The following is a 56,224-nucleotide window of genomic DNA, read 5'->3' on the forward strand; positions in this document are numbered from 1 at the left end:
TTCATCCGCGTCACTCTCCCCTGGTGGATAGGTAATTACTCAGCCAGCAGTAGCCAAGGGTGCCCGACGCCCTACGCGGCCAGCCAGGAATCCACCCCCGCCAGCAGCTTCGCCTTGGTCTCCGCCGGGGCCGCCGAGCCGCGCACCGACTGCCGTGCCAGCTCGGCGAGTTCGGCGTCCGTGAAGGCGTGGTGGCGGCGGGCGATCTCGTACTGGGCGGCCAGCCGGGAGCCGAACAGGAGCGGGTCGTCCGCGCCCAGCGCCAGCGGCACGCCCGCCTCGTACAGCGTGCGCAGCGGGACGTCCTCGGGCTTCTCGTAGACGCCCAGGGCGACGTTGGAGGCGGGGCAGACCTCGCAGGTGATCCCGCGCTCGGCGAGGCGCCTGAGCAGCCGCGGGTCCTCGGCGGCGCGCACCCCGTGGCCGATGCGGGTGGCGTGCAGGTCGTCCAGGCAGTCCCGGACGGACGCGGGGCCGGTCAGCTCGCCGCCGTGCGGCGCGGCCAGCAGACCGCCCTCCCGGGCGATCGCGAAGGCGCGGTCGAAGTCCCGCGCCATGCCCCGGCGTTCGTCGTTGGAGAGGCCGAAGCCGACCACGCCCCGGTCCGCGTACCGCACCGCGAGGCGGGCCAGCGTGCGGGCGTCCAGGGGGTGCTTCATCCGGTTGGCCGCGACCAGGACCCGCATCCCGAGCCCCGTCTCGCGCGCGGCCGACTCGACCGCGTCCAGGATGATCTCCAGGGCCGGGATGAGCCCGCCCAGCATCGGCGCGTACGAGGTGGGGTCGACCTGGATCTCCAGCCAGCCCGAGCCGTCCCGCACGTCCTCCTCGGCGGCCTCGCGCACCAGCCGCTGGATGTCCTCGGGGGCGCGCAGACACGAGCGCGCGATGTCGTACAGGCGCTGGAAGCGGAACCAGCCGCGCTCGTCGGTGGCCCGCAGCTTCGGCGGTTCGCCGCTGGTCAGCGCGTCGGGGAGGTGCACCCCGTACTTGTCGGCGAGCTCCAGCAGCGTGGTGGGGCGCATCGACCCCGTGAAGTGCAGGTGCAGATGGGCCTTCGGCAGGTCGGTTACGTCGCGAACGTGCTCCATTGAAGGATCTTGCCGCACCCCGGGCCCGTCCGACAGCCCCTTTCCCCGATCGGGACCTTGCCCGAACGCAGGAACGGCCACCGACTCACGTGAGCCGGTGGCCGTTCCTGCGGTCCTGCGTTTCGGGCGCGCGTCAGTCGCGCGCTTCCGCCAGCAGCTTCTGGATCCGGGAGACGCCCTCCACCAGGTCCTCGTCGCCCAGCGCGTACGACAGGCGCAGATAGCCCGGGGTGCCGAAGGCCTCGCCCGGGACGACCGCGACCTCGGCCTCCTCCAGGATCAGCTCGGCGAGCTCGACGGAGCTCTGCGGGCGCTTGCCGCGGATCTCCTTGCCGAGCAGGCCCTTCACCGACGGGTACGCGTAGAACGCGCCCTCGGGCGTCGGGCAGATGACGCCGTCGATCTCGCTGAGCATCCGCACCATGGTCTGGCGGCGGCGGTCGAAGGCCTTGCGCATCTCGGCGACCGCGTCGAGGTCGCCGGAGACCGCGGCGAGCGCCGCCACCTGGGAGACGTTGGCCACATTGGACGTGGCGTGCGACTGGAGGTTGGTCGCGGCCTTGATGACGTCCTTGGGGCCGACGATCCACCCGACCCGCCAGCCGGTCATCGCGTACGTCTTGGCGACGCCGTTGACCACGATGCACTTGTCGCGCAGCTCGGGCAGGAGCGCCGGCAGCGACACGGAGACCGCGTCCCCGTAGACCAGGTGCTCGTAGATCTCGTCGGTCAGCACCCACAGGCCGTGCTCGACGGCCCAGCGGCCGATCGCCTCGGTCTCGGCCTCGGTGTAGACCGAGCCGGTCGGGTTGGACGGGGAGACGAAGAGGACGACCTTCGTCTTCTCCGTACGAGCGGCCTCCAGCTGCTCGACCGAGACCCGGTAGCCGGTGGTCTCGTCGGCGACGACCTCGACCGGGACGCCGCCCGCCAGGCGGATCGACTCCGGGTAGGTGGTCCAGTACGGCGCCGGGACGATGACCTCGTCGCCCGGGTCCAGGATCGCCGCGAACGCCTCGTAGATCGCCTGCTTGCCGCCGTTGGTCACCAGGATCTGGGACGGGTCGACCTCGTAGCCCGAGTCGCGCAGGGTCTTGTCGGCGATGGCCTTCTTGAGCTCGGGCAGGCCGCCGGCCGGGGTGTAGCGGTGGTACTTCGGGTCGTGGCAGGCCGCGGCGGCCGCCTCGACGATGTAGTCCGGGGTCGGGAAGTCGGGCTCACCGGCGCCGAAGCCGATCACCGGGCGCCCGGCGGCCTTGAGGGCCTTGGCCTTGGCGTCGACGGCGAGGGTCGCGGACTCGGAGATCGCGCCGATGCGCGCGGACACCCGGCGCTCGGTCGGAGAGGTTGCAGCGCTCATACGGCCCATCGTCGCAGACCTGCCGCGCCCCGGGCACACCGGTTTCATGGACCGGACGGGGCAGTTGCACAGGGCGTTCGGCAGCTCCGCGCGGCGGTGTCAGGAGCTATCTGTTCGACGCCGGGCGCCGGACCACGTACACTCACCTGTCGTTGGCCTCCACCAACCGATCCACTGCGGGCACTCGGTGCACTTGGTCGGATGCGGTAGGTTGGGGGAACCACAAAGGGTCGTAGCTCAATTGGTAGAGCACTGGTCTCCAAAACCAGCGGTTGGGGGTTCAAGTCCCTCCGGCCCTGCTACACACACCTTCGCCAGGATGTGTGCGCATGTACGTACTTCTATGCACCGCCGTGCGGCTCCACCGGGCGCGGCACGGCCACGACCCGGAATCAGGTGAGAAGCGTGACGGACGCCGTGGGCTCCATCGACATGCCTGATGCCCAGGACGAGGCGTCTGCGTCTGCGGACCAGGACTCCAAGAAGAAGGCCCGCAAGGGCGGCAAGCGCGGCAAGAAGGGCCCTCTGGGCCGTCTCGCGCTCTTCTACCGCCAGGTCGTCGCCGAGCTCCGCAAGGTGGTCTGGCCGACCCGCAACCAGCTGTCGACGTACACCACCGTGGTGATCGTGTTCGTCGTCATCATGATCGGCATCGTGACCGTGATCGACACCGGATTCGAGCACGTCGTCAAGTACGTCTTCGGCTGATCCACTCGCGTAAGGGCGCCCACCCGGCGCCTTTTTCGCATTGTTCCACCCATCTGTAGCCAGGAAGAAGCAGCCACGTGTCTGACCCGAACCTGAACGACGCCATCGAGTCGGCGGAGTCCGTGGAGGACCAGCTCGACATCGTCGAGGCGGCGGACGCCGTGGACCCGGACGAGGTCGAGGCTGCCGACGCCGAGGCGGGCGAGGCGGCCGAGCAGGCGGCGCTCCACGTCGAGGACGAGGACGAGCTGGAGGCCGCCGAGTCCGAGGACGAGGGCGCCATCGAGGCCGTCGAGTCCGAGGACGCCGACGAGGACGAGGCGGAGGAGGCTCCCGCGGAGCCCGCCGCCCCCGTCGACCCGGTCGAGGCCCTGCGCCAGGAGCTGCGCGGCCTGCCCGGCGAGTGGTACGTCATCCACACCTACGCCGGTTACGAGAAGCGTGTGAAGGCGAACCTCGAGCAGCGTGCCGTCTCGCTGAACGTCGAGGAGTTCATCTACCAGGCCGAGGTGCCCGAGGAAGAGATCGTCCAGATCAAGAACGGCGAGCGCAAGAACGTCCGGCAGAACAAGCTGCCCGGTTACGTTCTCGTCCGCATGGATCTGACGAACGAGTCCTGGGGCGTCGTCCGCAACACCCCGGGCGTCACCGGCTTCGTGGGCAACGCCTACGACCCGTACCCGCTGACCCTGGACGAGATCGTCAAGATGCTCGCCCCGGAGGCCGAGGAGAAGGCCGCCCGCGAGGCCGCCGAGGCCGAGGGCAAGCCGGCTCCGGCCCGCAAGGTCGAGGTCCAGGTGCTGGACTTCGAGGTCGGCGACTCGGTCACCGTCACCGACGGCCCGTTCGCCACGCTCCAGGCCACGATCAACGAGATCAACGCCGACTCGAAGAAGGTCAAGGGCCTCGTCGAGATCTTCGGCCGCGAGACCCCGGTCGAGCTCAGCTTCGACCAGATCCAGAAGAACTAGTTCTTCCGGACCACACGTCTTCCGAACAGGTCAGACGGGCGCTTCAAAGCCCGTCTGACCTGCTCGGTTTTTAGCCGCACGTCTATACCCGTTATCGTTGTGCGGTATGCCTGCATCCGGATGATCGGATGCCAGGCGGTTCACTCTCACTAGGACCCGGAGAGAGCAATGCCTCCCAAGAAGAAGAAGGTCACGGGGCTTATCAAGCTCCAGATCAACGCCGGTGCGGCGAACCCGGCCCCGCCGGTCGGCCCCGCGCTCGGTCAGCACGGCGTCAACATCATGGAGTTCTGCAAGGCCTACAACGCGGCGACCGAGTCGCAGCGTGGCTGGGTGATCCCGGTGGAGATCACGGTCTACGAGGACCGCTCCTTCACCTTCATCACCAAGACTCCGCCGGCCGCGAAGATGATCCTCAAGGCCGCGGGTGTGGAGAAGGGCTCCGGCGAGCCGCACAAGACCAAGGTCGCGAAGATCACCGAGGCCCAGGTCCGCGAGATCGCCACGACGAAGCTCGCCGACCTGAACGCCAACGACCTGGACGCCGCGTCCAAGATCATCGCTGGCACCGCCCGTTCCATGGGCATCACGGTCGAGGGCTGATCCCAGCCTTCTCCGCAGTACCCAGTGGTAGGGCCAAGCGCTGGCCCGCACCACGACTCCACACCTGAACAAACACAGGAGCAGAAGTGAAGCGCAGCAAGACTCTCCGCGCTGCGGACGCCAAGATCGTCGCGGACAAGCTCTACGCCCCGCTCGAGGCCGTCCGTCTCGCCAAGGAGACCTCCACGACCAAGTTCGACGGCACCGTCGAGGTCGCCTTCCGCCTGGGTGTCGACCCGCGCAAGGCCGACCAGATGGTCCGTGGCACCGTGAACCTCCCGCACGGCACCGGTAAGACCGCCCGGGTCCTGGTCTTCGCGACCGGTGACCGTGCCGAGGCCGCGCGTGCCGCCGGCGCCGACATCGTCGGCTCGGACGAGCTCATCGACGAGGTCGCCAAGGGCCGTCTGGACTTCGACGCCGTCGTCTCCACCCCGGACCTCATGGGCAAGGTCGGCCGCCTCGGCCGCGTGCTCGGTCCGCGTGGTCTGATGCCGAACCCGAAGACCGGCACGGTCACCCCCGACGTCGCCAAGGCCGTCGAGGAGATCAAGGGCGGCAAGATCGAGTTCCGCGTCGACAAGCACTCGAACCTGCACTTCATCATCGGCAAGGTGTCCTTCGACGACGCCAAGCTGGTGGAGAACTACGGCGCCGCTCTGGAGGAGATCCTCCGTCTGAAGCCGTCCGCCGCCAAGGGCCGGTACATCAAGAAGGCCACCATCACCACCACGATGGGCCCCGGTATCCAGCTCGACTCCAACCGCACCCGCAACCTCCTCGTCGAGGAGGACCCGGCGGCGGTCTGAGCCTGACGGCTCGCATCGGCTAGTCCAGAGCCGGGCCCCGCACCTCTCCGGAGGTGCGGGGCCCGGCTTTTTTGCTGCGGTCCTCCGCCGCGGCCCTTTTGTCGCAACCGCGTCCCAACAACCCTGTGCGGGCGCGGTGTTGTCGTACCCCTGCGCTACCGTCGACGAGGCAAGGGAAAAGGTATTCGAGGGGGAACGCATGAACACCAGGTCCGTACGGCGTACGTGTATCTCGCTGGTGGCCGTCGGCGCGGCGCTCTCGGGGCTCGCGGCCTGCGGCGGCTCCGACGGCGGCGACAAGAAGAGCGCGCCGGCCAAGGAGCAGCACAAGGCCGGGTCGGACTTCAGCCCGGTCGCGGCCCTCCAGGCGGTCCAGAAGAAGACCGACGGAGTGGGCTCGGCCAAGGTCGAGATAACGATGTCCATGGGCGCTGTGATGGGCCTGGAGGGCGGCGGCACCCTGGCGTGGGGCGACGGCACGACCGGCGCCATGCGGATGAAGTACACCCAGGGCTCGATGGCGCAGAGCATGAAGCAGCTCGGCAGCGAGAGCATCGACGCCCGCTATCTACGCGACGCCTACTACGCGAACATGGGCCCGAAGTTCGCCGAGACCCTCGGCGGCAAGCACTGGATCCGGTACGGGTACGACGACATGGCCAAGCTGATGGGCCCGGCCGGCGCCGTCATGAAGGACCAGATGCAGAACTCGACGCCCCAGCAGGGCGTGAAGGTGCTGCTCGCCTCCGGCGACGTCAAGAAGGTCGGCACCGAGGAGATCCGCGGGGTCCAGGCCACGCACTACTCGGGCACGGTCGACATGGCCAGGATGGTGGACCGCAGCTCGGGGCTGGACGCCAAGACGCTGGAGGCCTTCAAGGCCCAGATGACCAAGAGCGGCATCACCACCGACACGGTCGACATCTGGGTGGACAAGGACGACCTCCTGGTCAAGAAGACCGAGCGGGCCGCGACGAAGAACGGCGAGATGAACACCACCGCCTTCTACTCGGACTACGGCGTCAAGGTCTCGGCCGAGGCCCCGGCGGCCTCCGACACCGTGGACTTCACCACGCTGATCAAGCCCAAGTCCGCGCAGCAGCCGTCGTAACCCGCACAACAGCAGACATATTCGGTCCCACCCGGCACAGCGTTGGGCTACCGTGCAGGTGATCGAGTACGTGACATGGGGGAACAAGGGGTGGGGCACATGACCAGGTCCGGATGGACGCGGGCGGCGCTGGCGACGGCGACGGCCGCCGTGGTGGTGGCAGGGGCCGCGGGCTGCGGCGGCGACGACGAGAAGGCCGACGGCGCGGGGGGCGCCAAGAAGGCCGTCGCCGCGCCGCAGTCCCGTACCGCCGCGTCGCAGGTGCTCGCCGCGGCGTACAAGAAGACCGCCGCGGCCAAGTCGGCGAAGGTCCGGATGAGCATGTCGACGCCCGCTTCCATGGGCGGGGGCGCGGAGAAGACCGAGACCACCGGCGTCATGGCCTGGAACCCGACGGCCATGGACCTCACCGTGACGTCCTCGGCGGCCAAGGGCATGGCGGGTGCTCCCGAGAAGACCCGCATGCTCTGGGTGAACAACGTCATGTACGTGGACATGGGCTCCATGGGCGAGTCCGCCAAGGAGTTCGGCGGCAAGCGCTGGATGAAGTTCGACATGACCTCGCTGGCCAAGCAGTCCGGCAAGGAGCAGCTGGTCAAGCAGATGACGGCCGGCATGGAGAACATGAACCAGGACCCGGCCCAGCAGCTGGCCCTGCTGCTGGACTCGCCGAACCTGAAGCACCTGGGCGCCGAGCGGATCGACGGCGTCTCCTCCGAGCACTACAAGGGCACGCTCACCATCGACGAGATGATGAAGAGCAACAAGATGCTCGACACCCTCAAGCCCGAGGAGCGCCGGCAGCTCCTGACCAACATGAAGAAGACCGGGGTCCAGGGGTACGACACCGAGGTCTGGGTCAACGCCGACGGCTACCCGGTCCGCATGGACGTCAACATGAGCAGCCCCCAGGGCAAGGTCGTCACCTCCACGCACTACTCGGACTACGGCGCCAAGGCCCAGGTCACGGCCCCGCCCGCGGGCGAGACCGCCGACCTGATGGAACTGCTGAAGGGCCTGGGCGACCTGGCCAAGGACGGCGGGACCGGCGGCCTCGGCGGCGCCTGACGGCCCCGGCGGACCGACCCGTACGACCGGATTTGCTCGATCCGCCACCCTTCACGTACGCTTCCACAGAAGCCAAAGACCGCTGGTCGTTGCCGTGCCTTCGTAAGGAGGGGCGGTGGCCGAAGGTTCCGCTGCATGCGGACGACCCGCGCAGGTGACTGTGGAAAGTTCCCGGACTCGTTCCGGTCGAGCTACGCCCCGTGCACTTGCGCCGGGGCGTTTTTTATGTCGCGGCCCCTTTTGAGCGGTCCTCATCACCCGGAAGGAGGCCGACGCACTATGCCGACGCCCAACAAGGCTGCCGACGTAGCCGAGCTTGAGGACAAGTTCCGCAGCTCCAACGCCGTCGTGCTGACCGAGTACCGGGGTCTCACCGTGGCGCAGCTCAAGACGCTGCGTCGTTCGCTCGGTGAGAACGCCCAGTACGCCGTGGTGAAGAACACGCTGACCAAGATTGCGGCCAACAACGCCGGGATCACCTCGCTCGACGACCAGTTCACTGGTCCGACGGGTGCCGCCTTCATCACCGGTGACCCGGTGGAGTCGGCCAAGGGTCTTCGTGACTTCGCCAAGGAGAACCCCAACCTGATCATCAAGGGCGGTGTCCTTGATGGCAAGGCGCTGTCCGCCGATGAGATCAAGAAGCTTGCGGACCTCGAGTCCCGCGAGGTTCTGCTCAGCAAGCTGGCCGGTGCGTTCAAGGGCAAGCAGTCCCAGGCTGCCTCGCTCTTCCAGGCGCTGCCGTCGAAGCTCGTCCGCACCGTGGACGCGCTCCGTGCCAAGCAGGCCGAGCAGGGCGGTGCCGAGTAATTCGGCTCGCGCATTGATCCGCGCCGCCTAGTGCGCGGGTCGTAGCGGGCCGTTACGCCCGCCATTCGATACATCTCGGCATTGCCGAATTAGTGGAAGGATCGCCCATCATGGCGAAGCTCTCTCAGGACGACCTCCTCGCCCAGTTCGAGGAGATGACCCTCATCGAGCTCTCCGAGTTCGTGAAGGCCTTCGAGGAGAAGTTCGACGTCACCGCCGCCGCGGCCGTCGCCGTTGCCGCCCCGGGTGCCCCGGGCGCCGGTGCCGCCGCCGAGGTCGAGGAGAAGGACGAGTTCGACGTCATCCTCACCGGCGCCGGCGACAAGAAGATCCAGGTCATCAAGGTCGTGCGTGAGCTGACCTCGCTGGGTCTGAAGGAGGCCAAGGACCTCGTCGACGGCACCCCGAAGCCGGTCCTCGAGAAGGTCAACAAGGAGGCCGCTGACAAGGCTGCCGAGTCCCTCAAGGCTGCCGGTGCGGCCGTCGAGGTCAAGTGACCTTGTGAGTCTTCTGACTCTCAGTGCGTGACGTCCACGGACGTGTAACGCGCACACACCAAAGGGCGATCATCCATTCGGGTGGTCGCCCTTCGGCGTACCCGGCGTCGCCGTGACGGCTGCCTTGCGTGGGGGACGACAGGGAGTATGGTGATCATCGCCGTACGCCCCTTGTACGCCTCGTAGCCACACGAGCCGTAACGGAGCGATCTCCGCGGAGCTGAGGGGTCTTGACGAACCGCACGCAGCGCGCAATTCTCAGGACGCGTCGTCACAACGATCCGGATCCGAGGCATGGATCGACGGCGAAGAGGGCAGTATCGATGTGCGCCGTCACGGCGCGTGGCTTGCCGAGGTACTGAGAAGAACAATGAGGGTCGCGAAAAATCCGCCCTGGACATCAGTGGGCCGAGTGGCTACACTGACCCTTTGCGCTGCCTGTTAGCTGCCCCCTGCCCGTCACCAGGGGCATGCCCTCGCTTGAGCATCGTTGATTGAACTGCCCTGACCTGGCCTTTCAGCCTCAATCAGGAAACGTCTCTCTCTGTGCCCTCGTGGGACCGGTACGCGCGTAGTGAGTCCGAGCCCTCGGAAGGACCCCCTCTTGGCCGCCTCGCGCAACGCCTCGACCGCCAATACGAACAACGGCGCCAGCACCGCCCCGCTGCGCATCTCCTTTGCAAAGATCAAGGAGCCCCTCGAGGTTCCGAACCTCCTTGCGCTGCAAACCGAGAGCTTTGACTGGCTGCTCGGCAATGCCGCTTGGAAGGCTCGCGTCGAGGCCGCTCTCGAGAACGGGCAGGACGTCCCCACGAAGTCCGGTCTGGAGGAGATCTTCGAGGAGATCTCCCCGATCGAGGACTTCAGCGGGTCGATGTCGCTGACCTTCCGCGACCACCGTTTCGAGCCCCCGAAGAACTCGATCGACGAGTGCAAGGAGCGCGACTTCACGTTCGCGGCCCCGCTCTTCGTCACGGCCGAGTTCACCAACAACGAGACCGGCGAGATCAAGTCCCAGACGGTCTTCATGGGCGACTTCCCGCTCATGACCAACAAGGGCACCTTCGTCATCAACGGCACCGAGCGTGTCGTGGTGTCGCAGCTGGTGCGCTCGCCGGGTGTCTACTTCGACTCCAACATCGACAAGACGTCCGACAAGGACATCTACACGGCCAAGATCATCCCGTCCCGGGGTGCCTGGCTCGAGATGGAGATCGACAAGCGCGACATGGTCGGTGTCCGCATCGACCGCAAGCGCAAGCAGTCCGTCACCGTCCTCCTGAAGGCTCTCGGCTGGACCACCGAGCAGATCCTCGAGGAGTTCGGCGAGTACGAGTCGATGCGCGCCACCCTGGAGAAGGACCACACCCAGGGCCAGGACGACGCGCTGCTCGACATCTACCGCAAGCTGCGCCCGGGCGAGCCGCCGACGCGCGAGGCCGCTCAGACGCTGCTCGAGAACCTCTACTTCAACCCGAAGCGCTACGACCTCGCGAAGGTCGGCCGCTACAAGGTGAACAAGAAGCTCGGCGCGGATGAGCCGCTGGACGCCGGCGTCCTCACCACGGACGACGTCATCGCGACCATCAAGTACCTGGTCAAGCTGCACGCGGGCGAGACCGAGACGGTCGGCGAGTCGGGTCGGAACATCGTCGTCGAGACCGACGACATCGACCACTTCGGCAACCGTCGTCTGCGCAACGTCGGCGAGCTCATCCAGAACCAGGTCCGTACGGGTCTGGCTCGTATGGAGCGTGTCGTCCGCGAGCGGATGACGACCCAGGACGTCGAGGCGATCACGCCGCAGACCCTGATCAACATCCGGCCGGTCGTCGCCTCCATCAAGGAGTTCTTCGGCACCAGCCAGCTGTCGCAGTTCATGGACCAGAACAACCCGCTGTCGGGTCTCACCCACAAGCGCCGTCTGTCGGCGCTCGGCCCGGGTGGTCTCTCCCGTGAGCGGGCCGGCTTCGAGGTCCGTGACGTGCACCCGTCTCACTACGGCCGTATGTGCCCGATTGAGACCCCTGAAGGCCCGAACATCGGTCTGATCGGTTCGCTCGCCTCGTACGGCCGCGTCAACGCGTTCGGCTTCATCGAGACGCCGTACCGCAAGGTCGTCGAGGGCCAGGTCACCGACGAGGTCGACTACATCACGGCCGACGAGGAAGACCGCTTCGTCATCGCGCAGGCCAACGCCGCGCTCAACGACGAGCTCCAGCTCACCGAGGCCCGCGTCCTGGTCCGCCGCCGTGGCGGCGAGGTCGACTACGTGCCGCCGGCCGAGGTGGACTACATCGACGTCTCGCCGCGCCAGATGGTGTCGGTCGCGACCGCGATGATCCCCTTCCTCGAGCACGACGACGCCAACCGTGCCCTCATGGGCGCGAACATGATGCGTCAGGCGGTGCCGCTGATTAAGTCGGAGGCCCCGCTCGTCGGCACCGGCATGGAGTACCGCTGCGCCACCGACGCCGGTGACGTGCTCAAGGCCGAGAAGGACGGTGTGGTCCAGGAGGTCTCCGCGGACTACATCACCATCGCCAACGACGACGGTACGTACACCACGTACCGCCTGCACAAGTTCTCCCGCTCCAACCAGGGCACCTCGGTCAACCAGAAGGTCGTCGTGGACGAGGGCGCGCGGATCATCGCGGGCCAGGTCCTCGCCGACGGTCCGGCGACCGAGAACGGCGAGATGGCGCTGGGCAAGAACCTGCTCGTGGCGTTCATGCCGTGGGAGGGTCACAACTACGAGGACGCGATCATCCTGTCGCAGCGCCTCGTGCAGGACGACGTCCTCTCCTCGATCCACATCGAGGAGCACGAGGTCGACGCCCGTGACACCAAGCTCGGCCCCGAGGAGATCACCCGGGACATCCCGAACGTCTCCGAGGAGGTCCTCGCCGACCTCGACGAGCGCGGCATCATCCGTATCGGTGCCGAGGTCGTCGCCGGCGACATCCTCGTCGGCAAGGTCACGCCCAAGGGTGAGACCGAGCTGACGCCGGAGGAGCGCCTGCTGCGCGCGATCTTCGGTGAGAAGGCCCGCGAGGTCCGTGACACCTCGCTGAAGGTGCCGCACGGCGAGACCGGCAAGGTCATCGGCGTCCGCGTCTTCGACCGTGAAGAGGGCGACGAGCTGCCGCCGGGCGTGAACCAGCTGGTTCGTGTCTACGTGGCGCAGAAGCGCAAGATCACGGACGGTGACAAGCTCGCCGGCCGTCACGGCAACAAGGGTGTCATCTCCAAGATCCTGCCCATCGAGGACATGCCGTTCCTCGAGGACGGGACCCCGGTCGACATCATCCTCAACCCGCTCGGTGTCCCGTCCCGAATGAACCCGGGACAGGTCCTGGAGATCCACCTCGGCTGGCTCGCCAGCCGCGGCTGGGACGTCTCCGGTCTCGCCGACGAGTGGGCGCAGCGCCTCCAGGCCATCGGCGCCGACCAGGTCGCCCCCGGCACCAACGTCGCGACCCCGGTCTTCGACGGTGCCCGCGAGGACGAGATCGCCGGTCTCTTCGAGGCCACGATCCCGAACCGCGACGGCGACCGCCTGGTCCTGCCGTCCGGCAAGGCGAACCTGTTCGACGGCCGCTCCGGCGAGCCGTTCCCGGACCCGATCTCGGTCGGGTACATGTACATCCTGAAGCTGCACCACCTGGTCGACGACAAGCTGCACGCCCGCTCGACCGGTCCGTACTCGATGATCACCCAGCAGCCGCTGGGTGGTAAGGCCCAGTTCGGTGGCCAGCGCTTCGGTGAGATGGAGGTGTGGGCGCTGGAGGCATACGGCGCCGCCTACGCCCTCCAGGAGCTGCTGACCATCAAGTCCGACGACGTGACCGGCCGTGTGAAGGTCTACGAGGCCATCGTCAAGGGCGAGAACATTCCCGAGCCCGGCATTCCCGAGTCCTTCAAGGTGCTCATCAAGGAAATGCAGTCGCTCTGCCTCAACGTGGAGGTGCTGTCCTCGGACGGTATGTCCATCGAGATGCGCGACACGGACGAGGACGTCTTCCGCGCTGCGGAGGAGCTCGGTATCGACCTGTCCCGGCGCGAGCCGAGCAGCGTCGAAGAGGTCTGACGGGTCTGACCGGGGCTTCGTAAGAAGCCCCGGTCGTCCCCGGACCCCCCTCAGACCATCTTGAAGAATCGACCCCGAAAGAGGGATTGACGACAAGTGCTCGACGTCAACTTCTTCGACGAGCTGCGGATCGGCCTCGCCACTGCTGACGACATTCGTCAGTGGTCCCACGGTGAGGTCAAGAAGCCGGAGACCATCAACTACCGCACTCTCAAGCCCGAAAAGGACGGACTCTTCTGCGAGAAGATCTTCGGTCCGACCCGGGACTGGGAGTGCTACTGCGGCAAGTACAAGCGCGTTCGCTTCAAGGGCATCATCTGTGAGCGCTGCGGCGTCGAGGTGACCCGCGCCAAGGTGCGCCGTGAGCGGATGGGCCACATCGAGCTTGCCGCTCCCGTGACCCACATCTGGTACTTCAAGGGCGTCCCCTCGCGCCTTGGCTACCTGCTCGACCTCGCGCCGAAGGACCTCGAGAAGGTCATCTACTTCGCCGCGTACATGATCACGTTCGTGGACGAGGAGCGCCGTACGCGCGACCTGCCGTCGCTGGAGGCGCACGTCTCCGTCGAGCGTCAGCAGATCGAGAACCGCCGCGACTCCGACCTCGAAGCCCGCGCCAAGAAGCTCGAGACGGACCTCGCCGAGCTTGAGGCCGAGGGTGCCAAGGCCGATGTGCGCCGCAAGGTGCGCGAGGGTGCCGAGCGTGAGATGAAGCAGCTGCGCGACCGTGCGCAGCGCGAGATCGACCGTCTGGACGAGGTCTGGTCGCGCTTCAAGAACCTCAAGGTCCAGGACCTCGAGGGCGACGAGCTGCTCTACCGCGAGCTGCGTGACCGCTTCGGCACGTACTTCGACGGCTCGATGGGTGCCGCTGCCCTGCAGAAGCGCCTGGAGACCTTCGACCTCGACGAGGAGGCCGAGCGCCTCCGCGAGATCATCCGTACCGGCAAGGGCCAGAAGAAGACCCGTGCGCTCAAGCGCCTCAAGGTCGTCTCCGCGTTCCTGCAGACCAGCAACAGCCCCAAGGGCATGGTGCTGGACTGCGTGCCGGTCATCCCGCCGGACCTTCGTCCGATGGTGCAGCTGGACGGTGGCCGCTTCGCGACCTCCGACCTGAACGACCTGTACCGCCGTGTGATCAACCGCAACAACCGTCTGAAGCGTCTGCTCGACCTCGGTGCCCCCGAGATCATCGTGAACAACGAGAAGCGGATGCTCCAGGAGGCGGTCGACGCCCTCTTCGACAACGGCCGTCGCGGTCGCCCGGTCACGGGCCCCGGCAACCGTCCGCTGAAGTCCCTCAGCGACATGCTGAAGGGCAAGCAGGGTCGATTCCGTCAGAACCTTCTCGGTAAGCGTGTGGACTACTCCGCGCGTTCCGTGATCGTCGTCGGTCCGCAGCTGAAGCTGCACCAGTGCGGTCTGCCCAAGGCCATGGCGCTGGAGCTCTTCAAGCCGTTCGTGATGAAGCGCCTGGTCGACCTGAACCACGCGCAGAACATCAAGAGCGCCAAGCGGATGGTCGAGCGCGGCCGCACGGTCGTCTACGACGTCCTCGAAGAGGTCATCGCCGAGCACCCGGTTCTGCTGAACCGTGCGCCCACGCTGCACCGCCTCGGCATCCAGGCCTTCGAGCCCCAGCTGGTCGAGGGCAAGGCCATCCAGATCCACCCGCTCGTCTGCACCGCGTTCAACGCGGACTTCGACGGTGACCAGATGGCCGTGCACCTGCCGCTCTCCGCGGAGGCGCAGGCCGAGGCCCGCATCCTGATGCTGTCCTCGAACAACATCCTCAAGCCCGCCGACGGCCGTCCGGTGACGATGCCGACGCAGGACATGGTCCTGGGTCTGTTCTTCCTCACCACCGACGGCGAGCTCCGTGACACCAAGGGCGAGGGCCGCGCGTTCGGCTCCACGGCCGAGGCGATCATGGCGTTCGACGCCGGCGAGCTGGCGCTGCAGTCGCCGATCGACATCCGCTTCCCGATCGGTACCGTCCCGCCGCGCGGCTGGACCCCGCCGGTCGAGGAGGAGGGCGAGACGACCTGGCAGCAGGGCGACTCGTTCCGTCTGCGCACCTCCCTGGGCCGCGCGCTCTTCAACGAGCTGCTGCCCGAGGACTACCCGTTCGTCGACTACTCGGTGGGCAAGAAGCAGCTCTCCGAGATCGTCAACGACCTGGCCGAGCGCTACCCCAAGGTCATCGTGGCGGCGACGCTCGACAACCTGAAGGCGGCGGGCTTCTTCTGGGCGACCCGTTCCGGTGTCACCGTGGCCATCTCCGACGTCGTGGTCCCCGAGGCCAAGAAGGCGATCGTCGCGGGCTACGAGGCGCAGGACGAGAAGGTCCAGAAGCAGTACGAGCGCGGTCTGATCACCAAGGACGAGCGCACGCAGGAGCTCATCGCGATCTGGACCAAGGCGACCAACGAGGTTGCCGAGGCGATGAACGCGAACTTCCCGAAGACGAACCCCATCTTCATGATGGTTGACTCGGGTGCCCGAGGAAACATGATGCAGATGCGTCAGATCGCGGGTATGCGTGGTCTGGTGTCGAACGCGAAGAACGAGACCATCCCGCGTCCGATCAAGGCCTCCTTCCGTGAGGGCCTCACCGTTCTGGAGTACTTCATCTCCACGCACGGTGCCCGTAAGGGTCTGGCGGACACCGCTCTGCGTACCGCCGACTCGGGTTACCTGACCCGTCGTCTGGTGGACGTCTCGCAGGACGTGATCATCCGCGAGGAGGACTGCGGCACCGACCGCGGCCTGAAGCTGAAGATCGCGGTCAAGGGCGAGGACGGTGTGCTCCGCAAGACGGAGGACGTCGAGACCTCGGTCTACGCCCGCATGCTCGCCGAGGACGTCGTCGTCGACGGCAAGGTCATCGCGCCGGCCAACGTGGACCTCGGTGACGTGCTCATCGACGCGCTGGTCAACGCGGGCGTCGAGGAGGTCAAGACCCGCTCGGTCCTGACCTGTGAGTCGGCCGTCGGCACCTGTGCCTTCTGCTACGGCCGCTCGCTGGCCACCGGCAAGCTGGTCGACATCGGTGAGGCGGTCGGCATCATCGCCGCCCAGTCCATCGGTGAGCCCGGTACCCAGCTGACGATGCGTACCTTCCACACCGGTGGTGTGGCCGGTGACGACATCACCCAGGGTCTGCCCCGTGTCGTCGAGCTCTTCGAGGCCCGTACGCCCAAGGGTGTCGCCCCGATCTCGGAGGCGGCCGGCCGCGTCCGTATCGAGGAGACCGAGAAGACCAAGAAGATCGTCGTCACCCCGGACGACGGCAGCGACGAGACGGCGTTCCCGATCTCGAAGCGTGCCCGTCTGCTGGTGGGCGAGGGCGACCACGTCGAGGTGGGCCAGAAGCTCACCGTGGGTGCCACCAACCCGCACGACGTGCTCCGGATCCTCGGTCAGCGCGCGGTCCAGGTCCACCTGGTCGGCGAAGTCCAGAAGGTCTACAACTCGCAGGGCGTGTCGATCCACGACAAGCACATCGAGATCATCATCCGGCAGATGCTGCGCCGCGTGACGATCATCGAGTCCGGCGACGCGGAGCTGCTGCCGGGCGAGCTCGTCGAGCGCTCGAAGTTCGAGACCGAGAACCGTCGGGTCGTGACGGAGGGTGGCCACCCGGCCTCCGGCCGTCCGCAGCTGATGGGTATCACCAAGGCCTCGCTGGCGACGGAATCCTGGCTGTCGGCCGCCTCCTTCCAGGAGACGACCCGAGTCCTGACGGATGCGGCGATCAACGCCAAGTCCGACAGCCTCATCGGCCTCAAGGAGAACGTCATCATCGGTAAGCTCATCCCGGCCGGTACGGGTCTGTCCCGCTACCGCAACATCCGGGTCGAGCCCACCGAAGAGGCCAAGGCCGCGATGTACTCGGCCGTCGGCTACGACGACATCGACTACTCGCCGTTCGGCACGGGCTCCGGCCAGGCCGTTCCGCTGGAGGACTACGACTACGGTCCGTACAACCAGTAAGGCGTACGTCTACGTCTGAACCGAAGGGCGCCCGCTCCGTTTCGCACGGGGTGGGCGCCCTTCGGCGTATCCGGGGGAGGCGTCAGCGGGCGGCTCGCGACGGCGGGGGAGCCCGGCAGGAACTCCTTCGGCGAGCCCCCCGCCGCCCCGCACGACCGCACAGAAGCCGCCCCGCGGCCCCCAGGGCCGCCCAGCGGCCCGCCCCCGCCCCCGGGAGGCCCTCCCGGGTTGCCGAACTGCCCGGGGCCGGGCCCGGGGCGTGAGACTCGTCTCAGGGGGTCCGTGGGGTGTCCCGCGCGTGGGTATTTGTTTTGACCCAAGTCGATGAGGTAGGTACGCTCAGACCTTGTGCCTGGGGTGTGCCTGGGCTCCCCTGCGTGCCTACGTCCGCAGGACGAGCCAGATACGGCCACCGCAATCTGCGCCTCTCCGTTCCCACGGCGAGACTCCGCAGTATTCGACACACCCGACCGCGTGGGTCGGCGACGTTCCAGGTTAGTTTCACCAACGGCACACAGAAACCGGAGAAGTAGTGCCTACGATCCAGCAGCTGGTCCGGAAGGGCCGGCAGGACAAGGTCGAGAAGACGAAGACGCCCGCGCTTGAGGCCTCGCCCCAGCGTCGCGGCGTCTGCACGCGTGTGTTCACGACCACCCCGAAGAAGCCGAACTCGGCGCTGCGGAAGGTCGCGCGTGTGCGTCTGACCTCCGGCATCGAGGTCACGGCCTACATTCCGGGTGAGGGACACAACCTGCAGGAGCACTCGATCGTGCTCGTGCGTGGTGGCCGTGTGAAGGACCTGCCGGGTGTTCGTTACAAGATCATCCGCGGTGCGCTTGACACCCAGGCTGTCAAGAACCGCAAGCAGGCCCGCAGCCGCTACGGCGCCAAGAAGGAGAAGTAAGAATGCCTCGTAAGGGCCCCGCCCCGAAGCGCCCGGTCATCATCGACCCGGTCTACCAGTCTCCTCTTGTCACGTCGCTGATCAACAAGATCCTGCTGGACGGCAAGCGCTCCACCGCCGAGCGCATCGTCTACGGCGCCATGGAAGGCCTCCGCGAGAAGACGGGCAACGACCCGGTCATCACGCTGAAGCGCGCGCTGGAGAACGTCAAGCCGTCCCTCGAGGTCAAGTCCCGCCGTGTCGGTGGCGCGACCTACCAGGTTCCCGTCGAGGTCAAGCCGGGTCGCCAGTCGACCCTGGCCCTCCGCTGGCTCGTGGGTTACTCCCGCGCCCGTCGTGAGAAGACCATGACCGAGCGCCTGATGAACGAGCTTCTCGACGCCTCGAACGGCCTCGGTGCGGCCGTCAAGAAGCGCGAGGACACGCACAAGATGGCCGAGTCCAACAAGGCCTTCGCGCACTACCGCTGGTAGTCGCAACCCACATCGAGACCGAGAGAAGACTGAGCCGATATGGCTACCACTTCGCTTGACCTGGCCAAGGTGCGCAACATCGGCATCATGGCCCACATCGACGCGGGCAAGACGACCACCACCGAGCGAATCCTGTTCTACACCGGTGTTTCCTACAAGATCGGTGAAGTCCACGACGGCGCTGCCACGATGGACTGGATGGAGCAGGAGCAGGAGCGCGGCATCACCATCACGTCCGCCGCGACGACCTGCCACTGGCCGCTCGAGGACGTCGACCACACCATCAACATCATCGACACCCCGGGTCACGTGGACTTCACGGTCGAGGTGGAGCGTTCGCTCCGCGTCCTCGACGGTGCCGTCACCGTGTTCGACGGTGTCGCCGGTGTGGAGCCGCAGTCCGAGACGGTTTGGCGTCAGGCCGACCGTTACGGCGTGCCGCGCATCTGCTTCGTCAACAAGCTCGACCGCACCGGCGCCGAGTTCCACCGCTGCGTCGACATGATCGTGGACCGCCTCGGCGCGACCCCGATCGTGATGCAGCTGCCGATCGGTGCCGAGGCCGACTTCAAGGGCGTTGTGGACCTGGTCCGCATGAAGGCCCTGGTCTGGTCCGCGGAAGCGACCAAGGGCGAGATGTACGACGTCGTCGACATCCCGGCCACGCACACCGAGGCCGCTGAAGAGTGGCGCGGCAAGCTGGTCGAGACCGTCGCGGAGAACGACGAAGAGATCATGGAGCTCTTCCTCGAGGGCGTCGAGCCCACCGAGGAGCAGCTGTACGCCGCGGTCCGTCGTATCACCATCGCGTCCGGCAAGGGCGGGGACACCACGGTGACCCCCGTCTTCTGCGGCACCGCGTTCAAGAACAAGGGCGTTCAGCCCCTGCTCGACGCGGTCGTGCGCTACCTGCCTTCGCCCCTGGACGTCGAGGCCATCGAGGGCCACGACGTCAAGGACGCCGAGGTCGTCGTCAAGCGCAAGCCGTCGGACGACGAGCCGCTGTCGGCCCTCGCGTTCAAGATCGCGAGCGACCCGCACCTCGGCAAGCTCACCTTCATCCGGATCTACTCCGGTCGCCTGGAGGCCGGCACCTCGGTGCTGAACTCCGTCAAGGGCAAGAAGGAGCGCATCGGCAAGATCTACCGTATGCACGCGAACAAGCGTGAGGAGATCGAAGCGGTGGGCGCCGGCGACATCGTCGCCGTCATGGGCCTGAAGCAGACCACCACCGGTGAGACGCTGTGCGACGAGAAGAACCCGGTCATCCTGGAGTCCATGGACTTCCCGGCGCCGGTCATCCAGGTCGCCATCGAGCCCAAGTCCAAGGGTGACCAGGAGAAGCTGGGTGTCGCCATCCAGCGTCTCGCGGAGGAGGACCCCTCCTTCCAGGTGCACTCGGACGAGGAGACCGGCCAGACCATCATCGGTGGTATGGGCGAGCTCCACCTCGACGTCCTCGTCGACCGTATGCGTCGCGAGTTCAAGGTCGAGGCCAACGTCGGCAAGCCGCAGGTCGCGTACCGCGAGACGATCCGCAAGACCGTCGAGCGTCACGACTACACCCACAAGAAGCAGACCGGTGGTACCGGTCAGTTCGCCAAGGTGCAGATCGCGATCGAGCCCATCGAGGGCGGCGAGGCGTCGTACGAGTTCGTGAACAAGGTCACCGGTGGCCGCATCCCCCGGGAGTACATCCCGTCGGTGGACGCGGGTGCGCAGGAGGCCATGCAGTTCGGCATCCTGGCCGGCTACGAGATGACTGGCGTCCGCGTCATCCTTCTCGACGGTGGCTACCACGAGGTCGACTCCTCCGAGCTCGCGTTCAAGATCGCCGGTTCGCAGGCCTTCAAGGAGGCCGCGCGCAAGGCTTCGCCCGTGCTCCTCGAGCCGATGATGTCCGTCGAGGTCACCACGCCCGAGGACTACATGGGTGAAGTCATCGGCGACATCAACTCCCGCCGTGGCCAGATCCAGGCCATGGAGGAGCGCAGCGGCGCTCGCGTCGTGAAGGGCCTCGTGCCCCTCTCGGAGATGTTCGGCTACGTCGGAGACCTCCGCAGCAAGACCTCGGGTCGCGCAAGCTACTCGATGCAGTTCGACTCCTACGCCGAGGTTCCGCGGAACGTCGCCGAGGAGATCATCGCGAAGGCCAAGGGCGAGTAACTCTTCCGAGTTCGATCGCTTTAGGCTTGTCATCGGAGTCCGGGCGGGCATTCGCCGCAATGCGAGAGTATTGCGGCGAATGCCCCCGGCCCCGGCATCCCAGCAAAGATCACCTGGCGCCGATGAAGCAAGGCGTACAGAACCACTCCACAGGAGGACCCAGTGGCGAAGGCGAAGTTCGAGCGGACTAAGCCGCACGTCAACATCGGCACCATCGGTCACATCGACCACGGTAAGACGACCCTCACGGCCGCCATTACCAAGGTGCTGCACGACGCGTACCCGGACCTGAACGAGGCCTCGGCCTTCGACCAGATCGACAAGGCTCCCGAGGAGCGCCAGCGCGGTATCACGATCTCGATCGCGCACGTCGAGTACCAGACGGAGTCGCGTCACTACGCGCACGTCGACTGCCCGGGTCACGCTGACTACATCAAGAACATGATCACGGGTGCGGCGCAGATGGACGGCGCCATCCTCGTGGTCGCCGCCACCGACGGCCCGATGCCGCAGACCAAGGAGCACGTGCTCCTGGCCCGCCAGGTCGGCGTTCCGTACATCGTCGTCGCCCTGAACAAGGCCGACATGGTGGACGACGAGGAGATCCTGGAGCTCGTCGAGCTCGAGGTCCGTGAGCTCCTCTCCGAGTACGAGTTCCCGGGCGACGACCTGCCGGTCGTCAAGGTCTCGGCGCTCAAGGCTCTTGAGGGCGACGCCGAGTGGGGCCAGACCGTCCTCGACCTGATGAAGGCCGTCGACGAGTCCATCCCGCAGCCCGAGCGTGACGTCGACAAGCCGTTCCTGATGCCGATCGAGGACGTCTTCACGATCACCGGTCGTGGCACCGTCGTCACCGGTCGTATCGAGCGTGGTGTCCTCAAGGTCAACGAGACCGTCGACATCATCGGCATCAAGACCGAGAAGACCACCACCACGGTCACCGGCATCGAGATGTTCCGCAAGCTGCTCGACGAGGGCCAGGCCGGTGAGAACGTCGGTCTGCTCCTCCGTGGCATCAAGCGCGAGGACGTCGAGCGCGGCCAGGTCATCATCAAGCCGGGTTCGGTCACCCCGCACACCGAGTTCGAGGCGCAGGCGTACATCCTGTCCAAGGACGAGGGCGGCCGTCACACGCCGTTCTTCAACAACTACCGCCCGCAGTTCTACTTCCGTACCACGGACGTGACCGGCGTCGTGACCCTCCCCGAGGGCACCGAGATGGTCATGCCGGGCGACAACACCGCCATGACGGTCGCGCTGATCCAGCCGGTCGCCATGGAGGAGGGCCTCAAGTTCGCCATCCGTGAGGGTGGCCGGACCGTGGGCGCCGGCCAGGTCGTCAAGATCACGAAGTAATTCGTGTTCTGACCTGAGCTCGCTTGGCTCGCAGTAACCGGGAAGGGGCCCCGCACCGATAGGTGCGGGGCCCCTTTCTTTGTTTTCGGCTGCGGGTCGGCGGGGGCTGGTCGCACAGTTCCCCGCGCCCCCGGGCCTCAGCCCGCCGCGCGGACCGGCGGCGCCCCGGCCGACCCCAGCGCCCACACCCAAGGCGCCCCGTCGACGCCGAGGCCCACGGCGACCGGCCCGCGCGCGGTGAGGTGGAGGGTGGGCGCGTCGACCGGCACCGCGCCCTGGGTACGGGTGTGGCGCTCACCCCCGACGAGGGCCTGCACCCGGCCCTTGACGTCCTTGCCGAGCACGACGAGCCCGTCCTTGGGCGCCAGGAGCGCGCCGACGGGCCCGTACCCGTCGAAGGGCTGCGGGGGCGCGGTGCGGCCGGTGCCGTCCGCGCGGACGGAGACGAGCCGGGGGTCGGCCGGGGCGAGCCCCTTGCCCTTGGTCTTCCGGGGGTCGGTGAGGGTCCGGTAGAGCAGCTGGACGCCGCCGTCGGGCAGCCCCACGGGGGTGGGCGCGCCGACGGCGAGCGGGAGGCGGGGCCCGCGCCTGACGTAGCCGAGGGGCTCCCCGGGCGCGTCCTGGGTCCAGTGGTGGACGAAGTCGTACCCGGGCGCGAAGACGTGCACGCGGCCCTGGGCGTCGACGGTGGCGCCGAGCCCGTCCTGCACGGTCTCGCCGCCGAGGGCGGCCCACGGCCCCCAGGACCCGTCGGCGTCGCGCACCCGCGTACTGACGCCCTTGTCGGCATTGCGTACGAAGAGGTGGACGCGGCCGTCGGGGGCGGCGACGGCGACGGGAGAGCCGATCCTGCGGCCCCGGTCGTCGCCCAGCTCCGGATTCCCCAGGCCCCGCCAGGCCCGGAAGGCCCCGCCGGGGGAGGCCTGCTCCAGGAGGACGACCTCCCGGGTGTTGGCGCCGGAGCGCCCGGCTATCGCGGCGAACCGCAGCCCGAAGAGCAGCTGCCGCCCGTCCTTGAGCGTTGCCGCGCCGAGCACGGGTGCGAGCGGCCCGCCGCCGAGGTCGTCCGCGGCCCCGAACCGCCCGCTGCCGGGCGCGGTCTCCCGCCACCGCACGGCACGCAGCCCCAGCACCCCGTAGGCGGCGAGCCGCCCGTCGGGCTCGTTGCCGACGACCGGCCGGGGCCCGGGGAAGCGGTAGTGGGTGGAGCGCACCCACCCCTTCCAGTTGGTGAGCGGACGCTTCCCGCCGACGTTGTAGTCGCCGCAGCCGCCGGGGTTGCCGCACTGCCAGTCGGGGGCGCCGCCGTACGGCCTGAGGTGGGCGGCCTTCTCGGCGAGCACGGCCGGAGGGAGGTTCTTCGGCCAGTGCCGGTTGTAGTAGGCGCGGTAGGAGGTGGCGGTGAACCCGGGCACGCCCTTCCCGTCCCGGGTGGCCTGGGCGACGTACCGGACCATCCCCGCCCACGCGAAGGAGGCGGCGGCGGTGTGGTCGGCGTGGTCGGCGTACCCCGGCTGCTCGCTGTCGTGCTGGCGGGCCTTCTCGGTGCTGTGCTGGATGTCCGGGTCGGGGTCGAGGGTCTGGACGAGGGTCGGGGTGTACGTGTCGAGCAGCCCGGCGATGACCTCGACGAGTTCGTCGTACGTGTACGGGGCGGCGGCGCGCAGCGGCGAGCCCTCGGCGATGACGACGGGCAGGGAGAGCGCCCGGTCCTCCCAGAGGCTGGGCAGGCCCATGCGGCCGCCGCGCAGGGTGTGCATGGCGGTGTTGAGGAACACGAGCTCGGCGTGGCGGCCGTTGTGGACGAGCGTGTTGACCTCGGCGCGGTGCCCGCCGCGCAGGTCGAGCACCGACTTCTGCCAGGGGGTGAACAGGGGCAGCCCGAGGAGCGAGGCGTAGGCCTGGCGCAGCCCCTGGTGCCGGGCGGAGGAGTAGGCGGCCTTGTTGTAGACCCGGTCCGAGGGGTCGCTGACGACCCGGTTGTCCCCGTTGGCCTCGCCCCCGGTGAGGTACACGCTGACGACCTTCGCGCCGCCGTCCAGCGCGTGCTGGGTGTCCGGGTTCATGAAGTACAGGTCGTCGTCGGGGTGCGCCACGATCTGCATCAGCACGGCCCGGCGCCCGGCGGAGACGGGCTGGCCGGGGGCGGCGGTGGGGTTGTCGCTGCGGTGCCGCTGGCTGGAGGGGACGGAGCAGGCCCCGAGGGCGGCGGCCAGGCCGGTGGTGGCGGCGGTACCGAGGACGGCGCGTCTGCTGGGGCGCCGCTGCCTGAATGCTCCGAACACGTACGTTCCCCGTCCCGTCCGCTGCTTCCGCTGATCCGGATCGCTTTCCTTGGTCGCCGGACTAGACGGGGGCGGGAGGAGGTCGGTTGCCCGGGGGAATTCGTTTAGGAGGTGATTTGCGGGGTGGTCGAATGGAATTCGAATGCAGTTCGCTCTGCGGCCACCTTTCGTTGTCGAAGGCCCGGGACGCGCCGCTGTCGGTGGGGGAGAGTGCGGTCAAGTGGCGTGCGGGGGAGGGGGGTTGAGGTCTCGGGTGCCTCGGCCGCGCCCTCGCGGGCGCTCTCTCCCCGGCGTACGGAATTCCGTGCGACATGACGCCGGACCGGGCGACCGGCGGTTTCCGCGGCGATGATCTGTTCTCGGCGGCGCCGACGTGCAAGCCGTCGCCGCGGGAGGCGATGCCGCAATGGCGGGCGATCGTGCCCCCGCGCCTCGACCGGGCCGCCCCGTGCATGCCCCCGTGTGACGTGGGGTACGATCCTCGGCTCGATTGGCCAGGCCAGGTCCCCGTATGGCAGACTGTCGGGGTTGCTCGGTTGAGTGCCGATGCTGCGCGCCTCCCGCCGGGAGGACTGGAAGCGAGTCCCACAGTACTCGTCGCCCTATCTGCCGCCTGCGGCAGCGCTGGGGCGGACGTACGGGAATCTTCCGGGAAGTGTCAGCGGGGCTCCAGCCAGGCGCCCGGTGGGTGTTCTGCCCCCGACTGCTCTTCACTGAGCACGCTCTTCATTGAGCACAGCGTGGTCCCACGGCCCGCATCCCCTTGGTTGGGAAATCCCTATGGGATTTCTGCGTAGAGGGAGTGCGACACGCCCGACCGCGTGGGTCGGAGACAGAGTCGGTAGAACCCCCGGGTTCCAGAGCGTTACGAGACAAAGGACTACTAGGTAGCCATGGCGGGACAGAAGATCCGCATCCGGCTCAAGGCCTACGACCACGAGGTCATCGACTCCTCGGCGAAGAAGATCGTCGAGACGGTGACCCGCACTGGTGCGTCGGTCGCGGGCCCGGTGCCGCTGCCCACTGAGAAGAACGTGTACTGCGTCATCAAGTCGCCGCACAAGTACAAGGACTCTCGCGAGCACTTCGAGATGCGCACGCACAAGCGGCTCATCGACATCCTCGACCCCACGCCGAAGACGGTTGACTCGCTCATGCGTCTCGACCTCCCGGCCGGTGTCGACATCGAGATCAAGCTCTGAAGGGACGGGCCGAGATGAGCAAGAACATCAAGGGCGTCCTGGGCGAGAAGCTCGGCATGACGCAGGTGTGGGACGAGAACAACCGCGTTGTTCCGGTCACCGTCGTCAAGGCCGGGCCGTGCGTCGTGACGCAGGTTCGCACCAACGACGTCGACGGCTACGAGTCGGTCCAGATCGCCTTCGGCGAGATCGACCCGCGCAAGGTGAACAAGCCCCTCAAGGGCCACTTCGCCAAGGCCGACGTGACCCCGCGCCGCCACCTGGTGGAGCTCCGCACCCCTGACGCCAGCGAGTACACGCTGGGCCAGGAGATCACTGCCGAGGTGTTCGAGTCCGGCGTCAAGGTCGACGTCACGGGCAAGAGCAAGGGCAAGGGCTTCGCCGGTGTCATGAAGCGTCACAACTTCAAGGGCCTGGGCGCCGGTCACGGTACCCAGCGCAAGCACCGCTCGCCCGGTTCCATCGGTGGCTGCGCCACCCCTGGCCGTGTGTTCAAGGGCCTCCGCATGGCGGGTCGCATGGGCAACGAGCGTGTGACCACCCAGAACCTGACCGTCCACGCCGTTGACGCCGAGAAGGGTCTGCTGCTCATCAAGGGCGCCGTCCCCGGCCCCAACGGTGGCCTCGTCCTGGTCCGTACTGCGGCCAAGGGGGTTTGAGGAACCGATGAGCACCATTGACATCCTTTCGCCGGCTGGCGACAAGGCCGGGACCGTCGAGCTCCCCGCGGAGATCTTCGACGCGAAGACCAGCGTTCCGCTGATCCACCAGGTCGTCGTCGCTCAGCTCGCGGCTGCCCGCCAGGGCACGCACAAGACCAAGACCCGCGGTGAAGTCCGTGGTGGTGGCAAGAAGCCTTACCGCCAGAAGGGCACCGGCCGCGCGCGCCAGGGTTCGACCCGTGCGCCGCAGTTCGCCGGCGGTGGCGTCGTCCACGGCCCGCAGCCGCGTGACTACTCGCAGCGCACCCCCAAGAAGATGAAGGCCGCCGCCCTGCGCGGTGCCCTCTCCGACCGGGCGCGCCACAGCCGTATCCACGTCGTCACCGGCGTGGTCGACGGTGCGGTGTCCACCAAGGCCGCCAAGACGCTGTTCGGCAAGATCTCGGAGCGCAAGAACCTGCTCCTGGTCGTCGACCGCGCCGACGAGGCCGCGTGGCTGTCCGCCCGCAACCTGCCCCAGGTGCACATCCTGGAGCCGGGCCAGCTGAACACGTACGACGTGATCGTCTCCGACGACGTGGTCTTCACCCAGGCCGCTTTCGAGTCCTTCGTGTCTGGCCCCCAGACCGCTGAGACCGAAGGGAGCGACGCCTGATGTCGGCGACCGTTACCAGCAAGACCTTCACGGACCCGCGCGACCTGCTGATCAAGCCGGTCGTCTCCGAGAAGAGCTACGCGCTGCTGGACGAGAACAAGTACACGTTCATCGTCGCGCCCGGCGCCAACAAGACCCAGATCAAGCAGGCCGTCGAGGCGGTCTTCTCGGTCAAGGTCACCGGGGTCAACACGATCAACCGTCAGGGTAAGCGCAAGCGCACCAAGACCGGTTTCGGCAAGCGTGCCAACACGAAGCGCGCCATCGTGACCCTCGCTGAGGGCGACCGTATCGACATCTTCGGCCAGGCCTCCTAACGGAGCGCCCTGGTCCGAATATCGGACGAGGACTGAGAAATGGGTATCCGCAAGTACAAGCCGACGACTCCGGGCCGTCGTGGCTCCAGCGTCGCCGACTTTGTCGAGATCACGCGGTCCACGCCGGAGAAGTCGCTGGTCCGCCCCCTGCACAGCAAGGGCGGCCGTAACAACACCGGTCGTGTGACCGTCCGCCACCAGGGCGGTGGCCACAAGCGCGCCTACCGAGTGATCGACTTCCGTCGTCACGACAAGGACGGCGTGCCGGCGAAGGTCGCTCACATCGAGTACGACCCCAACCGCACCGCGCGCATCGCGCTCCTGCACTACGCGGACGGCGAGAAGCGCTACATCATCGCCCCCCGTGGCCTGAGCCAGGGCGACCGTGTCGAGAACGGCCCGGCCGCCGACATCAAGCCCGGTAACAACCTGGCGCTTCGCAACATCCCGGTCGGTACCACGATCCACGCGATCGAGCTCCGTCCCGGTGGTGGCGCCAAGTTCGCCCGCTCCGCCGGTGCCTCCGTGCAGCTGCTCGCGAAGGAGGGCACGATGGCCCACCTTCGTATGCCGTCCGGCGAGATCCGGCTGGTCGACGCCCGCTGCCGCGCCACGATCGGCGAGGTCGGCAACGCCGAGCAGTCGAACATCAACTGGGGCAAGGCCGGCCGTATGCGCTGGAAGGGCGTTCGCCCGACCGTCCGCGGTGTCGCGATGAACCCGGTTGACCACCCGCACGGTGGTGGTGAAGGCAAGACTTCCGGTGGTCGCCACCCGGTCTCGCCGTGGGGTCAGAAGGAGGGTCGTACTCGCTCGCCGAAGAAGGCATCGAGCAAGTACATCGTCCGCCGCCGCAAGACGAACAAGAAGCGCTAGGAGCGGGTTTAGATGCCGCGCAGTCTCAAGAAGGGGCCCTTCGTCGACGGACACCTCATCAAGAAGGTGGACGTACAGAACGAGGCAGGCACCAAGAACGTCATCAAGACCTGGTCCCGTCGCTCGATGATCATCCCCAGCATGCTGGGTCACACCATCGCGGTGCACAACGGCAAGACCCACGTCCCGGTGTTCGTCACCGAGTCGATGGTCGGCCACAAGCTCGGTGAGTTCTCGCCGACTCGCACCTTCCGCGGCCACGTCAAGGACGACCGGAAGTCGAAGCGCCGCTAACGCGGGGTGGAACGACTATGACTTACACCGAAGGGACAACCATGGAAGCCAGGGCCCAGGCGCGGTACATCCGCGTCACGCCCATGAAGGCCCGCCGCGTGGTGGACCTCATCCGTGGCATGGATGCCACGGAGGCTCAGGCGGTCCTGCGTTTCGCCCCGCAGGCCGCGAGCGTGCCGGTTGGCAAGGTGCTGGACAGCGCCATCGCCAACGCTGCACACAACTACGACCACACGGACGCCTCTTCGCTGTTCATCAGCGAGGCGTTTGTGGACGAGGGTCCGACCCTGAAGCGGTTCCGTCCGCGTGCTCAGGGCCGGGCCTACCGGATCCGTAAGCGGACCAGCCACATCACCGTGGTCGTCAGCAGCAAGGAAGGAACCCGGTAATGGGCCAGAAGGTTAACCCGCATGGGTTCCGGCTCGGCATCACCACGGACTTCAAGTCCCGCTGGTACGCCGACAAGCTGTACAAGGACTACGTCAAGGAAGACGTCGCCATCCGTCGGATGATGACGTCCGGCATGGAGCGCGCCGGCATCTCGAAGGTTGAGATCGAGCGCACCCGTGACCGTGTGCGGGTGGACATCCACACCGCGCGTCCGGGCATCGTCATCGGCCGCCGTGGCGCCGAGGCCGACCGCATCCGCGGCGACCTCGAGAAGCTCACGGGCAAGCAGGTCCAGCTGAACATCCTCGAGGTCAAGAACCCCGAGATGGACGCTCAGCTGGTCGCGCAGGCCGTTGCCGAGCAGCTCTCCTCCCGCGTCTCCTTCCGTCGCGCCATGCGTAAGAGCATGCAGGGCACGATGAAGGCCGGCGCCAAGGGCATCAAGATCCAGTGCGGTGGCCGTCTCGGCGGCGCCGAGATGTCCCGCTCGGAGTTCTACCGCGAGGGCCGTGTGCCCCTGCACACGCTCCGCGCGAACGTGGACTACGGCTTCTTCGAGGCCAAGACGACCTTCGGCCGCATCGGCGTGAAGGTCTGGATCTACAAGGGCGATGTCAAGAACATCGCCGAGGTCCGCGCCGAGAACGCCGCGGCCCGTGCGGGTAACCGCCCGGCCCGTGGTGGCAACGAGCGTCCGGCCGGCCGTGGTGGCCGTGGCGGCGAGCGTGGCGGTCGCGGCCGCAAGCCGCAGCAGGCTGTTGCTGCCGAGGCCCCCAAGGCCGAGGCCGCTGCCGCCGCTCCGGCTGAGAGCACCGGAACGGAGGCCTGACCGAAATGCTGATCCCCCGTAGGGTCAAGCACCGCAAGCAGCACCACCCCAAGCGCCGCGGTATGGCCAAGGGTGGTACGACGGTTGCGTTCGGCGAGTACGGCATCCAGGCCCTCACGCCGGCGTACGTGACCAACCGCCAGATCGAGGCGGCTCGTATCGCGATGACCCGCCACATCAAGCGTGGCGGCAAGGTCTGGATCAACATCTACCCGGACCGCCCGCTCACGAAGAAGCCTGCCGAGACCCGCATGGGTTCCGGTAAGGGTTCTCCGGAGTGGTGGATCGCGAACGTGCACCCGGGTCGGGTCATGTTCGAGCTGTCCTACCCGAACGAGAAGATTGCTCGTGAGGCGCTCACCCGCGCTGCTCACAAGCTCCCGATGAAGTGCCGCATCGTTCGGCGCGAGGCAGGTGAGGCGTGATGTCGGCCGGAACCAAGGCGTCCGAGCTGCGCGAGCTGGGCAACGAGGAGCTTGTTGCCAAGCTCAGCGAGGCCAAGGAAGAGCTGTTCAACCTCCGCTTCCAGGCGGCGACCGGCCAGCTCGAGAACCACGGTCGGCTCAAGTCCGTCCGTAAGGACATCGCCCGGATCTACACCCTGATGCGCGAGCGCGAGCTGGGCATCGAGACGGTGGAGAGCGCCTGATGAGCGAGAAGAATGTGACTGAGACGACTGAGCAGCGCGGTTTCCGCAAGACCCGTGAGGGTCTCGTCGTCAGCGACAAGATGGACAAGACCGTCGTCGTCGCTGTCGAGGACCGCGTGAAGCACGCGCTGTACGGCAAGGTCATCCGCCGTACGAACAAGCTCAAGGCGCACGACGAGCAGAACGCTGCCGGCGTCGGCGACCGCGTCCTCATCATGGAGACGCGTCCGCTGTCGGCGAGCAAGCGCTGGCGCATCGTCGAGATCCTCGAGAAGGCCAAGTAATTTCCTGAGCTTTTGCTCAGGATCAGTTCCGCCAGGCTCGGTCGGGGCTTGAGAGATCAGGCCCCGGCCGGGAACCGGCAGACGATCAGGAGATAGACGTGATCCAGCAGGAGTCGCGACTGCGTGTCGCCGACAACACTGGTGCCAAGGAGATCCTTTGCATCCGTGTTCTCGGTGGCTCCGGTCGCCGCTACGCGGGCATCGGTGACGTCATTGTCGCCACCGTCAAGGACGCGATCCCCGGTGGCAACGTGAAGAAGGGCGACGTCGTCAAGGCTGTCGTCGTGCGCACCGTCAAGGAGCGTCGTCGTCAGGACGGCTCGTACATCCGCTTCGACGAGAACGCGGCCGTCATCCTCAAGAACGATGGCGACCCCCGCGGCACCCGCATCTTCGGCCCGGTGGGCCGGGAGCTGCGCGAGAAGAAGTTCATGAAGATCATCTCGCTCGCGCCGGAGGTGCTGTAAGCATGAAGATCAAGAAGGGCGACCTGGTCCAGGTCATCACCGGTAAGGACAAGGGCAAGCAGGGCAAGGTCATCGCGGCCTTCCCCCGCGAGGACCGCGTCCTGGTCGAGGGTGTCAACCGGGTCAAGAAGCACACGAAGGCCGGCCAGACCGCTCGCGGTTCGCAGACCGGCGGCATCGTGACCACCGAGGCCCCGATCCACGTGAGCAACGTTCAGCTCGTCGTGGAGAAGGACGGCAACAAGGTCGTCACGCGTGTCGGTTTCCGCTTCGACGAAGAGGGCAACAAGATCCGCGTTGCCAAGCGGACGGGTGAGGACATCTGATGGCTACCACCACGACTCCGCGTCTGAAGACGAAGTACCGCGAGGAGATCGCGGGCAAGCTGCGTGAGGAGTTCTCGTACGAGAACGTCATGCAGATCCCCGGCCTCGTCAAGGTCGTCGTCAACATGGGTGTGGGCGACGCCGCCCGCGACTCCAAGCTGATCGACGGCGCCATCCGCGACCTGACCACGATCACCGGCCAGAAGCCGGCCGTGACGAAGGCCCGGAAGTCCATCGCGCAGTTCAAGCTGCGTGAGGGTCAGCCGATCGGCTGCCACGTCACCCTCCGTGGTGACCGCATGTGGGAGTTCCTGGACCGTACGCTGTCGCTCGCGCTGCCGCGTATCCGTGACTTCCGTGGTCTGTCGCCGAAGCAGTTCGACGGCCGTGGCAACTACACCTTCGGTCTCACGGAGCAGGTCATGTTCCACGAGATCGACCAGGACAAGATCGACCGTACCCGGGGTATGGACATCACCGTGGTCACCACGGCGACCAACGACGAAGAGGGCCGTGCGCTCCTCCGTCACCTCGGCTTCCCGTTCAAGGAGGCGTAAGCGAGATGGCGAAGAAGGCTCTCATCGCGAAGGCTGCCCGTAAGCCCAAGTTCGCTGTGCGCGCGTACACCCGCTGCCAGCGCTGTGGCCGGCCGCACTCCGTGTACCGCAAGTTCGGCCTGTGCCGCGTCTGCCTTCGTGAGATGGCTCACCGTGGCGAGCTGCCGGGCGTGACCAAGAGCTCCTGGTAAACCCCGTAATTTCGGGTTTTTCCGGAGTCTCTCGGTAAGCAAAGGGTGGGCGGAGGCCCTCCCCTCTATGGCTTAGGCTAGGAGGGTTGGGCGTCCGCCGCCCGTACGACTTACTACGCCGTAGGTCCCCGCGCCGCACCCGTCCCGCCCATGTGTGGGGAGAGGGATGGCGCATACAGGAAACCCCGGCGAGAGAGGCCGAAGGCCAATTCATGACCATGACTGATCCGATCGCAGACATGCTCACGCGTCTGCGTAACGCGAACTCGGCGTACCACGACTCCGTCGTGATGCCGCACAGCAAGATCAAGTCGCACATCGCGGAGATCCTCCAGCAGGAGGGCTTCATCACCGGCTGGAAGGTCGAGGACGCCGAGGTCGGCAAGAACCTCGTCCTCGACCTGAAGTTCGGGCCGAACCGTGAGCGCTCCATCGCGGGCATCAAGCGGATCTCGAAGCCCGGTCTGCGTGTGTACGCGAAGTCCACCAACCTGCCGAAGGTGCTCGGCGGCCTGGGCGTGGCGATCATCTCCACGTCCCACGGTCTGCTCACCGGCCAGCAGGCGCAGAAGAAGGGCGTGGGTGGGGAAGTCCTCGCCTACGTCTGGTAGTCGGGAACGGAGGAAAAGCTAATGTCGCGAATCGGCAAGCTCCCCATCCAGGTTCCCGCTGGTGTGGACGTCACCATCGACGGCCGCACGGTCACGGTCAAGGGCTCCAAGGGCACCCTGACCCACACCGTTGCCGCGCCGATCGAGATTGTTAAGGGCGAGGACGGCGTTCTGAACGTCACCCGTCCCAACGACGAGCGTCAGAACAAGGCCCTGCACGGCCTGTCCCGCACGCTGGTGGCGAACATGATCACCGGCGTGACCCAGGGATACGTCAAGGCGCTCGAGATCAGCGGTGTCGGTTACCGCGTCCAGGCGAAGGGCTCCAACCTGGAGTTCGCGCTCGGATACAGCCACCCGATCACCATCGAGGCTCCCGAAGGCATCACCTTCAAGGTCGAGTCGCCCACGAAGTTCTCGGTCGAGGGCATCGACAAGCAGAAGGTCGGCGAGGTCGCGGCGAACATCCGCAAGCTGCGGAAGCCCGACCCGTACAAGGCCAAGGGCGTCAAGTACGCCGGCGAGGTCATCCGCCGCAAGGTCGGAAAGGCTGGTAAGTAAGCCATGGCATACGGTGTGAAGATCGCCAAGGGCGACGCTTACAAGCGTGCCGCCAAGGCGCGCCGCCACATCCGCATCCGCAAGCACGTGTCGGGTACGGCGGAGCGTCCGCGCCTCGTCGTGACGCGTTCCAACCGCGGTATCACGGCTCAGGTCATCGACGACATCAAGGGTCACACCCTGGCGTCGGCGTCGAACCTGGACGCTTCGATCCGCGGCGGCGAGGGTGACAAGTCCGCGCAGGCCAAGCAGGTCGGCGCCCTGGTCGCCGAGCGCGCCAAGGCCGCCGGTGTCGAGGCCGTCGTGTTCGACCGTGGTGGCAACAGGTACGCCGGGCGCATTGCCGCTCTGGCTGACGCCGCCCGCGAAGCCGGGCTGAAGTTCTAAGCCCCGGTTCCGGGACTAACGGACGTAACAGAGAGAGGTAATCCAATGGCTGGACCCCAGCGCCGCGGAAGCGGTGCCGGTGGCGGCGAGCGGCGGGACCGGAAGGGCCGTGACGGTGGCGCTGCCGCCGAGAAGACCGCGTACGTTGAGCGCGTTGTCGCGATCAACCGCGTCGCCAAGGTTGTCAAGGGTGGTCGTCGCTTCAGCTTCACCGCGCTCGTCGTGGTGGGTGACGGTGACGGCACCGTAGGTGTCGGTTACGGCAAGGCCAAGGAAGTTCCCGCGGCCATCGCCAAGGGTGTCGAGGAAGCCAAGAAGAACTTCTTCAAGGTTCCCCGCATCCAGGGCACCATCCCGCACCCGATCCAGGGTGAGAAGGCCGCGGGCGTCGTCCTGCTGAAGCCTGCTTCCCCCGGTACCGGTGTTATCGCCGGTGGCCCGGTGCGCGCCGTCCTGGAGTGCGCCGGCGTTCACGACATCCTGTCGAAGTCGCTCGGCTCCGACAACGCGATCAACATCGTGCACGCGACCGTGGCGGCCCTCAAGGGCCTGCAGCGTCCCGAGGAGATCGCGGCCCGCCGCGGTCTGCCCCTCGAGGACGTCGCCCCCGCGGCTCTGCTTCGTGCGCGTGCCGGGGCGGGTGCGTAATGGCCCGCCTCAAGATCACGCAGACGAAGTCGTACATCGGCAGCAAGCAGAACCACCGCGACACCCTGCGTTCGCTCGGGCTCAAGCGCCTGAACGACGTGGTTGTCAAGGAGGACCGTCCCGAGTTCCGCGGCATGGTGCACACCGTCCGCCACCTCGTGACGGTTGAGGAGGTCGACTGACATGGCGGAGAACAAGCCGCTGAAGGCCCACGACCTCCGTCCCGCCCCGGGCGCCAAGACCGCCAAGACCCGTGTGGGTCGTGGTGAGGCGTCGAAGGGTAAGACGGCCGGCCGTGGTACCAAGGGTACGAAGGCCCGTTACCAGGTTCCGGAGCGCTTCGAGGGTGGCCAGATGCCCCTCCACATGCGTCTTCCGAAGCTGAAGGGCTTCAAGAACCCGTTCCGCACCGAGTTCCAGGTCGTGAACCTGGACAAGCTCGGCGCCCTCTACCCCGAGGGTGGCGAAGTCACCGTTGCCGACCTGGTCGCCAAGGGTGCCGTGCGCAAGAACAGCCTCGTCAAGGTCCTGGGCCAGGGCGAGATCTCCGTGGCGCTGCAGGTGACGGTCGACGCCGTCTCCGGCTCCGCCAAGGAGAAGATTGCCGCCGCCGGCGGCACCGTCACCGAGCTCGTCTGAGACAGCTCGTTGGCCTGAACATCCGACCGGGGATGCCCTCTCAAATGGGGCATCCCCGGTTGGTCGTTCCTAGGGGGGCAGGGTCGCCGGTAAGGTGGCGTGCACTGTCTAAGTTTCCGTGCGGTATGCCGTCCGGTTCCTCTGACTCATTCGTATCCGTCGATCCTCAAGACCGTCACCTCTGTCGCACCTGCGCGGGGGTCGCAGGAGGCACCGTGCTCACCGCGTTCGCCCAGGCGTTCAAGACGCCTGACCTGCGCAAGAAGCTGCTCTTCACGCTCGGCATCATCGTGCTCTACCGGATGGGGACGCACGTCCCGATTCCCGGTGTGAGCTACAAGAACGTTCAGATCTGTGTGGACCAGGCCCAGCAGGGCAACAGCCTCTTCGGCCTGGTGAACATGTTCAGCGGCGGCGCGCTGCTGCAGATCACGATCTTCGCGCTGGGCATCATGCCGTACATCACGGCGAGCATCATTCTGCAGCTGCTGACCGTGGTGATCCCGCGTCTGGAGGCCCTCAAGAAGGAGGGCCAGGCGGGCACGGCCAAGATCACGCAGTACACGCGTTACCTGACGGTCGCCCTGGCGATCCTGCAGGGCACCGGCCTGGTGGCCACCGCCCGCTCGGGTGCGCTGTTCAGCGGCTGCCAGGTCGCCAGCGAGATCGTGCCGAACCGCTCGATCTTCACCACCATCACGATGGTCATCACCATGACCGCCGGTACCGCCGCCGTCATGTGGCTCGGTGAGCTCATCACCGACCGCGGCATCGGCAACGGCATGTCGATCCTGATGTTCATCTCGATCGCCTCCAGCTTCCCCACCTCGCTGTGGGCCATCAAGAAGCAGGGGCACCTGGCGCAGGGCTGGATCGAGTTCGGCACCGTCATCCTGGTCGGCCTCGTCATGGTCGCCCTGGTGGTCTTCGTCGAACAGGCGCAGCGCCGCATCCCGGTCCAGTACGCGAAGCGCATGATCGGCCGCCGTTCCTACGGCGGTACCTCGACCTACATCCCGCTGAAGGTCAATCAGGCGGGTGTGATCCCCGTCATCTTCGCGTCGTCGCTGCTCTACATCCCGGCGCTGGTCGTGCAGTTCTCGAACTCGACCTCGGGCTGGGCGACCTGGATCAAGGACAACTTCGTCAAGGGCGACCACCCGTACTACATCATCAGCTACTTCCTCCTGATCGTGTTCTTCGCCTTCTTCTATGTGGCGATCTCGTTCAACCCCGAGGAAGTCGCCGACAACATGAAGAAGTATGGTGGCTTCATCCCGGGTATCCGGGCTGGTCGACCTACTGCTGAGTACCTGAGCTACGTGCTCAACCGGATCACCTGGCCGGGGTCGCTGTATCTGGGACTGATCGCGCTCGTGCCGACGATGGCGTTGGTGATCTTCGGGGCCAACCAGAGCTTCCCGCTGGGCGGGACGAGCATCCTCATCATCGTGGGTGTGGGTCTGGAGACCGTGAAGCAGATCGAGAGCCAGCTCCAGCAGCGCAATTACGAAGGGTTCCTCCGCTGATGCGAATCGTCCTCGTCGGGCCGCCCGGTGCCGGCAAGGGAACGCAGGCCGCGTTCCTCGCCAAGAACCTCGGGATCCCGCACATCTCCACGGGCGACCTCTTCCGTGCCAACATCAGCCAGGGCACGGACCTGGGCAAGCAGGCCAAGTCGTACATGGACGCCGGCAACCTGGTGCCGGACGAGGTCACCATCGGGATGGCCAAGGACCGGATGGCGCAGCCGGACGCCGAGAACGGCTTCCTGCTCGACGGGTTCCCGCGCAACGTGGTGCAGGCCGAGGCGCTCGACGAGGCGCTGAAGGCGGACGGCATGAAGCTCGACGCCGTCCTGGACCTCGAAGTCCCCGAGGACGAGGTCGTGAAGCGGATCGCCGGCCGGCGCATCTGCCGCACCGACTCCGCCCACGTCTTCCACGTCACCTACAACGCGCCGAAGACCGAGGGTGTCTGCGACATCTGCGGCGGCGAGCTGTACCAGCGCGGTGACGACACCGAGGACACGGTCCGCAAGCGCCTTGAGGTCTACCACAGCGAGACCGAGCCGATCATCGACTTCTACCGGGCCCAGGGCCTGGTCGTCACGATCTCGGCGCTCGGCAAGGTCGACGAGGTCACGGAGCGCGCGATGCACGCCCTGAAGGCCGAGAAGACCGCCTGATCGCGGTACGCAGTTGAACGGCCGCGGTGCCCCTGTGGGCGCCGCGGCCGCTGCCGTGTCCGGGCCCGGGTGGCCGTATCGTTGACGTAACCCCCGTATCCGTACTGAGAAAGGCGTCAGCCGCCATGGTGGAGATCAAGACCCCCGAGCAGATCGCGAAGATGCGCGAGGCGGGGCTGGTCGTCGCCGCCATCCACGCGGCGACCCGCGAGGCGGCGGTGCCCGGCGCCACGACGAAGGACCTCGACGAGGTCGCCCGCAAGGTGATCGCCGAGCACGGCGCCAAGTCGAACTTCCTGGGGTACGGCGGCTTCCCCGCCACCATCTGCACCTCGGTCAACGAGGTCGTCGTCCACGGCATCCCGGACGAGAAGACCGTCCTGAAGGACGGCGACGTCATCTCCATCGACGCGGGCGCGATCATCGACGGCTGGCACGGCGACGCGGCCTTCACGGCCTTCGTGGGCTCCGGTCACGCTCCGGAGCTGATCGAGCTCTCCCGGGTCACCGAGGAGTCGATGTGGGCCGGTATCGCGGCGGTGAAGAAGGGCAACCGCCTGGTGGATGTCTCCCGGGCGATCGAGAGCTACATCCGCCGCCAGCCGCGCCCGCCGAAGGGCAAGTACGGGATCATCGAGGAGTACGGCGGCCACGGCATCGGCTCCGAGATGCACATGGACCCGCACCTCCTGAACTACGTGGACAAGCGCCGCCTGCTCGGCCGCCACAACCCGAAGCTGGTCCCCGGCTTCTGCCTGGCCATCGAGCCGATGGTGTCCCTGGGCACCCCCCGCACCGAGGTGCTGGAGGACGACTGGACGGTCATCACGACCGACGGCACTTGGTCCTCGCACTGGGAGCACTCGGTCGCCCTGACCGAGGCGGGCCCGATCGTCCTGACCTCCCCGGACTGCGGCAAGGCGAAGCTGGCGGAGTACGGGGTGACGACGGCGCCGGATCCGCTGGGCTGATCCGGGTCGTGTTGTGCCCCGTGTTGTCCGCTTAACGATCTACTGTTGAGGGCAAACTCCCCTGATTCGTCTTTTCGGGTGCCCTGACGTAGACTGATGCGTCGGCTCTCGTGTACCCGTGTGTCCGCACACGATCTCGGGAGTCGATCAAGGTAGCCGATTCGAAAGGCGAAGCGTGGCCAAGAAGCAAGGTGCCATCGAAATCGAGGGCACCGTGATCGAGTCCCTCCCGAACGCCATGTTCAAGGTGGAACTCCAGAACGGTCACAAGGTCCTCGCGCACATCAGCGGCAAGATGCGGATGCACTACATCCGTATCCTCCCGGATGACCGGGTCGTGGTGGAGCTCTCTCCGTACGACCTGACGCGTGGCCGGATCGTCTACCGGTACAAGTAGATCTCACGACCCGGAGAACCTGAATCCCATGAAGGTCAAGCCGAGCGTCAAGAAGATCTGCGACAAGTGCAAGGTGATCCGCCGTCACGGCCGGGTCATGGTCATCTGCGACAACCTGCGCCACAAGCAGCGCCAGGGCTGACGCACGCCGACCGACCTGCATTTACGCAGTTCTTCGCGCGACGCACGTAAATACGTACATACGCAGAGCCCGTCGGGCCGTGTTCCACGGTTGACGACACCTCCGGCGGGGGCCGGGGACCCGGACGTACCACCTCTCAGCAGAGACGGTCGGCGGTCGGGAGTGGTTCTGCGGAAGACCCCCGAACACACAGGAGCCATTGAATGGCACGCGTTTCCGGTGTTGACATCCCGCGCGAAAAGCGCGTGGAGATCGCACTCACCTACGTCTTCGGTATCGGCCGCACCCGGTCCAAGGAGATCCTCTCCTCGACCGGTGTGAACCCGAACACCCGCGTTCGTGACCTGGCCGAAGAGGACCTGGTCAAGATCCGCGAGTACGTGGACGCCAACCTCCGCACCGAGGGTGACCTCCGCCGCGAGATCCAGGCCGACATCCGCCGCAAGGTCGAGATCGGCTGCTACCAGGGTCTGCGCCACCGTCGTGGCCTCCCGGTCCACGGTCAGCGCACCAGCACGAACGCCCGTACCCGCAAGGGCCCGCGTCGCGCGATCGCCGGCAAGAAGAAGCCGGGCAAGAAGTAGTCCTCAGCGGACGCTTGACCACACGGTCTTCGCTGTAGGACCGACCACCTCCCGTAGGAGATATAGATGCCCCCCAAGGGTCGTCAGGGCGCTGCCAAGAAGGTGCGCCGCAAGGAAAAGAAGAACGTCGCTCACGGGCACGCCCACATCAAGAGCACGTTCAACAACACGATCGTCTCGATCACGGACCCCTCGGGCAACGTGATCTCCTGGGCGTCCGCTGGCCACGTCGGCTTCAAGGGCTCCCGCAAGTCGACTCCGTTCGCCGCGCAGATGGCCGCCGAGTCGGCCGCCCGCCGCGCGCAGGAGCACGGCATGCGCAAGGTCGACGTCTTCGTCAAGGGTCCGGGCTCCGGCCGCGAGACCGCGATCCGCTCCCTCCAGGCCACCGGTCTTGAGGTCGGCTCGATCCAGGACGTCACCCCGACGCCGCACAACGGCTGCCGTCCGCCGAAGCGGAGGCGCGTCTGACCCCAGGTGCGTCACGCATCTGTGGTTCGGCCGCTTTTCGGCTTGAAGGTTCTGGGCGGTACGGCTCTTCGGGGCTGTACCGCCCGTACCCTTGTAGTACATGTCGGGCGTCAAATAGTGGGCGCCCACGACTGAAGGAACACACATGCTTATCGCTCAGCGTCCTTCGCTGACCGAAGAGGTCGTCGACGAGTACCGCTCGCGGTTCGTGATCGAGCCGCTGGAGCCGGGCTTCGGCTACACCCTCGGCAACTCCCTGCGCCGCACCCTCCTGTCCTCGATCCCGGGCGCCGCTGTCACCAGCATCCGGATCGACGGCGTTCTGCACGAGTTCACCACCGTGCCGGGCGTCAAGGAGGACGTGACCGACCTCATCCTCAACATCAAGCAGCTGGTCGTCTCCTCGGAGCACGACGAGCCGGTCGTGATGTACCTGCGCAAGCAGGGTCCCGGCCTGGTCACCGCCGCCGACATCGCGCCCCCGGCCGGTGTCGAGGTGCACAACCCGGACCTGGTCCTCGCCACGCTCAACGGCAAGGGCAAGCTGGAGATGGAGCTGACCGTCGAGCGCGGTCGCGGCTACGTCTCCGCCGTGCAGAACAAGCAGGTGGGCCAGGAGATCGGCCGTATCCCGGTCGACTCCATCTACTCGCCGGTGCTCAAGGTCACGTACAAGGTCGAGGCGACCCGTGTCGAGCAGCGCACCGACTTCGACAAGCTGATCGTCGACGTCGAGACCAAGCAGGCCATGCGCCCGCGTGACGCCATGGCGTCCGCCGGCAAGACCCTGGTCGAGCTGTTCGGTCTGGCGCGCGAGCTCAACATCGACGCCGAGGGCATCGACATGGGCCCGTCCCCCACGGACGCCGCCCTGGCCGCCGATCTGGCGCTGCCGATCGAGGAGCTGGAGCTCACCGTTCGGTCGTACAACTGCCTCAAGCGCGAGGGCATCCACTCCGTGGGTGAGCTCGTCGCCCGCTCCGAGGCGGACCTGCTCGACATCCGCAACTTCGGTGCGAAGTCGATCGACGAGGTCAAGGCGAAGCTGGCCGGTATGGGCCTCGCGCTGAAGGACTCGCCTCCCGGCTTCGACCCGACCGCCGCCGCCGACGCGTTCGGCGCGGACGACGACGCCGATGCCGGCTTCGTCGAGACCGAGCAGTACTAAGCGCTCCGCGGGGAGGCTGTACTGCGTCTGCGGACCGGCCGCGGCTGGTCGCGCAGTTCCCCGCGCCCCTTCCAAGCCCCTTCGGGGGCCTGGATCTCCGACTGGCGACCGCCTGCTCGGATACTGACCTCGGTACCTGATACGGCCGGGGCAGACCCCAAGGAGAAACACCATGCCGCGTCCCGCGAAGGGTGCCCGCCTCGGCGGTTCCGCCGCGCACGAGAAGCTGCTCCTCGCCAACCTGGCGAAGTCGCTGTTCGAGCACGGCCGCATCACGACGACCGAGGCCAAGGCCCGCCGCCTGCGTCCGGTCGCCGAGCGCCTGATCACCAAGGCGAAGAAGGGCGACATCCACAACCGTCGCCTGGTGCTGCAGACGATCACCGACAAGGGCATCGTCCACACCCTCTTCACCGAGATCGCGCCGCGCTACTCGGAGCGTCCGGGTGGTTACACCCGTATCACCAAGATCGGCAACCGCCGTGGTGACAACGCGCCGATGGCCGTGATCGAGCTGGTCGAGGGCGAGATCGCCAAGAAGGCGACCGTCGCCGAGGCCGAGGCCGCCGCGAAGCGCGCCGTCAAGGAGGCCGACGAAGCCAAGGCCGCCGAGGCGACCGAGGTCGAGGACGCCGCTGTGGCGGAGGAGTCGAAGGACGCGTAAGCGTTCCGCAGACCGACGGACGGGTCCGTTCCCTTCGGGGGACGGGCCCGTTCCGTTTCCCCGCCGCTCTGAGAGGATCTGTTACGTGAGTGATGAGGTGGAGCCCGGCCGGGTCCGGGTGCGTCTTGACCTGTCGTACGACGGCAAGGACTTCTCCGGCTGGGCCAAGCAGCCCAGTGGCCGCCGGACGGTCCAGGGCGAGATCGAGAGCGCGCTGCGCACGGTGACGCGGTCGTCCGAGACCTACGACCTGACGGTCGCCGGGCGCACCGACGCGGGTGTGCACGCGCGCGGGCAGGTGGCCCATGTCGACCTGCCCGAGGAGGTGTGGGCCGAGCACCGGGAGAAGCTGCTGCGGCGGCTCGCCGGGCGGCTGCCGCACGACGTCCGTATCTGGCGGGTCGGGGAGGCTCCCAGCGGCTTCAACGCGCGCTTCTCCGCGATCTGGCGCCGGTACGCGTACCGGGTGACCGACAACCCCGGGGGCGTCGACCCGCTGCTGCGCGGCCATGTGCTGTGGCACGACTGGGAGTTGGACGTCGAGGCGATGAACGCCGCCTCGGCCGCGCTGCTCGGCGAGCACGACTTCGCGGCGTACTGCAAGAAGCGCGAGGGCGCCACCACCATCCGTACGCTCCAGGAACTGTCCTGGGTGCGCGGCGAGGACGGCATCGTCACGGCGACCGTGCGGGCGGACGCTTTCTGCCACAACATGGTCCGCTCGCTGGTGGGCGCGCTGCTGTACGTCGGTGACGGGCACCGGGGCGTGGAGTGGCCGGGCAAGGTGCTGGCGGCGGCGGTCCGGGACTCGTCGGTGCACGTGGTCAAGCCGCACGGGCTCACCCTGGAGGAAGTCGGCTACCCGGCCGACGAGTTGCTGGCGGCGCGGAGCCGGGAGGCGCGCAACATGAGGACGCTGCCGGGTTCCGCGGGGGCGGATGCCGGGGCTGGTTGCTGCTGAGCTTCGGCCGCGGGCTGTCCGTGGCTGCTCGCGCAGTTCCCCGCGCCCCTTGAATGCCGCTGCGCGGCATCCCCTTGGAGGCGCGAGCAACCCGGCACGGTCCGCGGGCGAGAGCCTAGGCAGGCGGGGCCGTCGCCGCCGCCTGGGCCTGGGCCTCGCCCCGGGCGACTATCTGACGGAACGTGAACTCCGCCAGGTCGTCGCCCGCCGCGAAGGCGTTCTTGTCGCCCTTGGTGACGCTCTTGCCGTTGGTGTAGCCGCTGATGCTGAAGTACGCGTACCGGCCGTGCGAGTTGGCGAGGTTGCGGCAGACCGCGTGGCCGCCGTCGCAGAAGCCGGGGACGCCTTCGCCCGCCAGCGGGGAGAGGCCGATGCCCGCCTGCTGCTTGGCGCGCAGCGCCTTCGCCTCGGTCTCGAAGGTGGCGACGCCTATGGTCACGGCGACGCCGTCCCGTACATAGGTGGCCCGGATGACCTGGTCGCAGCCGTTGGACGTCAGTGTGGAGCCGAGCGAGCCGCGGGTCGCGGCGGCGCAGTCGGTGGTGCGGGCGGTGGGGCCCTTGGTGTAGGTGCGGTCGCCCATCTTCAGCGTCCTGCCGGGGAAGAGCGTGTCGGCGCTCAGCGGCGCCTTGTCCTTCTTGGCGCTGGATATGAAGTCGTGCGGGTTGGCCGGGGGCGGCGGCGCCACCGACGAGAACGACGGCTGCGGCTCGGCGGTGCCGCTGGGCAGGGTCTGCGCGGACGGCAGCTCGCTCGCGGACTTCCCGTCGGCGCCGTCCTTGGAGTCACCGGTGCTCACGATGGCGGTGGCGACGATGGCCACCACCGCGGCCGTGGCCAGCGCCCCGCCGCCGATCAGCAGCCAGCGCTTCCTGCGGCTGCGCGCCGCGGCCTCGTCGGCGAGCGCCGCCCAGTCGGGTGTGCCGCCGCTGTCCCCCGGGCCCCATGCGGGTCCCCCTTGCCCAAAGCTCATGGCGCGCATCTTAATTCGGTTGTGGTCATCCGGACGGGGTGGGCGACAATCCGCCTATGGGACATGTAGAGGCCGCACACCTGGAGTACTACCTGCCGGACGGGCGGGTCCTGCTCGGCGACGCGTCGTTCCGGGTGGGGGAGGGTGCGGTGGTGGCCCTGGTCGGGGCGAACGGCGCCGGCAAGACGACCCTCCTGCGGATGATCTCCGGCGAGCTCCAGCCGCACGGCGGGACCGTCACCGTGGGCGGCGGGCTCGGCGTGATGCCGCAGTTCGTGGGCTCGGTGCGGGACGAGCGTACGGTCCGTGACCTGCTGGTCTCCGTGGCCCAGCCGAGGATCCGGGAGGCGGCGGCCGAGGTGGACCGGGCCGAGCACCTGATCATGACGGTCGACGACGAGGCCGCGCAGATGGCGTACGCGCAGGCGCTGAGCGACTGGGCGGAGGCGCGGGGGTACGAGGCCGAGACGGTCTGGGACATGTGCACGATGGCCGCGCTGGGCGTGCCGTACGAGAAGGCGCAGTTCCGGCAGGTGCGCACGCTCTCCGGCGGTGAGCAGAAGCGGCTGGTCCTGGAGGCGCTGCTGCGCGGCCCGGAGGAGACGCTGCTGCTGGACGAGCCGGACAACTATCTGGACGTGCCGGGCAAGCGCTGGCTGGAGGAGAAGCTGAAGGAGACCCGTAAGACGGTCCTCTTCGTCTCCCACGACCGCGAGCTGCTCTCGCGGGCCGCCGACAAGATCGTGAGCCTGGAGCCGAGCCCGGCGGGCACGGACGTATGGGTGCACGGCGGCGGCTTCGCCACGTACCACGACGCCCGCAAGGAGCGGTTCGCCCGCTTCGAGGAGCTCAAGCGGCGCTGGGACGAGGAGCACGCGCGGCTGAAGGCGCTGGTGCTGCGGCTGCGCAACCAGGCGGCGATCAGCCCGGACATGGCCTCGCGGTACCGGGCGATGCAGACCCGCTTCAAGAAGTTCGAGGAGGCGGGGCCGCCGCCGGAGCCGCCGCGCGAGCAGGAGATCTCGATGCGGCTGCGCGGCGGGCGTACCGGTGTACGGGCCGTGACCTGCGAGAACCTTGAGCTCACGGGGCTCATGAAGCCGTTCTCGCTGGAGATCTTCTACGGGGAGCGGGTGGCGGTCCTCGGGTCGAACGGCTCCGGGAAGTCGCACTTCCTGCGGCTGCTGGCGGGGGATCCGTCGGTGGCGTCCACGGGTACGTGGAAGCTGGGGGCGCGGGTCGTGCCCGGCCACTTCGCGCAGACCCACGCTCATCCCGAGCTCCTCGGGCGCACGCTCGTCGACATCCTGTGGACGGAGCACGCGAAGGACCGGGGCGGGGCGATGTCGGTGCTGCGGCGGTACGAGCTGGAGCGCCAGGGGGACCAGGCCTTCGAGAAGCTCTCCGGGGGGCAGCAGGCCCGCTTCCAGATCCTCCTGCTGGAGCTGGCGGGGACCACGGCGCTGCTCCTGGACGAGCCGACGGACAACCTGGACCTGGAGTCGGCGGAGGCGCTTCAGGACGGCCTTGAGGCCTATGAGGGCACGGTGCTGGCGGTGACCCACGACCGATGGTTCGCTCGTTCGTTCGATCGGTATCTGGTGTTCGGGTCGGACGGGGTGGTCCGGGAGACGGCGGAGCCGGTGTGGGACGAGCGGCGGGTTCAGCGCGCGAGGTAGGGGGTTTCCCGGGGGCTGCGCCCCCGGACCCCGTTTGCAGGGGCCTGCGGCCCTTGCGCCCCGCTTCTTTCGTCTGCGGACCGTGGCGGGCTGGTCGCGCAGTTCCCCGCGCCCCTGAAGGGCTCGGCTTCGCCCTCGCCGTCGCCCGTACCCCCTAGGGGTGCGGGGAACTGCGCGACCAGCCCCCACCGGCCCGCAGGTGACCACGCGCCCCCGGAAGGCGCCCCACCGGTCCGCAGACGAAGGCCGGGCCCCCGAACGGGGGTCGTTTTGACCCGCGCGGGGGAGCGTGGGTATTCTTCTGGTTCGTTATGCGTATTGGCTTGCGTCGTTCTCACGCGAGGGGCCATTACGTAAGTTCTCTGGAGCAGTTACCAGTGGCTCGCATACGGGCAGCGTTCCCGGCATTGTGAGTCCCAGCTGCATGATCGCTTCAGGGTGCAATGTGTCTGGACCCATCCACTGAAGAAGCGAAGGCTACGACCGTGCGTACGTACAGCCCCAAGCCCGGCGACATCACTCGCCAGTGGCACGTAATTGACGCGCAGGACGTCGTCCTGGGCCGTCTGGCGACGACCGCTGCCAACCTCCTCCGGGGCAAGCACAAGCCTGTGTATGCGCCCCACATGGACATGGGCGACTTCGTCATCATCATCAACGCCGACAAGGTTCACCTGTCCGGCAACAAGCGCGAGCAGAAGCTGGCCTACCGCCACTCCGGCTACCCGGGCGGTCTGCGCTCCGTGCGCTACGACGACCTGCTGGCGAACAACCCGGAGAAGGCCGTCGAGAAGGCCATCCGGGGCATGATCCCCAAGAACTCCCTGGGCCGTCAGATGCTCTCGAAGCTGAAGGTCTACTCGGGCGACCAGCACCCCCACGCTGCCCAGCAGCCGGTGCCGTTCGAGATCACCCAGGTCGCGCAGTAGTTCCGGCCACCCCCTAAGACGAAAAAGAATCTGAGGAGCATCGTGGCCGAGACCACTGTCGAGACCCCCGTCGAGGGCGAAGAGACCTACGCGGAGGTCACCACCTTCGAGTCCGAGGTCCCCGTCGAGGGCGAGTACACCACCGAGTCGATGGCGTCCCGCTTCGGCGACCCCCAGCCGGCCGCCGGCCTGGGCCGTCGCAAGAACGCCATCGCCCGCGTCCGGATCGTCCCGGGCACCGGCAAGTGGAAGATCAACGGGCGTACGCTCGAGGACTACTTCCCGAACAAGGTCCACCAGCAGGAAGTCAACGAGCCCTTCAAGGTGCTCGAGCTCGACAACCGCTACGACGTCATCGCCCGCATCTCGGGTGGCGGCGTGTCCGGCCAGGCCGGCGCCCTGCGCCTCGGTGTGGCCCGTGCGCTGAACGAGGCGGACGTCGAGAACAACCGCCCGGCGCTGAAGAAGGCCGGCTTCCTCTCCCGCGACGACCGTGCGGTCGAGCGCAAGAAGGCCGGTCTCAAGAAGGCCCGCAAGGCCCCGCAGTACAGCAAGCGCTAAATCGCGCCTGCCGCCTGTACGGCTCTCGTCCGCCCCGGCAGCACTCTTCGTGCTGCCGGGGCGGCGTTGTTTTTGACACCAGTGGTGGGCGCCCGGGTGCGGCGCCTGGTGGATCTCAATGGAGGACAGCAGTGGGACGACTCTTCGGCACGGACGGTGTACGCGGTGTGGCCAATGCGGATCTGACGGCTGAGCTCGCGCTCGGCCTGTCGGTCGCGGCGGCCCATGTACTGGCCGAGGCGGGTACCTTCGCGGGCCATCGGCCCACCGCGGTGGTCGGGCGCGACCCCCGCGCGTCCGGGGAGTTCCTGGAGGCCGCGGTCGTCGCGGGCCTCGCCAGCGCGGGCGTCGACGTACTGCGCGTCGGTGTGCTGCCGACCCCGGCCGTGGCGTACCTCACGGGCGCGCTCGGCGCGGACCTCGGCGTGATGCTCTCCGCCAGCCACAACGCCATGCCCGACAACGGCATCAAGTTCTTCGCGCGCGGCGGCCACAAGCTCGCCGACGAGCTGGAGGACCGGATCGAGCGCGTGTACGAGCAGCACCGCACGGGCGAGCCGTGGGAGCGGCCGACCGGCGCCGGTGTGGGCCGCGTCCGTACGTACGAGGAGGGCTTCGACAAGTACGTCGCCCACCTCATCGGCGTGCTGCCGAACCGCCTCGACGGTCTGAAGGTCGTCCTCGACGAGGCGCACGGCGCTGCCGCCCGGGTCTCGCCGGAGGCGTTCACGCGGGCCGGGGCCGAGATCGTCACGATCGGCGCCGAGCCGGACGGGCTGAACATCAACGACGGCTGCGGCTCGACCCACCTCGACCTGCTGAAGGCCGCCGTCGTCGAGCACGGCGCCGACCTCGGCATCGCGCACGACGGCGACGCGGACCGCTGCCTGGCCGTGGACGCGCAGGGCAACGAGGTCGACGGCGACCAGATCCTCGCCGTGCTCGCGCTGGCCATGCGCGAGGCGGGCACCCTGCGGGGCAACGCGGTCGTCGGCACCGTCATGTCCAACCTCGGCTTCAAGCTCGCCATGGAGCGCGAGGGCCTCCAGGTGGTCCAGACGGGCGTCGGCGACCGGTACGTCCTGGAGTCGATGAAGGAGCACGGCTACGCGCTGGGCGGCGAGCAGTCCGGCCACGTGATCATCCTCGACCACGCGACCACCGGCGACGGCACCCTCACCGGTCTGATGCTGGCGGCCCGCGTCGCCGCGACCGGCCGCACCCTGGCCGACCTCGCGGGCGTCATGGAGCGCCTGCCGCAGGTCCTGATCAACGTGCCGGACGTCGACAAGTCCCGGGTGGCCACCTCCGCCGAGCTGACCTCCGCGGTCACCGAGGCCGAGCGCGAGCTGGGGACGACCGGCCGGGTGCTGCTGCGCCCGTCGGGCACCGAGCCGCTGGTGCGCGTGATGGTCGAGGCCGCCGACATCGACCAGGCGCGGTCGGTGGCGGGCCGTCTGGCGGACGTGGTGAAGTCCGCGCTGGGCTAGGCCGTTCGCGTACTTCGTACGCCCAACGAGCGGGCCCGCCGGGGGAGTTCCCCCGGCGGGCCCGTTTTCGCGTCTTAGTCTTTGGAGCTCTCAGGGCTCTCAGGCTCTCAGAGCTTGCGGAGCGAGAGCTTCTGCACCTTGTGGTCGGGGCCCTTGCGGACCACGAGGGTGGCGCGGCCGCGGGTGGGGGCCACGTTCTCCACCAGGTTGGGCCGGTTGATGGTCCGCCAGGCGGTGCGCGCGTAGTCGAGCGCCTCCTCCTCCGAGACCTGGGTGTACTTGCGGAAGTACGAGGACGGGTCCTGGAAGGCCGTCTCGCGCAGCTTGCGGAAACGATTCAGGTACCAGGTCTCGATGTCCTCGGTCCGGGCGTCCACGTACACGCTGAAGTCGAAGTAGTCGGCGAGGCCGACCCGGGTGCGGCCGTCCTGGCCCGGCAGGGCGGGCTGGAGCACGTTGAGGCCCTCGACGATGAGGATGTCCGGGCGGCGCACGGTCAGCACCTCGCCGGGGACCCGGTCGTAGATCAGGTGCGAGTAGACGGGCGCGGTCACCTCGTCCTTGCCCGCCTTGATGTCCGCGACGAACCGGGTCAGCGCGCGCCGGTCGTACGACTCGGGGAAGCCCTTGCGCGACATCAGGCCGCGCCGCTGGAGCTCGGCCATCGGATACAGGAAGCCGTCGGTGGTGACCCGCTCCACGCGCGGGTGCTCGGGCCAGCGGGCGAGCATCGCCTGGAGCAGCCGGGCCACCGTGGACTTGCCGACGGCGACCGATCCGGCGACGCCTATGACGAACGGGGTGCCGCGCTGCGCGCCGTGCCCGTTCTTGCCCGCGTCGCCCAGGAACGTGTTGAGGGCGCCGCGCAGCTCGGCGGTGGCCTGCACGTACAGGTTGAGGAGCTGGGACAGCGGCAGATAGACGTCCCGTACTTCGTCCAGGTCGATGACGTCGCCGAGTCCGCGCAGCCGCTCCAGCTCCTCGGCGGTCAGGGGCAGCGGCGACTTGTCGCGCAGCGCGCTCCACTCGCTGCGGGACAGGTCGACGTAGGGGGTCGAGTCCGCTCGGTGCTGGGCGCTTCGTGGCGGCGAAGTGATCACAGGCCCATTGTCGGGGGTGGCGGCCGGTTGTGGGGGGTGGGGTGGGTCACGCGCCGGGCCGCCGGGGGCGGGGCCGGGGGAGTGGCCCCGATTCGCGGCCGTACGGTCGTAGGCTGCCGCCATGTGCGGAATCGTCGGGTACGTGGGAGCGCAGTCAGCGCTCGATGTTGTCATCGCCGGGCTGAAGCGGCTCGAATACCGGGGCTACGACTCGGCCGGGGTCGCGGTCCTCGCCGACGGCGGGCTGGCCGCGGCCAAGAAGGCCGGCAAGCTCGTCAACCTGGAGAAGGCGCTGGTGGACCGGCCGCTGCCGAGCGGCTCGACGGGCATCGGGCACACCCGCTGGGCCACCCACGGCGGGCCGACCGACGCCAACGCCCATCCGCACCTCGACAACGCGGGCCGGGTCGCGGTCGTCCACAACGGGATCATCGAGAACTTCGCGGCGCTGCGGGCCGAGCTGGAGGAGCGCGGGCACGCGCTGGCCTCCGAGACGGACACCGAGGTCGTGGCGCATCTGCTGGCCGAGGCGTACTCCTCCACGGAGGACCTGGCCGAGGCGATGCGGCAGGTGTGCCGCCGGCTGGAGGGCGCGTTCACGCTGGTCGCGGTGCACGCGGACGAGCCGGACGTGGTGGTCGGGGCGCGCCGGAACTCCCCGCTGGTGGTGGGCGTTGGAGAGGGTGAGTCCTTCCTCGCCTCGGACGTGGCCGCGTTCATCGCCCACACGCGGTCCGCGATCGAGCTGGGCCAGGACCAGGTCGTGGAGCTGCGGCGGGACGGTGTGTCGGTCACCGACTTCGACGGGGCTCCCGCACAGGTGCGGTCGTACCACGTGGACTGGGACGCGTCGGCCGCGGAGAAGGGGGGCTATGACTACTTCATGCTCAAGGAGATCGCCGAGCAGCCCAAGGCCGTGGCCGATACGCTGCTCGGCCGGATCGACGGCGCGGGGTCGCTGACGCTCGACGAGGTCCGCATCCCGGTCTCGGTGCTGCGCGAGGTCGACAAGGTGGTGATCGTCGCCTGCGGTACGGCGTACCACGCGGGCATGATCGCCAAGCTGGCGATCGAGCACTGGACGCGGATCCCCTGCGAGACGGAGCTCGCCAGCGAGTTCCGCTACCGGGACCCGATCCTCGACCGGCGCACGCTGGTGATCGCGATCTCGCAGTCCGGCGAGACCATGGACACCCTGATGGCGCTGCGGCACGCGCGCGAGCAGGGCGCGAAGGTGCTGGCGATCTGCAACACCAACGGCTCGACGATTCCCCGCGAGTCGGACGCGGTGCTGTACACGCACGCGGGCCCGGAGGTCGCGGTCGCCTCGACCAAGGCGTTCCTGACCCAGCTGGTGGCCTGCTACCTCGTCGCGCTGTATCTGGGCCAGGTGCGCGGGACGAAGTGGGGCGACGAGATCCGGGCGGTGATCCGGGACCTGGCGTCGATCGCTCGGGACGTCGACCAGGTCCTGGAGACGATGGAGCCGGTGCGGGAGCTGGCGCGGTCGCTGGCGGAGAAGAACACGGTGCTGTTCCTGGGCCGCCACGTGGGCTATCCGGTGGCCCTTGAGGGCGCGCTGAAGCTCAAGGAGCTGGCGTATATGCATGCGGAGGGGTTCGCGGCGGGGGAGCTGAAACACGGCCCGATCGCGCTGATCGAGCAGGACCTGCCGGTGGTGGTCGTGGTCCCGTCGCCGCGCGGCCGCTCGGTGCTCCACGACAAGATCGTCTCCAACATCCAGGAGATCAGGGCGCGGGGGGCGCGGACGATCGTGATCGCGGAGGTCGGGGACGAGGCGGTGGTGCCGTACGCGGACCATCTGATCCGCATCCCCGCCACGCCGACGCTGCTCCAGCCCCTGGTCGCCACGGTCCCGCTCCAGGTCTTCGCCTGCGAGCTGGCCACGGCGCGGGGCAACGAGGTCGACCAGCCGCGCAATCTGGCGAAGTCGGTCACCGTCGAATGATCATCGGGGTGGGTATCGACGTGGCCGAGGTCCAGCGCTTCGGGGAGTCCCTGGAGCGGACGCCCGGGCTGCTCCAACGCCTCTTCGTGGAGCAGGAGTTGCTGCTGCCGAGCGGCGAGCGCCGGGGCACGGCGTCCCTCGCGGTCCGCTTCGCGGCGAAGGAGGCCCTGGCGAAGGCCCTGGGCGCGCCGGCGGGTCTGCACTGGACGGACGCGGAGGTGTACGTGGAGGAGAGCGGGCAGCCGCGGCTGCGGGTGCGGGGGAGTGTGGCCGCGCGGGCGGAGGCGTTGGGGGTTCGGGGGTGGCATGTTTCGCTCAGCCATGATGCGGGGGTGGCGTCCGCGGTGGTGATCGCGGAGGGGTGACGGGCCCTCCGGGGGGTTGGGGGGCTCCCGGGGGCTGTGTCCCCGGGGCCCGTTTTTTGGGGCCGCGCCCCGGGGCCCGTGTTCTTCTGCGGGCCGTCCCCAACTGGTCGCGCAGTTCCCCGCGCCCCTAAAGATGCCGCTGCGCGGCAATCCCCTGGGCGCCCCGCAGGGGCGCATCTAAGGGGCGCGGGGAACTGCGCGAGCAACCACGCACCACCCGCAGACAAAGGCCGGGCGGGGCGGGGTGGCACGGATGCGCGGGATTCGGAAGGGTGGACCCCATGCGTATCGCCTATCGCGTCGAGACCGTCCGTGCCGCCGAGCGGGAGCTGATCGCGCGGCTGCCCGACGGCGCGCTCATGCAGCGCGCCGCCGCCGGCCTGGCCGCCGCCACCGCGGGCATGCTCGGCCGGGTGTACGGCGCCCGCGTCGTCGTGCTCGCGGGCAGCGGCGACAACGGGGGCGACGCGCTGTACGCGGGGGCGCGGCTGGCCCGGCGCGGCGCGGGCGTCAGCGCCGTACTGCTCGCCCCCGACCGCGCCCACCCCGCCAGCCTCGCCGCGTTCCTGCGCGCGGGCGGCCGGGTGGCCGACGACCCGTACGACGTGCTCGCCGCCGCCGACCTCGTCCTCGACGGCATCACCGGCATCGGCGGCCACGGCGGGCTGCGCCCCGACGCCGTCCCCGTGGCCCGTGCGGCGCGCGGCTCGAACGCCCTCGTCGTCGCCGTCGACCTCCCCAGCGGGATCGAGGCGGACAGCGGGGAGGTCCTCGGGGAGGCGCTGCACGCCGACGCGACCGTCACCTTCGGCGCGTACAAGCCGGGCCTGCTCGTCGACCCGGCGCACGCGTACACCGGCGCCGTCCGACTCGTCGACATCGGCCTCGAACCGCACCTCCCGTCCGTGCCGGACTGCGAGGCGTTGCAGCACGCCGACGTGGCGCAGCTGCTGCCGGTGCCGGCGGGGGAGAGCGACAAGTACCGGCGCGGGGTCGTCGGCATCGTCGCCGGGTCCGCGCGCTACCCCGGCGCGGCCGTGCTCGCGGTGGCGGGCGCGCTGCACGGCGGGGCGGGGGCGGTCCGGTACGTCGGGCACGCCGCCGACGACGTCATCGCCCGCTTCCCCGAGACGCTGGTCTCGGCGGGCCCCCCGGCCAAGGCGGGCCGCGTCCAGGCCTGGGTCGTCGGCCCGGGCCTGGGGGACGCCCCCGGGGTCGAAGAGGTCCTCGCGGCGGACGTTCCGGTGCTGGTCGACGCGGACGGGCTGCGGGGCCTGGACCCGTCGGTCGTACGGGCCCGGACCGCGCCGACCCTGCTCACCCCGCATGCCGGGGAGGCGGCGGCGCTGCTCGGGGTGGGGCGGGCGGAGGTGGAGGCCGCGCGGCTCCGCTCCGTACGGGAGCTGGCGGACCGGTACGGCGCGACCGTCCTGCTCAAGGGGTCGACCACACTCGTCGCCGATCCGGGCGGGCGCGCCCCCGTCCGGGTCAACCCGACGGGTACGCCCTGGCTCGCCACGGCGGGCAGCGGCGATGTCCTGTCCGGCCTGGCGGGCTCCCTGCTCGCGGCCGGTCTGACGGCCCGGGACGCGGGCTCGGTCGCGGCGTACCTCCACGGCCTGTCGGCCCGCCACGCCGCGAACGGGGCGCCGCTGACGGCGTCGTCGGTCGCGTCGTCCTTGGCGAACGCGTGGCGAGACGTGTACGCGTGACCCTTCGGGGGCCCGGTGTTCGTCTGCGGCTGAGTGGTGGGCTGATCGCGCAGTTCCCCGCGCCCCTAAGTGCGCCCCTTCGGGGCGATCCCTGTTACTCGCGCCCGCGCGGCGGAGCCGCAAATGTCACAGCCCCGCGCCCCTTAAATGCGCCCCTGCGGGGCGCCCAGGGGATTGCCGCGCAGCGGCACCTTCAGGGGCGCGGGGAACTGCGCGACCAGCCCACCACGGTCCGCGGCCGTACGACAGCCCTCGGAGAGTTTCGGGAAGGGGCGGGGTGGGGGAAACAAACCCCCGCCACCCGCGCGGCACCCCCCACACCCCACCCCCCACCGCTTCGCTGACCCCATGACCGAACGACGCCCCCACACCCCCCAAACCCCCCGCACCCCCCACATCCCCCTCCCTAAACGCCTCACCCTCCACCTCGCTGCCCTCGCCACCTGCCTCACCCTCTGCGGCGCCGCCTACCCCGTCCCCCCGCACCCGGGCCCGGGCCCCGCCCCAGGACCCGTCGCCCCGGACCCCGCCCCGGATCCCGCCCCCGACAGCCCCGCCCCCGTCGACGCCCTCGTCCCGGGGGAGCCGCGGGCGCCGGGGCAGGTCGTGTATCTCATGGACACGCCTGACCAGGTGCTGCCGCCACTCGTGTACGAGCCCACCGCCGCAGAGGAGGCCGTCGAGCCCGCGGCGCCCGCGGCCGGCGTGGAGCGGCTGGTCGAGTACGTGCCCGGCAACGAGGTCGGCGTCGCCGCGTGCAGCCGGCAGGCGGGGCCGTACCAGCGGCAGGTGGAGCGGTGGCTGAAGCTGCCGGCCGACGGGAAGCAGTCCGCCGCCGACTGCGCCGCCATCCGCCGCTTCCAGACCGACCACGGCATCCGCCCGAACAGCGGCTTCGCCGGGCCCGCCACCTGGGGCACCATGCGGCTGCTCGCCGCCCGGGCCAACCCCAACGCCGCCGGCCACTGCCCCGTCCGCCGGACCCGGATCGCCTGCGTCGACCTCGACCGGCAGATCATGTGGGTGCAGAAGCAGACAAAGGTGACTTTCGGGCCGGTCGCCATTCGGAGCGGACGGCCCGGGTTCGCCACCCGTACCGGCACCTACCCCGTCTACTGGCGGCACAAGAACCACTGGTCGACCATCTACAACGCGCCCATGCCGTACGCCCAGTTCTTCAGCGGCGGACAGGCCTTCCACGCCATCTACGACAACATCTACTCCACCGTCGGATCGCGCGGATGCGTCAATCTGACCTACTCGGACGCCAAGCGGCTGTGGGGCGCGCTCGCCAAGGGTGACCCGGTCCACATCTGGGGGCGCAGGCCCGGCGCCTGAGCTGGGGGCGCAGCTCTGAGAGACTTGGCGCGATGACCGCGATGACTCAGACAGTGCACACGCGAGCGCGCGCCGAGATCGATCTGGCCGCCCTGCGCGCCAACGTCCGTGCGCTGCGCGCCCGTACCCCCGGCGCGCAGCTCATGGCCGTGGTGAAGGCGGACGCGTACGGGCACGGCGCCGTGCCGTGCGCCCGGGCCGCGATCGAGGCGGGCGCCACCTGGGTCGGCACCGCCACCCCGGACGAGGCCCTGGCGCTGCGCGCGGCCGGGATCGGCGGGCGGATGCTCTGCTGGCTCTGGACGCCGGGCGGGCCCTGGCGCGAGGCCGTCGAGGCCGACATCGATGTGTCGGTCAGCGGGATGTGGGCCCTGGAAGAGGTCATCGAGGGCGCTCGGGCCGCCGGGCGCGTCGCCCGCATCCAGCTCAAGGCCGACACCGGGCTCGGGCGCAACGGGTGCCAGCCCGCCGACTGGCCCGCGCTCGTCCAGGCCGCCCTCGCCGCCCCCGAGGTCCGCGTCACCGGCCTGTGGTCGCACTTCGCCTGCGCCGACGAGCCCGGCCACCCCTCCATCGCCCCCCAGCTCGCCCTCTTCCGCGAGATGGTCGCGTACGCCGAGAAGGAGGGCGTCGAGCCGGAGGTGCGGCACATGGCCAACTCCCCGGCCACCCTCACCCTCCCCGAGACGCACTTCGACCTCGTACGGCCCGGGATCGCCATGTACGGGATCTCCCCGTCGCCCGAGCTCGGCGTCCCGGGCGACTTCGGGCTGCGGCCGGTGATGACGCTCGCCGCGTCCGTGGCGCTGGCCAAGCAGGTCCCGGCGGGCCACGGCGTCAGCTATGGGCACCACTACGTCACCCCGCGCGAGACGACCCTCGCGCTCGTCCCGCTCGGCTACGCCGACGGCATCCCGCGGCACGCCTCCGGGCGCGGGCCCGTGCTCGTGGGGGGCCGGGTGCGGACGGTGGCGGGCCGGGTCGCCATGGACCAGTTCGTCGTCGACCTCGACGGGGACACGGTCGAGGAGGGCGCGGAGGCGATCCTGTTCGGGCCGGGCGACCGGGGCGAGCCGAGCGCCCAGGACTGGGCCGAGGCCGCGGACACCATCGCGTACGAGATCGTCACCCGGATCGGTTCGCGGGTGCCGCGCGTCCATCTCCACGAGCTCGACGAGAATTCCGACAGCTGAACCCGCGGACCACGAGGAGCGGCACGGTGAGCGAGACCAGCACGGGGGACGTGGCGCGGGCGGCCGCGGGCAGCTGGCGCCGGGCGGGTCTGGCCGGGGCCGCGATAGGCGTGGTCGCGGCGGGAGCCGCCGCCGGGGTCGCGGTCGAGCGGCTCACCGTCGGGCGCGGTATGCGCAAGAAGGCCCGGCTCGCGCTGGACGCGGCGGGGCCGTACGGCGCGCTGCGCGGCACGCCGGGGCGCGCGTACGCCGACGACGGCACCGAGCTCTACTACGAGATCGACGAGGCCGAGCCGTCCGCCCAGGTCAACGGGGCGCGCAAGCGGCGGCTGTTCGGCCGCAAGGCGCCCGCGCCCGTCACCGTCGTCTTCTCGCACGGCTTCTGTCTGAGCCAGGACGCCTGGCACTTCCAGCGGGCCGCCCTGCGCGGGGTCGTGCGGACCGTCCACTGGGACCAGCGCAGCCACGGCCGCTCGGCGCGCGGCGAGGCGCAGACGCAGGGCAGGCCGGTCACCATCGACCAGCT

The 56,224-nt window shown here is 68.5% G+C and carries 61 protein-coding genes and 1 tRNA gene (2 of these 62 only partly in view); 56 read left to right on the plus strand and 6 right to left on the minus strand.

Annotated elements, in window-relative coordinates; all coding sequences use genetic code 11:
* From BX283_RS24025 to BX283_RS24035, 3 genes are all read right to left on the minus strand, one after another.
* Positions 1-5, minus strand: partial view of an NAD(P)-dependent oxidoreductase gene (locus BX283_RS24025; protein WP_101389585.1) — the beginning only. Its footprint begins 634 nt before the window's first position; the window shows 5 of its 639 coding nt (coding positions 1-5); the start codon lies at positions 3-5; the stop codon falls past the left edge of the window.
* A gap of 66 nt (positions 6-71) precedes the next feature.
* Positions 72-1,091 carry an adenosine deaminase gene (locus BX283_RS24030; protein ID WP_101389586.1) on the minus strand — a complete coding sequence of 340 codons (1,020 nt, stop codon included), beginning with the start codon at positions 1,089-1,091 and terminating at the stop codon, positions 72-74.
* Between the two features lie 133 nt (positions 1,092-1,224).
* Entirely contained in the window at positions 1,225-2,451 is a 1,227-nt protein-coding gene (locus BX283_RS24035; RefSeq protein WP_101392545.1) for a pyridoxal phosphate-dependent aminotransferase, read from the minus strand.
* Positions 2,452-2,677: 226 nt separating this feature from the next.
* Between BX283_RS24035 and BX283_RS24040 the strand changes: the two genes are divergently transcribed.
* From BX283_RS24040 to tuf, 15 genes are all read left to right on the plus strand, one after another.
* Positions 2,678-2,750 (plus strand) — tRNA-Trp (locus BX283_RS24040).
* A gap of 106 nt (positions 2,751-2,856) precedes the next feature.
* Positions 2,857-3,159: a preprotein translocase subunit SecE gene (gene secE, locus BX283_RS24045; protein WP_101389587.1), complete on the plus strand. Its 303-nt coding sequence runs from the start codon at positions 2,857-2,859 to the stop codon at positions 3,157-3,159.
* A 77-nt stretch (positions 3,160-3,236) separates the two neighbouring features.
* Positions 3,237-4,130 (plus strand): transcription termination/antitermination protein NusG, encoded by an 894-nt coding sequence (nusG, locus tag BX283_RS24050; protein ID WP_101389588.1) that lies wholly within the window; start codon positions 3,237-3,239, stop codon positions 4,128-4,130.
* 168 nt (positions 4,131-4,298) lie between these two features.
* On the plus strand, positions 4,299-4,733 hold the full coding sequence (gene rplK, locus BX283_RS24055; RefSeq protein WP_053731185.1) for a 50S ribosomal protein L11: 435 nt from the start codon (positions 4,299-4,301) through the stop codon (positions 4,731-4,733).
* A gap of 86 nt (positions 4,734-4,819) precedes the next feature.
* On the plus strand, positions 4,820-5,542 hold the full coding sequence (gene rplA / locus BX283_RS24060; RefSeq protein ID WP_101389589.1) for a 50S ribosomal protein L1: 723 nt from the start codon (positions 4,820-4,822) through the stop codon (positions 5,540-5,542).
* A gap of 199 nt (positions 5,543-5,741) precedes the next feature.
* Positions 5,742-6,653, plus strand: coding sequence for a hypothetical protein (locus BX283_RS24065; protein WP_101389590.1), 912 nt, complete (start codon positions 5,742-5,744; stop codon positions 6,651-6,653).
* A 99-nt stretch (positions 6,654-6,752) separates the two neighbouring features.
* Positions 6,753-7,721 carry a hypothetical protein gene (locus tag BX283_RS24070; RefSeq protein ID WP_101389591.1) on the plus strand — a complete coding sequence of 323 codons (969 nt, stop codon included), beginning with the start codon at positions 6,753-6,755 and terminating at the stop codon, positions 7,719-7,721.
* Between the two features lie 279 nt (positions 7,722-8,000).
* The gene (gene rplJ, locus BX283_RS24075) at positions 8,001-8,531 is read left to right on the plus strand and encodes a 50S ribosomal protein L10 (protein WP_067163131.1); all 531 of its coding nucleotides are present in this window, start codon (positions 8,001-8,003) and stop codon (positions 8,529-8,531) included.
* Positions 8,532-8,641: 110 nt separating this feature from the next.
* Complete coding sequence (gene rplL / locus BX283_RS24080) at positions 8,642-9,028, plus strand: 50S ribosomal protein L7/L12 (RefSeq protein ID WP_101389592.1); 387 nt, start codon at positions 8,642-8,644, stop codon at positions 9,026-9,028.
* A gap of 604 nt (positions 9,029-9,632) precedes the next feature.
* The gene (gene rpoB, locus BX283_RS24090) at positions 9,633-13,118 is read left to right on the plus strand and encodes a DNA-directed RNA polymerase subunit beta (protein ID WP_101389593.1); all 3,486 of its coding nucleotides are present in this window, start codon (positions 9,633-9,635) and stop codon (positions 13,116-13,118) included.
* 96 nt (positions 13,119-13,214) lie between these two features.
* Positions 13,215-17,114, plus strand: coding sequence for a DNA-directed RNA polymerase subunit beta' (locus tag BX283_RS24095; RefSeq protein ID WP_101389594.1), 3,900 nt, complete (start codon positions 13,215-13,217; stop codon positions 17,112-17,114).
* Between the two features lie 532 nt (positions 17,115-17,646).
* Positions 17,647-18,018 (plus strand): 30S ribosomal protein S12, encoded by a 372-nt coding sequence (gene rpsL / locus BX283_RS24105; RefSeq protein ID WP_007265893.1) that lies wholly within the window; start codon positions 17,647-17,649, stop codon positions 18,016-18,018.
* Positions 18,019-18,020: 2 nt separating this feature from the next.
* A complete protein-coding gene (gene rpsG, locus BX283_RS24110; protein ID WP_101389595.1) occupies positions 18,021-18,491 on the plus strand; it encodes a 30S ribosomal protein S7 in 471 nt (156 codons plus the stop codon).
* Positions 18,492-18,530: 39 nt separating this feature from the next.
* The gene (gene fusA / locus BX283_RS24115; protein ID WP_101389596.1) at positions 18,531-20,657 is read left to right on the plus strand and encodes an elongation factor G; all 2,127 of its coding nucleotides are present in this window, start codon (positions 18,531-18,533) and stop codon (positions 20,655-20,657) included.
* Between the two features lie 162 nt (positions 20,658-20,819).
* Positions 20,820-22,013: an elongation factor Tu gene (tuf, locus tag BX283_RS24120; RefSeq protein ID WP_101389597.1), complete on the plus strand. Its 1,194-nt coding sequence runs from the start codon at positions 20,820-20,822 to the stop codon at positions 22,011-22,013.
* Between the two features lie 137 nt (positions 22,014-22,150).
* Here the strand turns inward: tuf and BX283_RS24125 are convergent, their stop codons facing one another.
* Positions 22,151-24,298, minus strand: a complete 2,148-nt coding sequence (locus tag BX283_RS24125; RefSeq protein WP_101389598.1) for a PIG-L family deacetylase — start codon at positions 24,296-24,298, stop codon at positions 22,151-22,153.
* Positions 24,299-25,191: 893 nt separating this feature from the next.
* On the opposite strand from BX283_RS24125, the gene rpsJ reads away from it, so the two are divergent.
* The 31 genes from rpsJ (at position 25,192) to truA (ending at position 42,389) form a co-directional block, all read left to right on the plus strand.
* The gene (rpsJ, locus tag BX283_RS24130; RefSeq protein ID WP_003948644.1) at positions 25,192-25,500 is read left to right on the plus strand and encodes a 30S ribosomal protein S10; all 309 of its coding nucleotides are present in this window, start codon (positions 25,192-25,194) and stop codon (positions 25,498-25,500) included.
* Between the two features lie 14 nt (positions 25,501-25,514).
* A complete protein-coding gene (rplC, locus tag BX283_RS24135) occupies positions 25,515-26,159 on the plus strand; it encodes a 50S ribosomal protein L3 (RefSeq protein WP_067163147.1) in 645 nt (214 codons plus the stop codon).
* Positions 26,160-26,166: 7 nt separating this feature from the next.
* Positions 26,167-26,817: a 50S ribosomal protein L4 gene (gene rplD / locus BX283_RS24140; RefSeq protein WP_067163149.1), complete on the plus strand. Its 651-nt coding sequence runs from the start codon at positions 26,167-26,169 to the stop codon at positions 26,815-26,817.
* Positions 26,814-27,134 carry a 50S ribosomal protein L23 gene (gene rplW / locus BX283_RS24145; RefSeq protein ID WP_101389599.1) on the plus strand — a complete coding sequence of 107 codons (321 nt, stop codon included), beginning with the start codon at positions 26,814-26,816 and terminating at the stop codon, positions 27,132-27,134. The genes rplD and rplW overlap by 4 nt, the downstream gene beginning before the upstream one ends.
* A gap of 39 nt (positions 27,135-27,173) precedes the next feature.
* On the plus strand, positions 27,174-28,010 hold the full coding sequence (rplB, locus tag BX283_RS24150; RefSeq protein WP_101389600.1) for a 50S ribosomal protein L2: 837 nt from the start codon (positions 27,174-27,176) through the stop codon (positions 28,008-28,010).
* 12 nt (positions 28,011-28,022) lie between these two features.
* Positions 28,023-28,304, plus strand: a complete 282-nt coding sequence (rpsS, locus tag BX283_RS24155; protein WP_067163154.1) for a 30S ribosomal protein S19 — start codon at positions 28,023-28,025, stop codon at positions 28,302-28,304.
* Positions 28,305-28,345: 41 nt separating this feature from the next.
* Positions 28,346-28,693, plus strand: coding sequence for a 50S ribosomal protein L22 (rplV, locus tag BX283_RS24160; protein WP_030359020.1), 348 nt, complete (start codon positions 28,346-28,348; stop codon positions 28,691-28,693).
* Positions 28,693-29,523 (plus strand): 30S ribosomal protein S3, encoded by an 831-nt coding sequence (gene rpsC, locus BX283_RS24165; RefSeq protein WP_101389601.1) that lies wholly within the window; start codon positions 28,693-28,695, stop codon positions 29,521-29,523. The genes rplV and rpsC overlap by 1 nt, the downstream gene beginning before the upstream one ends.
* 5 nt (positions 29,524-29,528) lie before the next feature.
* Entirely contained in the window at positions 29,529-29,948 is a 420-nt protein-coding gene (gene rplP, locus BX283_RS24170; RefSeq protein WP_101389602.1) for a 50S ribosomal protein L16, read from the plus strand.
* Positions 29,948-30,172 (plus strand): 50S ribosomal protein L29, encoded by a 225-nt coding sequence (gene rpmC, locus BX283_RS24175; RefSeq protein WP_067163159.1) that lies wholly within the window; start codon positions 29,948-29,950, stop codon positions 30,170-30,172. Before rplP ends, rpmC begins: the two co-directional genes overlap by 1 nt.
* Positions 30,172-30,456 (plus strand): 30S ribosomal protein S17, encoded by a 285-nt coding sequence (gene rpsQ, locus BX283_RS24180; protein WP_008739702.1) that lies wholly within the window; start codon positions 30,172-30,174, stop codon positions 30,454-30,456. The genes rpmC and rpsQ overlap by 1 nt, the downstream gene beginning before the upstream one ends.
* A gap of 98 nt (positions 30,457-30,554) precedes the next feature.
* Positions 30,555-30,923, plus strand: coding sequence for a 50S ribosomal protein L14 (gene rplN, locus BX283_RS24185; RefSeq protein WP_053727611.1), 369 nt, complete (start codon positions 30,555-30,557; stop codon positions 30,921-30,923).
* Positions 30,924-30,925: 2 nt separating this feature from the next.
* On the plus strand, positions 30,926-31,249 hold the full coding sequence (gene rplX, locus BX283_RS24190) for a 50S ribosomal protein L24 (protein ID WP_101389603.1): 324 nt from the start codon (positions 30,926-30,928) through the stop codon (positions 31,247-31,249).
* The gene (gene rplE / locus BX283_RS24195) at positions 31,249-31,806 is read left to right on the plus strand and encodes a 50S ribosomal protein L5 (protein ID WP_101389604.1); all 558 of its coding nucleotides are present in this window, start codon (positions 31,249-31,251) and stop codon (positions 31,804-31,806) included. The genes rplX and rplE overlap by 1 nt, the downstream gene beginning before the upstream one ends.
* Before the next feature lie 5 nt (positions 31,807-31,811).
* A complete protein-coding gene (locus tag BX283_RS24200; protein ID WP_004571834.1) occupies positions 31,812-31,997 on the plus strand; it encodes a type Z 30S ribosomal protein S14 in 186 nt (61 codons plus the stop codon).
* Between the two features lie 212 nt (positions 31,998-32,209).
* Positions 32,210-32,608 (plus strand): 30S ribosomal protein S8, encoded by a 399-nt coding sequence (rpsH, locus tag BX283_RS24210; RefSeq protein ID WP_101389605.1) that lies wholly within the window; start codon positions 32,210-32,212, stop codon positions 32,606-32,608.
* Between the two features lie 21 nt (positions 32,609-32,629).
* Positions 32,630-33,169, plus strand: a complete 540-nt coding sequence (gene rplF / locus BX283_RS24215) for a 50S ribosomal protein L6 (RefSeq protein WP_101389606.1) — start codon at positions 32,630-32,632, stop codon at positions 33,167-33,169.
* 3 nt (positions 33,170-33,172) lie between these two features.
* The gene (gene rplR / locus BX283_RS24220) at positions 33,173-33,556 is read left to right on the plus strand and encodes a 50S ribosomal protein L18 (RefSeq protein ID WP_101389607.1); all 384 of its coding nucleotides are present in this window, start codon (positions 33,173-33,175) and stop codon (positions 33,554-33,556) included.
* A gap of 45 nt (positions 33,557-33,601) precedes the next feature.
* Positions 33,602-34,204, plus strand: a complete 603-nt coding sequence (rpsE, locus tag BX283_RS24225; protein ID WP_017239585.1) for a 30S ribosomal protein S5 — start codon at positions 33,602-33,604, stop codon at positions 34,202-34,204.
* A complete protein-coding gene (gene rpmD, locus BX283_RS24230; RefSeq protein ID WP_005313525.1) occupies positions 34,204-34,386 on the plus strand; it encodes a 50S ribosomal protein L30 in 183 nt (60 codons plus the stop codon). The genes rpsE and rpmD overlap by 1 nt, the downstream gene beginning before the upstream one ends.
* A 1-nt stretch (position 34,387) precedes the next feature.
* The gene (gene rplO / locus BX283_RS24235; RefSeq protein ID WP_067163177.1) at positions 34,388-34,843 is read left to right on the plus strand and encodes a 50S ribosomal protein L15; all 456 of its coding nucleotides are present in this window, start codon (positions 34,388-34,390) and stop codon (positions 34,841-34,843) included.
* Positions 34,844-35,058: 215 nt separating this feature from the next.
* A complete protein-coding gene (gene secY, locus BX283_RS24240) occupies positions 35,059-36,372 on the plus strand; it encodes a preprotein translocase subunit SecY (RefSeq protein ID WP_101389608.1) in 1,314 nt (437 codons plus the stop codon).
* On the plus strand, positions 36,372-37,031 hold the full coding sequence (locus tag BX283_RS24245) for an adenylate kinase (protein ID WP_101389609.1): 660 nt from the start codon (positions 36,372-36,374) through the stop codon (positions 37,029-37,031). The genes secY and BX283_RS24245 overlap by 1 nt, the downstream gene beginning before the upstream one ends.
* Positions 37,032-37,156: 125 nt before the next feature.
* Entirely contained in the window at positions 37,157-38,002 is an 846-nt protein-coding gene (gene map, locus BX283_RS24250) for a type I methionyl aminopeptidase (RefSeq protein ID WP_101389610.1), read from the plus strand.
* Positions 38,003-38,177: 175 nt separating this feature from the next.
* Positions 38,178-38,399: a translation initiation factor IF-1 gene (gene infA / locus BX283_RS24255; RefSeq protein WP_003956442.1), complete on the plus strand. Its 222-nt coding sequence runs from the start codon at positions 38,178-38,180 to the stop codon at positions 38,397-38,399.
* Positions 38,400-38,427: 28 nt separating this feature from the next.
* Positions 38,428-38,541: a 50S ribosomal protein L36 gene (gene rpmJ / locus BX283_RS24260; RefSeq protein ID WP_003956441.1), complete on the plus strand. Its 114-nt coding sequence runs from the start codon at positions 38,428-38,430 to the stop codon at positions 38,539-38,541.
* Between the two features lie 203 nt (positions 38,542-38,744).
* Positions 38,745-39,125: a 30S ribosomal protein S13 gene (gene rpsM, locus BX283_RS24265; RefSeq protein ID WP_101389611.1), complete on the plus strand. Its 381-nt coding sequence runs from the start codon at positions 38,745-38,747 to the stop codon at positions 39,123-39,125.
* Between the two features lie 66 nt (positions 39,126-39,191).
* Positions 39,192-39,596: a 30S ribosomal protein S11 gene (gene rpsK / locus BX283_RS24270; RefSeq protein ID WP_003956432.1), complete on the plus strand. Its 405-nt coding sequence runs from the start codon at positions 39,192-39,194 to the stop codon at positions 39,594-39,596.
* A gap of 145 nt (positions 39,597-39,741) precedes the next feature.
* A complete protein-coding gene (locus BX283_RS24275; RefSeq protein ID WP_003956430.1) occupies positions 39,742-40,764 on the plus strand; it encodes a DNA-directed RNA polymerase subunit alpha in 1,023 nt (340 codons plus the stop codon).
* A gap of 172 nt (positions 40,765-40,936) precedes the next feature.
* Positions 40,937-41,428 carry a 50S ribosomal protein L17 gene (gene rplQ, locus BX283_RS24280; RefSeq protein ID WP_101389612.1) on the plus strand — a complete coding sequence of 164 codons (492 nt, stop codon included), beginning with the start codon at positions 40,937-40,939 and terminating at the stop codon, positions 41,426-41,428.
* A gap of 85 nt (positions 41,429-41,513) precedes the next feature.
* Positions 41,514-42,389 (plus strand): tRNA pseudouridine(38-40) synthase TruA, encoded by an 876-nt coding sequence (gene truA / locus BX283_RS24285; protein WP_101389613.1) that lies wholly within the window; start codon positions 41,514-41,516, stop codon positions 42,387-42,389.
* 115 nt (positions 42,390-42,504) lie between these two features.
* Here truA and BX283_RS24290 read toward each other — a convergent pair whose 3' ends face one another.
* Positions 42,505-43,362 (minus strand): hypothetical protein, encoded by an 858-nt coding sequence (locus tag BX283_RS24290; protein WP_101392547.1) that lies wholly within the window; start codon positions 43,360-43,362, stop codon positions 42,505-42,507.
* 56 nt (positions 43,363-43,418) lie between these two features.
* Here BX283_RS24290 and BX283_RS24295 point away from each other — a divergent pair, with 56 nt between their 5' ends.
* The 4 genes from BX283_RS24295 to glmM all read left to right on the plus strand — a co-directional run bounded on the left by BX283_RS24295 (position 43,419) and on the right by glmM (position 48,021).
* On the plus strand, positions 43,419-45,041 hold the full coding sequence (locus BX283_RS24295) for an ATP-binding cassette domain-containing protein (RefSeq protein ID WP_101389614.1): 1,623 nt from the start codon (positions 43,419-43,421) through the stop codon (positions 45,039-45,041).
* 485 nt (positions 45,042-45,526) lie between these two features.
* The gene (gene rplM, locus BX283_RS24300; protein ID WP_101389615.1) at positions 45,527-45,970 is read left to right on the plus strand and encodes a 50S ribosomal protein L13; all 444 of its coding nucleotides are present in this window, start codon (positions 45,527-45,529) and stop codon (positions 45,968-45,970) included.
* A 42-nt stretch (positions 45,971-46,012) separates the two neighbouring features.
* Positions 46,013-46,531, plus strand: a complete 519-nt coding sequence (gene rpsI / locus BX283_RS24305) for a 30S ribosomal protein S9 (protein WP_067164643.1) — start codon at positions 46,013-46,015, stop codon at positions 46,529-46,531.
* A 131-nt stretch (positions 46,532-46,662) separates the two neighbouring features.
* Positions 46,663-48,021, plus strand: a complete 1,359-nt coding sequence (glmM, locus tag BX283_RS24310) for a phosphoglucosamine mutase (RefSeq protein ID WP_101389616.1) — start codon at positions 46,663-46,665, stop codon at positions 48,019-48,021.
* A 107-nt stretch (positions 48,022-48,128) separates the two neighbouring features.
* Here the strand turns inward: glmM and coaA are convergent, their stop codons facing one another.
* On the minus strand, positions 48,129-49,121 hold the full coding sequence (coaA, locus tag BX283_RS24315; RefSeq protein ID WP_101389617.1) for a type I pantothenate kinase: 993 nt from the start codon (positions 49,119-49,121) through the stop codon (positions 48,129-48,131).
* A gap of 121 nt (positions 49,122-49,242) precedes the next feature.
* Between coaA and glmS the strand changes: the two genes are divergently transcribed.
* The 6 genes from glmS to BX283_RS24345 all read left to right on the plus strand — a co-directional run.
* Positions 49,243-51,090 carry a glutamine--fructose-6-phosphate transaminase (isomerizing) gene (gene glmS, locus BX283_RS24320; RefSeq protein ID WP_101389618.1) on the plus strand — a complete coding sequence of 616 codons (1,848 nt, stop codon included), beginning with the start codon at positions 49,243-49,245 and terminating at the stop codon, positions 51,088-51,090.
* Positions 51,087-51,455 (plus strand): holo-ACP synthase, encoded by a 369-nt coding sequence (locus tag BX283_RS24325; protein WP_101389619.1) that lies wholly within the window; start codon positions 51,087-51,089, stop codon positions 51,453-51,455. The genes glmS and BX283_RS24325 overlap by 4 nt, the downstream gene beginning before the upstream one ends.
* A 281-nt stretch (positions 51,456-51,736) precedes the next feature.
* A complete protein-coding gene (locus BX283_RS24330; RefSeq protein ID WP_101389620.1) occupies positions 51,737-53,167 on the plus strand; it encodes an NAD(P)H-hydrate dehydratase in 1,431 nt (476 codons plus the stop codon).
* Between the two features lie 348 nt (positions 53,168-53,515).
* On the plus strand, positions 53,516-54,505 hold the full coding sequence (locus BX283_RS24335) for a L,D-transpeptidase family protein (protein WP_101389621.1): 990 nt from the start codon (positions 53,516-53,518) through the stop codon (positions 54,503-54,505).
* Positions 54,506-54,546: 41 nt separating this feature from the next.
* Positions 54,547-55,698, plus strand: a complete 1,152-nt coding sequence (alr, locus tag BX283_RS24340) for an alanine racemase (RefSeq protein WP_101392548.1) — start codon at positions 54,547-54,549, stop codon at positions 55,696-55,698.
* 26 nt (positions 55,699-55,724) lie between these two features.
* Positions 55,725-56,224, plus strand: partial view of an alpha/beta fold hydrolase gene (locus BX283_RS24345; RefSeq protein WP_101389622.1) — the start only. 712 nt of this gene lie beyond the right edge of the window; only the first 500 of its 1,212 coding nucleotides appear in the window; its start codon is at positions 55,725-55,727; the stop codon falls past the right edge of the window.

The organism is Streptomyces sp. TLI_146 (assembly GCF_002846415.1).
In the GTDB taxonomy this organism is placed as follows: Bacteria; Actinomycetota; Actinomycetes; order Streptomycetales; family Streptomycetaceae; genus Streptomyces.

Bases quoted from the DNA above. Each gene is read 5' to 3' on its own strand.
- rplV (WP_030359020.1), top strand. From the start codon at position 28,346: ATGGAAGCCAGGGCCCAGGCGCGGTACATCCGCGTCACGCCCATGAAG.
- rplK (WP_053731185.1), top strand. From the start codon at position 4,299: ATGCCTCCCAAGAAGAAGAAGGTCACGGGGCTTATCAAGCTCCAGATC.
- BX283_RS24030 (WP_101389586.1), bottom strand. From the start codon at position 1,091: ATGGAGCACGTTCGCGACGTAACCGACCTGCCGAAGGCCCATCTGCAC.
- rplR (WP_101389607.1), top strand. From the start codon at position 33,173: ATGGCATACGGTGTGAAGATCGCCAAGGGCGACGCTTACAAGCGTGCC.
- glmS (WP_101389618.1), top strand. From the start codon at position 49,243: ATGTGCGGAATCGTCGGGTACGTGGGAGCGCAGTCAGCGCTCGATGTT.
- BX283_RS24065 (WP_101389590.1), top strand. From the start codon at position 5,742: ATGAACACCAGGTCCGTACGGCGTACGTGTATCTCGCTGGTGGCCGTC.
- rpmD (WP_005313525.1), top strand. From the start codon at position 34,204: ATGGCCCGCCTCAAGATCACGCAGACGAAGTCGTACATCGGCAGCAAG.
- BX283_RS24245 (WP_101389609.1), top strand. From the start codon at position 36,372: ATGCGAATCGTCCTCGTCGGGCCGCCCGGTGCCGGCAAGGGAACGCAG.
- rplL (WP_101389592.1), top strand. From the start codon at position 8,642: ATGGCGAAGCTCTCTCAGGACGACCTCCTCGCCCAGTTCGAGGAGATG.
- BX283_RS24070 (WP_101389591.1), top strand. From the start codon at position 6,753: ATGACCAGGTCCGGATGGACGCGGGCGGCGCTGGCGACGGCGACGGCC.
- BX283_RS24335 (WP_101389621.1), top strand. From the start codon at position 53,516: ATGACCGAACGACGCCCCCACACCCCCCAAACCCCCCGCACCCCCCAC.
- BX283_RS24035 (WP_101392545.1), bottom strand. From the start codon at position 2,451: ATGAGCGCTGCAACCTCTCCGACCGAGCGCCGGGTGTCCGCGCGCATC.
- BX283_RS24290 (WP_101392547.1), bottom strand. From the start codon at position 43,362: ATGAGCTTTGGGCAAGGGGGACCCGCATGGGGCCCGGGGGACAGCGGC.
- rpsH (WP_101389605.1), top strand. From the start codon at position 32,210: ATGACCATGACTGATCCGATCGCAGACATGCTCACGCGTCTGCGTAAC.
- rpsJ (WP_003948644.1), top strand. From the start codon at position 25,192: ATGGCGGGACAGAAGATCCGCATCCGGCTCAAGGCCTACGACCACGAG.
- rpsM (WP_101389611.1), top strand. From the start codon at position 38,745: ATGGCACGCGTTTCCGGTGTTGACATCCCGCGCGAAAAGCGCGTGGAG.
- rpsG (WP_101389595.1), top strand. From the start codon at position 18,021: ATGCCTCGTAAGGGCCCCGCCCCGAAGCGCCCGGTCATCATCGACCCG.
- rpsC (WP_101389601.1), top strand. From the start codon at position 28,693: ATGGGCCAGAAGGTTAACCCGCATGGGTTCCGGCTCGGCATCACCACG.
- rpmC (WP_067163159.1), top strand. From the start codon at position 29,948: ATGTCGGCCGGAACCAAGGCGTCCGAGCTGCGCGAGCTGGGCAACGAG.
- rpsQ (WP_008739702.1), top strand. From the start codon at position 30,172: ATGAGCGAGAAGAATGTGACTGAGACGACTGAGCAGCGCGGTTTCCGC.
- rpsS (WP_067163154.1), top strand. From the start codon at position 28,023: ATGCCGCGCAGTCTCAAGAAGGGGCCCTTCGTCGACGGACACCTCATC.
- rplE (WP_101389604.1), top strand. From the start codon at position 31,249: ATGGCTACCACCACGACTCCGCGTCTGAAGACGAAGTACCGCGAGGAG.
- rplD (WP_067163149.1), top strand. From the start codon at position 26,167: ATGAGCACCATTGACATCCTTTCGCCGGCTGGCGACAAGGCCGGGACC.
- BX283_RS24275 (WP_003956430.1), top strand. From the start codon at position 39,742: ATGCTTATCGCTCAGCGTCCTTCGCTGACCGAAGAGGTCGTCGACGAG.
- BX283_RS24200 (WP_004571834.1), top strand. From the start codon at position 31,812: ATGGCGAAGAAGGCTCTCATCGCGAAGGCTGCCCGTAAGCCCAAGTTC.
- fusA (WP_101389596.1), top strand. From the start codon at position 18,531: ATGGCTACCACTTCGCTTGACCTGGCCAAGGTGCGCAACATCGGCATC.
- rplB (WP_101389600.1), top strand. From the start codon at position 27,174: ATGGGTATCCGCAAGTACAAGCCGACGACTCCGGGCCGTCGTGGCTCC.
- rplF (WP_101389606.1), top strand. From the start codon at position 32,630: ATGTCGCGAATCGGCAAGCTCCCCATCCAGGTTCCCGCTGGTGTGGAC.
- alr (WP_101392548.1), top strand. From the start codon at position 54,547: ATGACTCAGACAGTGCACACGCGAGCGCGCGCCGAGATCGATCTGGCC.
- rpmJ (WP_003956441.1), top strand. From the start codon at position 38,428: ATGAAGGTCAAGCCGAGCGTCAAGAAGATCTGCGACAAGTGCAAGGTG.
- rplQ (WP_101389612.1), top strand. From the start codon at position 40,937: ATGCCGCGTCCCGCGAAGGGTGCCCGCCTCGGCGGTTCCGCCGCGCAC.
- rplJ (WP_067163131.1), top strand. From the start codon at position 8,001: ATGCCGACGCCCAACAAGGCTGCCGACGTAGCCGAGCTTGAGGACAAG.
- rplC (WP_067163147.1), top strand. From the start codon at position 25,515: ATGAGCAAGAACATCAAGGGCGTCCTGGGCGAGAAGCTCGGCATGACG.
- rplO (WP_067163177.1), top strand. From the start codon at position 34,388: ATGGCGGAGAACAAGCCGCTGAAGGCCCACGACCTCCGTCCCGCCCCG.
- BX283_RS24325 (WP_101389619.1), top strand. From the start codon at position 51,087: ATGATCATCGGGGTGGGTATCGACGTGGCCGAGGTCCAGCGCTTCGGG.
- map (WP_101389610.1), top strand. From the start codon at position 37,157: ATGGTGGAGATCAAGACCCCCGAGCAGATCGCGAAGATGCGCGAGGCG.
- BX283_RS24330 (WP_101389620.1), top strand. From the start codon at position 51,737: ATGCGTATCGCCTATCGCGTCGAGACCGTCCGTGCCGCCGAGCGGGAG.
- rpsE (WP_017239585.1), top strand. From the start codon at position 33,602: ATGGCTGGACCCCAGCGCCGCGGAAGCGGTGCCGGTGGCGGCGAGCGG.
- BX283_RS24295 (WP_101389614.1), top strand. From the start codon at position 43,419: ATGGGACATGTAGAGGCCGCACACCTGGAGTACTACCTGCCGGACGGG.
- rpsK (WP_003956432.1), top strand. From the start codon at position 39,192: ATGCCCCCCAAGGGTCGTCAGGGCGCTGCCAAGAAGGTGCGCCGCAAG.
- rplP (WP_101389602.1), top strand. From the start codon at position 29,529: ATGCTGATCCCCCGTAGGGTCAAGCACCGCAAGCAGCACCACCCCAAG.
- rplX (WP_101389603.1), top strand. From the start codon at position 30,926: ATGAAGATCAAGAAGGGCGACCTGGTCCAGGTCATCACCGGTAAGGAC.